This window comes from Inquilinus sp. OTU3971 (genome assembly GCF_038440215.1).
Genome location: NZ_JASATH010000004.1, coordinates 1 through 57,671 on the forward strand (window position 1 = coordinate 1; position 57,671 = coordinate 57,671).

39 protein-coding genes and 1 riboswitch (1 of these 40 running past the window's edge) are annotated in these 57,671 nt (G+C 70.8%); of the genes, 20 read left to right on the plus strand and 19 right to left on the minus strand.

The features are described 5' to 3' along the window. Window positions 1-323: hypothetical protein (locus AAHM41_RS01770; RefSeq protein ID WP_342234779.1), on the minus strand; the 323-nt coding region annotated here is incomplete at its 3' end. Window positions 324-557: 234 nt separating this feature from the next. Here AAHM41_RS01770 and AAHM41_RS01775 point away from each other — a divergent pair. Further along, window positions 558-1,682: a M20 family metallopeptidase gene (locus tag AAHM41_RS01775; protein WP_342234780.1), complete on the plus strand. Its 1,125-nt coding sequence runs from the start codon at window positions 558-560 to the stop codon at window positions 1,680-1,682. Between the two features lie 453 nt (window positions 1,683-2,135). On the opposite strand, the gene AAHM41_RS01780 is transcribed toward AAHM41_RS01775, so the two are convergent. From AAHM41_RS01780 to AAHM41_RS01795, 4 genes are all read right to left on the minus strand, one after another. After that, window positions 2,136-4,418, minus strand: coding sequence for a transglycosylase domain-containing protein (locus AAHM41_RS01780; RefSeq protein ID WP_342234781.1), 2,283 nt, complete (start codon window positions 4,416-4,418; stop codon window positions 2,136-2,138). A 227-nt stretch (window positions 4,419-4,645) separates the two neighbouring features. Then, entirely contained in the window at window positions 4,646-10,393 is a 5,748-nt protein-coding gene (locus AAHM41_RS01785; RefSeq protein WP_342234782.1) for an alpha-2-macroglobulin, read from the minus strand. Beyond that, the gene (locus tag AAHM41_RS01790; RefSeq protein ID WP_342234783.1) at window positions 10,393-15,522 is read right to left on the minus strand and encodes a hypothetical protein; all 5,130 of its coding nucleotides are present in this window, start codon (window positions 15,520-15,522) and stop codon (window positions 10,393-10,395) included. Before AAHM41_RS01790 ends, AAHM41_RS01785 begins: the two co-directional genes overlap by 1 nt. A 197-nt stretch (window positions 15,523-15,719) precedes the next feature. Then, window positions 15,720-16,607 (minus strand): LysR substrate-binding domain-containing protein, encoded by an 888-nt coding sequence (locus tag AAHM41_RS01795; RefSeq protein ID WP_342234784.1) that lies wholly within the window; start codon window positions 16,605-16,607, stop codon window positions 15,720-15,722. Window positions 16,608-16,744: 137 nt separating this feature from the next. On the opposite strand from AAHM41_RS01795, the gene AAHM41_RS01800 reads away from it, so the two are divergent. Beyond that, window positions 16,745-17,434, plus strand: a complete 690-nt coding sequence (locus AAHM41_RS01800) for an SDR family oxidoreductase (protein ID WP_446719429.1) — start codon at window positions 16,745-16,747, stop codon at window positions 17,432-17,434. 165 nt (window positions 17,435-17,599) lie between these two features. Next, complete coding sequence (locus tag AAHM41_RS01805) at window positions 17,600-17,737, plus strand: hypothetical protein (RefSeq protein ID WP_342234786.1); 138 nt, start codon at window positions 17,600-17,602, stop codon at window positions 17,735-17,737. A gap of 117 nt (window positions 17,738-17,854) precedes the next feature. Here AAHM41_RS01805 and AAHM41_RS01810 read toward each other — a convergent pair whose 3' ends face one another. From AAHM41_RS01810 to AAHM41_RS01850, 9 genes are all read right to left on the minus strand, one after another. After that, window positions 17,855-18,670 (minus strand): ABC transporter ATP-binding protein, encoded by an 816-nt coding sequence (locus tag AAHM41_RS01810; protein WP_342234787.1) that lies wholly within the window; start codon window positions 18,668-18,670, stop codon window positions 17,855-17,857. Then, window positions 18,667-19,488, minus strand: a complete 822-nt coding sequence (locus AAHM41_RS01815) for an ABC transporter permease (RefSeq protein ID WP_342234788.1) — start codon at window positions 19,486-19,488, stop codon at window positions 18,667-18,669. The genes AAHM41_RS01810 and AAHM41_RS01815 overlap by 4 nt, the downstream gene beginning before the upstream one ends. A 14-nt stretch (window positions 19,489-19,502) precedes the next feature. Next, a complete protein-coding gene (locus AAHM41_RS01820) occupies window positions 19,503-20,567 on the minus strand; it encodes a putative urea ABC transporter substrate-binding protein (RefSeq protein WP_342234789.1) in 1,065 nt (354 codons plus the stop codon). A 97-nt stretch (window positions 20,568-20,664) separates the two neighbouring features. Next, window positions 20,665-20,768, minus strand: a riboswitch (guanidine-I (ykkC/yxkD leader). 143 nt (window positions 20,769-20,911) lie between these two features. Next, entirely contained in the window at window positions 20,912-21,580 is a 669-nt protein-coding gene (locus tag AAHM41_RS01825) for a GntR family transcriptional regulator (protein ID WP_342234790.1), read from the minus strand. A gap of 92 nt (window positions 21,581-21,672) precedes the next feature. Further along, window positions 21,673-23,508, minus strand: coding sequence for an allophanate hydrolase (atzF, locus tag AAHM41_RS01830; RefSeq protein ID WP_342234791.1), 1,836 nt, complete (start codon window positions 23,506-23,508; stop codon window positions 21,673-21,675). An 11-nt stretch (window positions 23,509-23,519) separates the two neighbouring features. Continuing rightward, the gene (uca, locus tag AAHM41_RS01835) at window positions 23,520-27,137 is read right to left on the minus strand and encodes an urea carboxylase (protein ID WP_342234792.1); all 3,618 of its coding nucleotides are present in this window, start codon (window positions 27,135-27,137) and stop codon (window positions 23,520-23,522) included. Further along, a complete protein-coding gene (locus tag AAHM41_RS01840) occupies window positions 27,137-27,781 on the minus strand; it encodes an urea amidolyase associated protein UAAP2 (protein WP_342234793.1) in 645 nt (214 codons plus the stop codon). The genes uca and AAHM41_RS01840 overlap by 1 nt, the downstream gene beginning before the upstream one ends. An 8-nt stretch (window positions 27,782-27,789) precedes the next feature. Next, the gene (locus AAHM41_RS01845; RefSeq protein WP_342234794.1) at window positions 27,790-28,512 is read right to left on the minus strand and encodes an urea amidolyase associated protein UAAP1; all 723 of its coding nucleotides are present in this window, start codon (window positions 28,510-28,512) and stop codon (window positions 27,790-27,792) included. An 18-nt stretch (window positions 28,513-28,530) separates the two neighbouring features. After that, window positions 28,531-29,682 carry an isopenicillin N synthase family dioxygenase gene (locus tag AAHM41_RS01850; RefSeq protein WP_342234795.1) on the minus strand — a complete coding sequence of 384 codons (1,152 nt, stop codon included), beginning with the start codon at window positions 29,680-29,682 and terminating at the stop codon, window positions 28,531-28,533. A gap of 403 nt (window positions 29,683-30,085) precedes the next feature. On the opposite strand from AAHM41_RS01850, the gene AAHM41_RS01855 reads away from it, so the two are divergent. The 6 genes from AAHM41_RS01855 (at window position 30,086) to AAHM41_RS01880 (ending at window position 35,497) form a co-directional block, all read left to right on the plus strand. Next, window positions 30,086-31,240: an ABC transporter substrate-binding protein gene (locus AAHM41_RS01855; RefSeq protein ID WP_342234796.1), complete on the plus strand. Its 1,155-nt coding sequence runs from the start codon at window positions 30,086-30,088 to the stop codon at window positions 31,238-31,240. A gap of 16 nt (window positions 31,241-31,256) precedes the next feature. Further along, window positions 31,257-32,315 carry an ABC transporter ATP-binding protein gene (locus tag AAHM41_RS01860; RefSeq protein WP_342234797.1) on the plus strand — a complete coding sequence of 353 codons (1,059 nt, stop codon included), beginning with the start codon at window positions 31,257-31,259 and terminating at the stop codon, window positions 32,313-32,315. Continuing rightward, complete coding sequence (locus tag AAHM41_RS01865; RefSeq protein WP_342234798.1) at window positions 32,312-33,202, plus strand: ABC transporter permease; 891 nt, start codon at window positions 32,312-32,314, stop codon at window positions 33,200-33,202. The genes AAHM41_RS01860 and AAHM41_RS01865 overlap by 4 nt, the downstream gene beginning before the upstream one ends. Further along, window positions 33,199-34,008, plus strand: a complete 810-nt coding sequence (locus AAHM41_RS01870; protein ID WP_342234799.1) for an ABC transporter permease — start codon at window positions 33,199-33,201, stop codon at window positions 34,006-34,008. Before AAHM41_RS01865 ends, AAHM41_RS01870 begins: the two co-directional genes overlap by 4 nt. Before the next feature lie 4 nt (window positions 34,009-34,012). Next, window positions 34,013-34,663: a hypothetical protein gene (locus tag AAHM41_RS01875; RefSeq protein WP_342234800.1), complete on the plus strand. Its 651-nt coding sequence runs from the start codon at window positions 34,013-34,015 to the stop codon at window positions 34,661-34,663. A gap of 201 nt (window positions 34,664-34,864) precedes the next feature. Then, window positions 34,865-35,497 (plus strand): hypothetical protein, encoded by a 633-nt coding sequence (locus tag AAHM41_RS01880; RefSeq protein ID WP_342234801.1) that lies wholly within the window; start codon window positions 34,865-34,867, stop codon window positions 35,495-35,497. Between the two features lie 415 nt (window positions 35,498-35,912). Here the strand turns inward: AAHM41_RS01880 and AAHM41_RS01885 are convergent, their stop codons facing one another. Next, window positions 35,913-36,533: a cysteine hydrolase family protein gene (locus AAHM41_RS01885; RefSeq protein WP_342234802.1), complete on the minus strand. Its 621-nt coding sequence runs from the start codon at window positions 36,531-36,533 to the stop codon at window positions 35,913-35,915. A 100-nt stretch (window positions 36,534-36,633) separates the two neighbouring features. Further along, on the minus strand, window positions 36,634-37,575 hold the full coding sequence (locus AAHM41_RS01890) for a LysR family transcriptional regulator (protein WP_342234803.1): 942 nt from the start codon (window positions 37,573-37,575) through the stop codon (window positions 36,634-36,636). Window positions 37,576-38,373: 798 nt separating this feature from the next. On the opposite strand from AAHM41_RS01890, the gene AAHM41_RS01895 reads away from it, so the two are divergent. From AAHM41_RS01895 to AAHM41_RS01945, 11 genes are all read left to right on the plus strand, one after another. Then, window positions 38,374-40,671 (plus strand): FecR domain-containing protein, encoded by a 2,298-nt coding sequence (locus AAHM41_RS01895; protein ID WP_342234804.1) that lies wholly within the window; start codon window positions 38,374-38,376, stop codon window positions 40,669-40,671. A 36-nt stretch (window positions 40,672-40,707) separates the two neighbouring features. Then, window positions 40,708-45,591, plus strand: a complete 4,884-nt coding sequence (locus tag AAHM41_RS01900) for a PKD domain-containing protein (RefSeq protein ID WP_342234805.1) — start codon at window positions 40,708-40,710, stop codon at window positions 45,589-45,591. After that, window positions 45,588-47,369 carry an adenylate/guanylate cyclase domain-containing protein gene (locus AAHM41_RS01905; protein WP_342234806.1) on the plus strand — a complete coding sequence of 594 codons (1,782 nt, stop codon included), beginning with the start codon at window positions 45,588-45,590 and terminating at the stop codon, window positions 47,367-47,369. Before AAHM41_RS01900 ends, AAHM41_RS01905 begins: the two co-directional genes overlap by 4 nt. 516 nt (window positions 47,370-47,885) lie before the next feature. Further along, window positions 47,886-48,902 carry a LacI family DNA-binding transcriptional regulator gene (locus AAHM41_RS01910; protein WP_342234807.1) on the plus strand — a complete coding sequence of 339 codons (1,017 nt, stop codon included), beginning with the start codon at window positions 47,886-47,888 and terminating at the stop codon, window positions 48,900-48,902. Window positions 48,903-48,960: 58 nt separating this feature from the next. Further along, complete coding sequence (locus tag AAHM41_RS01915; RefSeq protein WP_342234808.1) at window positions 48,961-49,902, plus strand: ABC transporter substrate-binding protein; 942 nt, start codon at window positions 48,961-48,963, stop codon at window positions 49,900-49,902. A 65-nt stretch (window positions 49,903-49,967) separates the two neighbouring features. Further along, the gene (locus tag AAHM41_RS01920) at window positions 49,968-50,759 is read left to right on the plus strand and encodes an ATP-binding cassette domain-containing protein (protein WP_342234809.1); all 792 of its coding nucleotides are present in this window, start codon (window positions 49,968-49,970) and stop codon (window positions 50,757-50,759) included. Beyond that, on the plus strand, window positions 50,756-51,790 hold the full coding sequence (locus tag AAHM41_RS01925) for an ABC transporter permease (RefSeq protein WP_342234810.1): 1,035 nt from the start codon (window positions 50,756-50,758) through the stop codon (window positions 51,788-51,790). The genes AAHM41_RS01920 and AAHM41_RS01925 overlap by 4 nt, the downstream gene beginning before the upstream one ends. An 8-nt stretch (window positions 51,791-51,798) precedes the next feature. Continuing rightward, the gene (locus AAHM41_RS01930; RefSeq protein ID WP_342234811.1) at window positions 51,799-52,887 is read left to right on the plus strand and encodes a phosphotriesterase family protein; all 1,089 of its coding nucleotides are present in this window, start codon (window positions 51,799-51,801) and stop codon (window positions 52,885-52,887) included. A gap of 3 nt (window positions 52,888-52,890) precedes the next feature. After that, window positions 52,891-53,655 carry a glutamine amidotransferase gene (locus AAHM41_RS01935; RefSeq protein ID WP_342234812.1) on the plus strand — a complete coding sequence of 255 codons (765 nt, stop codon included), beginning with the start codon at window positions 52,891-52,893 and terminating at the stop codon, window positions 53,653-53,655. A 10-nt stretch (window positions 53,656-53,665) separates the two neighbouring features. Continuing rightward, window positions 53,666-54,586 carry a ribokinase gene (locus AAHM41_RS01940; protein ID WP_342234813.1) on the plus strand — a complete coding sequence of 307 codons (921 nt, stop codon included), beginning with the start codon at window positions 53,666-53,668 and terminating at the stop codon, window positions 54,584-54,586. Further along, window positions 54,583-55,422: a BtpA/SgcQ family protein gene (locus AAHM41_RS01945; RefSeq protein ID WP_342234814.1), complete on the plus strand. Its 840-nt coding sequence runs from the start codon at window positions 54,583-54,585 to the stop codon at window positions 55,420-55,422. The genes AAHM41_RS01940 and AAHM41_RS01945 overlap by 4 nt, the downstream gene beginning before the upstream one ends. Window positions 55,423-55,439: 17 nt before the next feature. Here AAHM41_RS01945 and AAHM41_RS01950 read toward each other — a convergent pair whose 3' ends face one another. The 3 genes in view from AAHM41_RS01950 to AAHM41_RS01960 are tightly spaced (at most 37 nt apart) and all read right to left on the minus strand, a layout consistent with a single transcriptional unit that may run on beyond the window. Beyond that, window positions 55,440-56,198 (minus strand): SDR family NAD(P)-dependent oxidoreductase, encoded by a 759-nt coding sequence (locus AAHM41_RS01950; RefSeq protein ID WP_342234815.1) that lies wholly within the window; start codon window positions 56,196-56,198, stop codon window positions 55,440-55,442. A 37-nt stretch (window positions 56,199-56,235) separates the two neighbouring features. Beyond that, window positions 56,236-57,009: an SDR family NAD(P)-dependent oxidoreductase gene (locus tag AAHM41_RS01955; protein WP_342234816.1), complete on the minus strand. Its 774-nt coding sequence runs from the start codon at window positions 57,007-57,009 to the stop codon at window positions 56,236-56,238. Next, window positions 57,006-57,671, minus strand: the end of a protein-coding gene (locus tag AAHM41_RS01960) for a glutamine synthetase family protein (protein WP_342234817.1). The gene runs 717 nt beyond the window's last position; the window shows 666 of its 1,383 coding nt (coding positions 718-1,383); the start codon falls outside the window, past its right edge; its stop codon occupies window positions 57,006-57,008. Before AAHM41_RS01960 ends, AAHM41_RS01955 begins: the two co-directional genes overlap by 4 nt.

Sequence of the window (57,671 nt, forward strand, 5' to 3'; positions counted from 1 at the left end):
CGCCTCCGCGCCTTAACCCACCCCCGGCGCGGCCCCCCCGCGCCCCCGCGCCGTGTTCCCTGGTGCAACGGGCCGCCCGCGGGTCGCCTGTCCCATCTGCTGAAGCCCTGGCTGACGCCGCGGATGAACTGGCGCGAGAACAGGACGAACAGCAGCACCAGCGGCACCGCGCCCAGGGTCAGGGCGGCCAGCAGCGGCGCGGCCCGCACCCGGTACTCCACCAGCGCATAGGTGGCGAAGGCCGACACCGTCAGCCCGACCGAGGCGACGGTGACGACCAGGCTGTTGCGGTAGTTCTGCAGGAAGTTGCCGCCGGTCAGCACCCGCGCGTAGCCGTCCAGGCTGAAGGTCTCCGCCGTTGGCAGGGCGAAAGGCCGGCCCGCCTATGATCGGATCTGGACGCGGTTGCGCCAATAGGCCGGACTGGCCGTCCCCAGCCCGCACTGTCATCCTCGGGCTTGACCCGGGGATCCAGGGGCTGCCAGAGCGGATCTCGGTGGCCCTGGATTGCCGGGTCAAGCCTGGCAATGACAAACAAGAGTCGAGACCTGAGCCCGATGACCAACATTCCCTCCGCCGTCGCGCTGACGCGCGACCTGGTCCGGCTGCGATCGATCAACCCGCCGGGCGAGGAGCAGCCCTGTGTCGAGCTGGCGGGGCGGGTGCTGGAGGCGGCGGGCTTCGCCGTTGCGATGCATCCGATGGGCGAGGGCCGGACCAATGTCGTCGCCACGCTGGCGGGCGAGGGCGCGCCGCTGTGCTTCACCGGCCATCTCGACACCGTGCCGCTGGGCGCCGCGCCCTGGACCCGCGATCCCTTCGCCGCCGAGATCGACGGCGACCGGCTGTACGGCCGCGGCTCCAGCGACATGAAGGCCGGCGTCGCCGCCATGGTGGCGGCGGCGGTCGACCTCGTCCGGCTGCCGGGCCGCCGCGCCGGCCTTGCTTTGGTGCTGACGGCGGGGGAGGAGACGGGCTGCGACGGCGCCCGCCACCTGGCCGGGGTCGCCGGCGCCCTGCCGTCGGCCGGCGCGCTGCTGGTGGGCGAGCCGACCGCCAACCTGCCGATGATCGGCCATCGCGGCGCGCTGTGGCTGCGGGCGGCCTTCCACGGCGTCACCGCCCATGGCTCGATGCCGGAGCAGGGCGACAATGCCGTCTACAAGGCGGCGCGGGACGTGCTGCGCCTGGCGGACCACAGCTTCGACGCGCAGCACCATGTCCATCTCGGCGGGCCGTCGATCAATGTCGGCACCTTCCAGGGCGGGCTGAACGTCAATTCGGTGCCGGACCGGGCCGAGGTGCAGATCGACATCCGCACCGTCCCCGGCCAGTCCAACGACGCCATCCGCCGCGAGGTCGCGGCGGTGCTGGGCGAGGGGGCGGAGCTGTCGCGCATCGTCGATGTCGGCGCCGTCGCCAGCAGCCCGCAGGACGAATGGGTCAGCGGCGTGTTCGACCTGTGCGAGCGCGCCGCCGGCCGGCGCATCGACCCGAAGGGGGCCGCGTTCTTCACCGACGCCTCGGTGCTGGCGCCGGCCATGGGCGGCGTGCCGGTGGTGATCCTCGGCCCCGGCGAGCCGACCATGGCACACAAGACCGACGAGTACTGCCTGGTGTCGAAGATCGAGGCCGCGGTCGGCCTCTACACCGAGATCGGCCGGCAGTGGATGGGGGTATAGGGCCCTTCGAAGCCGGTCGCTCCATTGGCAACCACACTCCCCGTCCCCCTGCGGGAGGGGGAGTGTGGAAGGTTGCAGGCTGGTGTGCATTCGTTGGGTTCGCGGCAGGCGAACCCAACCTTGCGCTGACGATCGGCAGAGGCGGCGGACGGATCGTGCTCAGCCGCTGTCCGGTCCCCGCGGCCTCGGCGGAGGCCGGCTGGCGACGGACGCATCCGGCGGGCGAAACCAGCCCGTCGCGGGTGCCCGTCCGGCGGTCTCCGCCCTGTCCCTGACGGGAGCCTTGTCCATCCCGGCGATGGCCGCGGCGATCGCGGCCCGGTCGGGCGGGATGCCGAGGGCGCGGCACAGGCTGCGGATCAGGGCGCCGCCCACGGCCATGAGCATTGCCGCTTCGAGTTCGGCGTCGGCCGGCTGGCAGGACGGAAACGTGAAGCGACCCTGCCGCGCCGCCTATTCCACGACGATCCGCACCGGCCGCGACTCCCCGTCCTGCTGCGGCAGGCGCAGCTGGAAGCGGTGCGCGCCGGGCGTCAGCTTCCAGTACACCGTCTCATCCGGCCGCGCGGTGCGGAACGGCAGGCCGTCGACATACCAGACCACCTGGGTGACGCCGGGCGCCACCGCGGCCTTCAGCGCCAGCCGGTCGAGCGCCGGCGGCATTTCCGGGTTGCGCCAGATCCGGGCGTTCTGCTCCGGCATCGTGATCGACAGGCGCGGCGGCTCGGCGGTGCCGATCGCCGGACCGTCCGGCTGGGGCGCGCGGGCGACGGCGGGGATCGCGGCCGGCGGGGCGGCGTCCGCCTTGACCCATTCCACCACGCGCTGGCGGCAGAAATCGGGGGCGGGGCCGCCGGCCGGCACGCACAGCTCGACCGGCCTGTAGGCCCGCGGCACCGGGAAGCCGGAATCCAGCAGGTCGCCGGGCCGGGCGCCGTGCAGCGCCGTCAGCACGTCCTGGGCCAGCTTCGCGGCCGACCCGGCGCCGGCGACCTGGCGCATCGTTCCGGCATCGGGCCGGCCGAACCAGACCCCGACCATGTAGTCCTGCGACCACGCCACCACCCAGGCGTCGCGATACCCTTGGCTGGTGCCGGTCTTCAGCGCCACCGGGAACGGGAATTCGGTGGTGCCGTAGCGCGGGAAGCTGGGCAACCGGGCCATCGGGTCGGACAGGAACAGCGTCACCAGCCGGGCGATGTCGGCCGACAGCACCCGGCGCGGCGGCGCCAGCGCCTGGCCGCGGTACCACACCAGATCGCGCAAGGTCCCGTCATCGGCCAGCGCGCCATAGGCCTGCACCAGCCGGTCCAGGCTGGTCGGCAGCGACCCGATCGCCATCGACAGGCCGAAATTCTCGGCCGGCACATCCAGATCGTGCAGCCCCAGCTCGCGGAAGAAGCGGAAGCCGCTATCCAGCCCGACCCGGCGCAGCAGGTTGGTGGCCGGGATGTTGCGCGAATTGGCCAGCGCCTGGCGCGGCAGCACCGGGCCGAGGAAGCTGCGGTCGGCGTTGGAGATGCCGGACGCGCCCTCGGGCATGTCGGCCATCACATCGGTCGGGCTCAGCAGGGCGCGCTGCATCGCCAGGGCGTAGATGAAGGGCTTCAGCGTGCTGCCCGGCGACCGCACGGCGCGGCTGAAGTCGATCGACCCGCCATTGGCGCCGCCGTAGCGCGCAGAGCCGACATCGGCCAGCACCTCGCGGCTGTCGCGCCGGGCGACCACCACGGCCACCTGCTGTGCTCCCATCGGGCCGAGCGCCCGCAGCCGGCGGCGCGCCGCTTCCGTCACCGTCTCCTGCACCCGCAGGTCGAGCGTGGTGCGCAGCCGCGGGTCGCTCGGGTCCAGCGCCTGGGCGCCGTTCCGCGCGATCATCTGGCGCAGCCGCAGGATGGCGGGCACGGCATCGGGCCGGCGCGGCACCGGCGGCAGGCGCAGCTCGGCCAGCTGGGTGGTGGCCAGCGCCAGCTCCTGCGGCCCGATCACGCCCTGGCGGGCCAGCTCGTCCAGCGCCCGCTGGCCGCGCCGCTTGGCCCTTGCCAGCCCGTCCGGGCGGCGCGGATTCATCAGGCTGGGCGCCTGCGGGATGGCGGAGAGCAGGGCGATCTCGGCCCAGCTCAGATCCGCCACGGGCTTGTCGAAATACCAGCGCGCGGCATGGGCGATGCCGTGGCTGCCATTGCCGTAGGGCACCAGCCGCAGGTAGTGCGCCAGCAGCGTCTGCCGGTCGTAGCGCTGGGTCAGCACCAGCGCCGTGCCGGCCTCCACCGCCTTGGACCACAGGTTGCGCGCCGCCGGCTGCTGCATCCGGGCGATCTGCATGGCGATGGTCGAGGCGCCGGACCGCACCCGGCCGCCCTCGACGACCTGCCACAGGGCCCGGGCCACGGCGCGCGGGTCGACGCCCGGATGGTCCCAGAAGCGCCGGTCCTCCAGCGCCAGGGTGGCGCGGACGACCCGGTCGGGCAGGGGATCGACCGTCCAGTAGCCGTAGTCGACGAAGCGCCTGCCGTCCGCGGTCCGCTCCTCATGGCCGATCTGGGCGACGAACGCGCCCTGCCGGTCGTACAGGATCGGGGTCGGCGCCGGCGCCTCCAGATGCGCCCGCTGCGCCACCTGCACCGCGAACAGGCCGAACACGGCGAGGCCGAGCGCAAGCACGCCCCGGCCGGCCCGGCGCCGCCATCGGCGGCGGAGCGGGGTGGGCGCGACGGTAGGATCGGGCGCCGGCATCTACGTCCGCCCAAACTTGTCCCCCCTTCCCCCGCGGGAGAGGGGTAGGGGGAGGGGGTTCTCTCGGCGCGAGCCGGCGATGGCTCGCCACAACCTTGTTTGGATGTCGAAGGCGGAGCCTCGCCCATTCGCGCGCCGACGCGCGCAGACCCCTCCCCCTGGCCCCCTCCCGCAAGGGGAGGGGGGACTATGTTGGGGAAGGCAGGCTGCGCTCATCGTTGTTCGTCCTACGGGCTCACGACGACACGCTGGCCGGCGCTGGCGCCGTAGATTCCGGCCCGGTACATCATCTCGGCCTCGCCCGGCGGCTGGATGAAGCTGCCCGCCACCTGCGCCCGCAGGCGGAAGCGCAGGGTCAGCGTGCCCTTGTCCAGCCGGTCGTAGAACACCCGCACCTCGTCGTCGCCGTAGCTGGCATAGCTCGGCGGCACCGACGGCGCGGTCGAGGGCACGGCCTCCGCCGGCGCCGTCGCCAGGTTCGGGTTCAGCGGCTCGAAGCCGGCGGCGATCGGCAGGCGGATCGCGACCTGGGTGCGGGTCTCGGGGTTGACCAGCTCCGCCACCTCCTCGACCACATCGCCGGCGGCGACATGGATGGCGCCGTCGCCGCCCGGCTCCAGCCGCTCCAGCGGGCCGTCGGCCGGCACGCGGTACAGCTGCCGGGTCAGGACGAAGCCGTCCTGCACCGGCGTCGCGGCCGATCCCGGCGCCTTCGGCAGCCAGCTTGCGTCGCCCAGCGCCACCACCGGCTGGCCGCCCCGGTTGGTGACACCGACCGGCCCGGCCTGGTCGATGCTCCAGCGCAGCACCGGCGCATCGGGACCCAGCGTCCCGGTCTTGTCCCCGCCGGGCAGCGACGCGGCGACCGGCACCGACCCGCTCGGCGCCACCCACGCGGCCGCCAGGGCCCGCAGCGCCGCCGCGTCGGCATTGGTGCTGCCCCAGCCGGAGGCGTCGCCCAGGCCGATCAGCCCGGTGCGCAGCTGGCCCAGCAGCGGGTCCTCCGGCGCGGCGCGGACCACCGCCAGCAGCACCTCGGACAAGGTGCGGGTCTCCGACGGCAGCACCATCGGGTCGGCCGGGCGGTCCTGCAGCCCGGCATAGACCGGCTGGCCGTTGCGCGACAGCAGCCGGACATCGGCCTTGACCTGGTCCAAGAGGCCGGCGACCCGGGCCGGGTCGGCGTCCGGCGCTGCGGCGACCACCGCGGTGATCTGGGCCAGCGATTCCAGCGGCAGCAGCGAGGCCCGGCGGCTCAACTCGGCCAGATAGGCCGGGTCGGCGCCGCCGCCCGCGGCCAGGGCCGACAGGGCGGCAACCCGCTCGCGGATATCCTCGCCGGCGAGGAAGCGCGGATAGTCGGAGCGCAGGGCCTGCTTCAGCACCTGGGCCAGCCGGTCCTTGAGCGCCGGGTCGACCGTCTCGCCCGCCTGCTCGGCCTGCACCACGAAGCCGTAGGAAGCGGCGGTCAGCATCACCGAGCCGCGCGACTTCGGCCAGAAGCCGACCAGCCCGTCCTCGTCGGTGGTGCGGATGATGCTCTGGATCGTCTTCTGCACATCGGCCGAGATGCGGTCCTGCAGCCCGGCCGCGGCGAGGACCGGGGCGTAGGGCTTCAGCGCGAGCTCGGCGCTGGCCAGCGCCATCACCTGCTCGGTGCAGCCGAACGGATAGTCGGCCAGGGCGTTGAGCCCCGCGACCAGCCGCACCAAAGCGGGGTCGGCCGCCATCGCCACCGAGGCGGAATAGGAGCCGGGGCGGACATCGTCGGGCGCGGCCAGCAGATCCTGCGTCGCGCCGGGCGCCAGCTCGACGATCCGGCGCTGGCGCAGCGGCGGCCGGTCCGGCCGGATCGGCAGCGCGATCTCGACCGCGTCGCCGGCCTTGTCGGCGTCGCGCTGCAGCAGCAGGCGCAGCGTCGCCGTGTCCTGGCCCGGCGCCGGGTCGGGCACCGAGACCGGGAAGCTGATCCTCGCCGGCCGGTTGCCGTCCCAGGCGAAGGCACGGTCCTTCGACCCCTGCACGGTCAGCCCGTCGACGCTGATGCCGGCACGGCCGGACCCGCCGGGGCCCTCGACCACGCGGCCGATCAGCCCGGCGTCGAAGCTGTCGCCCGGCCGCACGAAGCGGGGCAGGGCGGGCTGGGCCACGATCGGCTGCCGCACCTTGACCTCGCCGGTGCCGAAGCCGAAACGGTCCGGGCCGCTGGTGACCACGGCGCGCATCTTGTAGACGGTCAGCGTGTCCGGCAGCTTGACCTTGACCTTGGCGGTGCCGTCCGGCCCGACCTGGACATGCGGCAGGTAGACCGGCACCGGGTTGAAGTTGCGGCGGACGGAGATGTTCTCCACCCCCCATTCGTCGGTCGCCTCGTCGCCGCCCGGCACCTCCTCCAGCGGGATCACGCCGAAGGCCATGTTGCGGGTGTCGCGCGCCGCCATCTGCGCCATGCGGGCGACGATGAACTTGGGCAGCGGGTCCAGCGGCTGCTCCCGCGCCAGGGACAGCACCGCCTGGTCGACCATCCAGAAGGTGGCCTCGCCCGACAGCGGCTTGGCCTTCAGGTCGGCCAGGTGCAGCGCCACCTCGATCTCCTGCGCCGGCCGGGCGCTGGGCGGCGCGTCCAGCGTCACCGCCACCTGGTTTTCGACTGGGGTGACCTTGACCCAGGCGGTGGTGGCCAGCGTCACCGGCTTGCCCTGGTCGAAGGGCGCGGTGGCGGCCTGTGCCTCGCCCGGCAGCCGCCCGCGCATGATCAGGAAATGCACCGGCAGCCGCGGCATCTGGGCCTTGCGCACCGGCACGGCGTAGCGGCCGAAGCCGTTGGCGATGTCGACCCAGTCGTAGCGGAACTGGCCCTCCGGCTCCTCCACCACGGCCAGGGCGCGGGCGGTTTGGAACGGACTCTCGATCACCAGCGTCGCGGTCTCGCCGGGGGCGTAGGACTCCTTGTCGGTGGTGACGGTGACGTTCTGCCCCGGCGGGCGCGACCAGGTCACCGGCGTGTCGCCGGCGGCGAACAGGTCGACCTTCACCGACTGGCTGCGGCCGATCTTGTCGGCAGCCTCGACCGAGACGATGTAGACCCCGGCCTCAGGCAGGGCGAAGTGCAGCGCCTGCGCCTCGGCGGTGGAGGTGACCTTCCGCTCCTCCAGCGTCTCGTCGATCACCTGGGTGACGTATTTGGCCGAGCCCTGGCTGAAGTCGCTGGCCTGCAGCACCGAGTTCCAGTTGCGGTGGATCAGCTTCACCGTCATCTCGACGCCGGGCAGCGGCTTGCCGGCGGCGTCGACCGCCAGGATCTCCGGGTCCAGCGCATCCGCCTTGGGCAGGTAGCGCGGCACCTTCAGCCCCAGGGTGAAGGGCGGCAGCGCCACCACATGCTGGGTGCTGCGGATCTGCATGTCGTCGTCGCCGGTGACCGTGGCCTCGACCACGTAGCGGCGCGGCTGGGCGGTCGGCTCGATCGTCGGGTCCAGCGTGATCTGGGCCGACCCGCCGGCATCGGTCTTGCCGTCCTGCTGCAGCACGGGGGTGGAGCGGAACTCGTGCTCGCCCGAGAAGCGGGAGTCGCTGGAGAACTGGAAGCCCTCGCGCCCCGGCGGGGTCCAGCTGTAGGGGAACTGCGTCACCCGCCACTTGATCGGGCGGTCGGCCAGCAGGCCGCCGGCGACGTAGCGGGCCAGCAGCGAGACCTGGATCTGGCTGTCCAGCGGCGCCGAATCCGGGCCGTTCAGCAGCACCTCGAAGGTCGGGAGCTTGTAGGCCTCCTTCTTGAACGGCACCTGGCCGCATTCGTCGTCGCCGGGGTCGACGAACCGCACGCTGTAATCGCCGGTCGCCTCGGTGGTCTCGTCGAAGCGCTGGTAGAAGCCGCCATTGCCATCCAGCGTCACCGGCATCCGCCATTCCTGGTCGTCCGGGCCGTTGACCACGACCTCGCCCTTGCCGTTGGCGAAGGACAGGCCGCCGCCGAGATAGGAGCGGACGAAGCCGCGGATCTCCACCGCCTCCTCCGGCCGGTAGATCGGCCGCTCGGTGAAGACGTGGCACAGCATCTGCGGCCGCTCGCGCCGCGCCGCCACGTCGCCGAAGCCCCAGGCCAGCCAGGGCTCTTCCGGCTTGGTCCAGTTCTCCTGCGCGTATTGCGCCGGGCCGTTGTCCGGCTCCAGCACCAGCGTGTCGGTGCCCTTGGTCACGACGATGCGGCGGATCTCCGGCTCGTCGGCGTAGGCGCCCTTCGGCGCCCAGGCGAAGCCGCCATCGGCCCCGGTGACGCCGCGGGTGAGGGTGACGAACGCGTCGTCGCGCACGCCCTCCAGCCGGATCTCGGCGCCGTCGACCGGCTTGGCGCTGTTCAGCGAGGTGACGGCGAAGCGGATGCGCTGCGGCTCCTCCACCGTCGACAGGGTCAGGTCGGTCACCTGCAGCCGCAGCCAGCGCCGGTCGGCGCCGTCGACCGGCCGCAGCCCGACCAGATAGGTGCCGGGCTGGCTGGCGCCGGCGATCTTCGTCAGCAGCGGCTTGAGGTCGAGGCCGAACTTGGCCGAAATGCCGCCGCGCAGCGACGGCAGTGTCACCAGCTCGGACACGGCGGGGGAGCCCAGCGCGGCGATCCGTTCCGCCATGGCGTCGCGGTCGATCGCCGCCGCGTCCTTCCAGGGCGACGGCTCGTTGCCGGCCAAGGGCGGCGTGGTGTCGTCCTGGGTGGTCAGGCCTTCCGCCGGGAACGGCCAGAAGTCGCGGCCCAGCGGGTCGATGCGGTGGATGCGGATGTCGGCGCGGTCATAGCCATGGCCGCGCAGCGGCACCATCTGCGGGCCGAGGCGCTCGCTAATGCCCTGGCCGGCGTCCCAGGCCAGGGCCGGCAGGTCGGGCGGGAACACGAAGCGGGCATTGGTGGCCGGGCCGGACAGCGGCCGCCCGCGCACATCCTTCAGGCTGCCGGGGTCGATCCGCAGGGTATAGACCGTGTCCGGCAGGAACCGGCCGGTCAGGGTCAGGTCGCGGCCGTCGGGCTCCAGCGCCAGATCGTCGACCGCCGGGGTGAGGCGGAACACGTCGCGGGCGCGGACCTCGTCCAGCGCCTCCGGCTCGTTCGAGAAGCGCAGGCGCAGCCGGCGCTCGCCGGTCGGCCGCGCCTCCTCGCCCTCATAGGCCGGCGGCTGGCTGCAGCGCAGCACCCCATCCTGCAGGTCCTGCTGGAAGCTGCCGCCGCAGGACGTGTCGGTGACCGTGAAGGGCGCTGCGCTGCGCAGCCGCAGCTCGAAGATCGGGTCGTCCAGCCCGGCGGCGTCGGACAGGCGCAGCCGCAGGATCGCCATCCGCCCGTCCGGGATCGGCTGGCGCAGCGACACGACATAGCCCTGCTGGGCGGTGCGGTCGGCCCGCTCCAGCGCCTTGATGGTGAAGTCCTGCGCCGTCAGCTGCTGGCTGCCCTGGCCCCCGACGTTGGGTAGGGCGAAGCCGGGCAGGGGCCGCAGCTCGATGGTCAGCAGCCGCGCCAGGGCCTGGACGTCGACCGGGTCGGCGAAGGTCAGGCCGATGGTGTCCAGGTCGGCGATGCCGTCCGGCTGGTCGGCCGGGCTGGTGGCCACCGGCGTCGGCAGCAGCGGCACCAGCTCGGTGGCATGGCCGGCAGAGGTGACGGTGACGCGGCGCAGCGGCTCCCACGGCTGGGCCGGGCGGAACTGCAGCACGCGCGGGCCCAGCCACTGCCAGGCGCCGGGCTGGTCCGGCGACACAGTGGCGAATCTCGCCGGGTCGTCCTCCGGGCCGCCGGCGCGCGGGCCGGTGTCGCGGTCGAAGAACACGGTGATCGGGTCCCAACGGCGCAGGAACCGCTCCGGCACCACCTGGGCGCCGTCGGCGCGCTGGATCTGGTCCAGCGATGCCGGCGGGGTCGCGGCGGTCTGCGCCAGGGCAGGCCCGGCGATCGAGGCGAGCAGGGCGAGGATGAGGGGAAGGCGGGTCATCACTTGCCTCTCGCATTGGTCGCCGGAGCCAGCCCGGCGAGGTCCAGATAGAAGCGGATCACATCCTCGGGCGGCCCGCTCGGCCGGGCCTTGATGCCGACCACCGCCGGCCGCACCAGCGTGGCTGGGGCGTCGGGCGGGACCTGCGCCTCGATCAGGTAGCGGCCGGGGGCCAGGTGGCGCATCTGCACCACCCCGTCGCCCAGGCTCCGGCCGTCGGCGTCGAGCAGCCGCACCCGCGCCCGGTCGGGCTCGGCCCGGACGCCGATGCCGATGTCGCTGTCCTTCTCGACCGTGAAGCCGAACAGGGCGGTGCCGCCGGACGCCACGGTGACCGCGTCGCCGACGCCCTCGGCCAGCGGCGCGATCGGCGCCGCCACCAGCTCGATCGAGCCGGACAGCGGCCCGTCCTGCGGCGAGAACAGGCGCAGCAGCGATGCGCCCTGCAGATAGCGGTGGAACTCCGCCCCGGCCGGGAACAGCTCCGGCGCTTCGCCATCGGCCGCCAGGATCACCGGCGCGGTGGTGCGGGCGGTCAGCAGCGCAGGCCGTGGCGACCGCAGCTGCAGCGTCATCGCCTCGCCGGACAGCGGCAGGATGCCGGGCAGCGGCGCCTCCTGCAGCTCCGGCTGCGGCCACGGCCCGTATTCGTTGGCCTCCATCCAGGCGGCGACCAGGCCGGCATCGTGGCGCAGCACCACCAGCCCGGGGGCGGTCAGCTGGATCCGGCGGCCGCTGGCGACGCGCCCGTCGCGGCCGATCACGGTGGCCTCGGCGGCGCCGGCCACGATCAGCCGGTGGCCCGGGCCGGTGCCGTCCGGCAGCGCCAGCAGCACGGTGCCCTCGGCGCCGAAGAAGCGCTTCATCACCCGGTCGGTGGCGAGCGCCGGGGTGGGGGAGGGGTCGGGGATCTGCGCCAGCGAGACGGGGGCGGGTCGGCTGCCGGTGTTGACCAGCAGCAGGTCGGTCCAGACGCCGTCGAGCGACCAGCTGGCGGGCGCGTCGCCCGCCCAGGCGGTCTCGGCATCGGTGCCGCGCCAGGCGGCGATGGCGGCGACACCGGCCGGCAGGTCCAGCCGCAGCCGCTTCGCCCCCGCGGGCAGGGTCACCGGCAGGGCGCTGCCCGGGGCCAGCGTGTCGCACAGCTCGGCATCGGCACGGCGCTCGGCGGCGAGGGTGAGGTCCAGGCCGGTCAGCTCCAGCCGCAGGGCGCCGGCCCCGGCCGCGTTGCGGATGGTCAGCGGCGCCGCGGCCGCGGCCAGAGCGAAGGCCTCGCCCGGCGCCACGCCCATGCCGAGGCCGGCGTCGAGCCCGGGCTGGCCGTCGCCAGAGCGCGCCAGCCAGGCCCGCAGCCGGCCGTGCTGCGCTGGGGCCGCCGGCAGCGTCGCGGTCTCGCCGGCGGCGAGGTCCAGCGCAGTCGCGCGGGACGGGTCGGTGGCCAGCGGCGCCAGAATCGGCTTCGCCGGCTGGGCGGTTCGGCCGAGCAGCCACAGCCGGTCGGATTGCGGCGCGACCACGGGCGCGGTCAGCGGCCGCAGCGCCCGGCCGGGGGCGGAGCCCTGCCACAGCCCGCCATCGAGATCGGCACCGTCGATCCGCTCCAGACCGGCGCCGGGGGCGGCGACCAGGGCGGTGGCCAGGGTCTGCGGCAGGCCGTCCAGCGGCAGCGGCGCCAGGGCGACCGGGCCGGGCTGCTGCGGCTGGGCGTCGACCAATCGGGCGGCGAAGCGCACCGGTTCGCCGCCGCCATCGACGGTCCAGACCGAGGCGCGCCAGGGTCGAGAGGTGTCGCCATCGGCCGGCACGGCGACGGCGGGGGCCAGGCCGCGGTCGAGCGCCACGCTGGCCCAGGCGCCGTCCGCGCCCTGGCGCTCCAGCGACAGGGTGAGCTCGGCGGAGGAGCCGGCGGCGGCGACCATCAGGCTGCCGGCGGCGGCCGCCGGCATGGCCAGGCGATGCACCGTCGGCCCGATCAGCTCGACCGTGCCGGAGGGCTGGGCCGCGCCTGTGGTGCCGTCCTCGGCCGGCAGCGACAGCCGCAGCTCGGTGGTCGGTCCGGAGCCGTCTTCGGAGTCCTCCGAATAGCTCGACTCGTCCGAGCTGTCGGCCAAGGACGCCGCCTCGACCCGGGCGAGATCCAGGGTGTAGCGGCCGGCCGGCAGGTATTGCGACACGGCGATGTTCCAGTCGCCGTCGCGGTCATCGAAGCGGCCCAGCACCTGGCCCTGGGCGTCGCGCAGCACGGCCTTGATGTCGATGCCGCCGAAGCTGGTCAGGCTGACCACCCGGTCGGCGGCGATGCTGAACGGCACCGTCGCCGGCAGCGAGATCTCGCGCGTCATGCCCGGCTGCAGCTCGTCGGTGTGCAGCGACAGGGTGTAGTCCAGCCGGTCGTTGCGGCCCAGGCTGGTGGCCTCGACCCGGTAGCGCCCGGCCGGCAGCTCGCCGGCGAAGGCGGCGCTGCCGCTGAACCGGGCCACGGTCGCGGCCTCGGGCGTGTCCAGCCGGCGCAGCTCGGCGACCATGCCGTCGCTCAGGCTCAGGCTGGCCTTGGCGGGTCCGGCAAGGGTGAAGTCCCACCGGTCCGGCGTGCGCGGATCGCCGCGTCCCGCCGGCTCGCGCCACTGGAAGGCCTGGTCGGTGTCGAAGGGCAGCGGGTGCGGGCCGTGGCCCTCCAGCGCGATCTCGGGCTCGATCCGGGTCAGGCGGGCGACCACGCGGGTGTCGACCGCCTCGGGCAGGATCATCAGGCGGTAGCGGCCGGCGGCCAGCTCCTGCTCCAGCCCCGACAGGTCGCCGGCGGCCAGCAGCGGCCAGCCCTCGGCATCCTCCAGCCGGGCGGTGAAGCTGCGGTCCAGGCCCAGGATCTCCAGCCGGTACGAGCCGTCAGCCGGGATCTCGATCGGGAACAGGATGCCGCTGCCGGCGGGCAGGGCGGCGCGCACGGTGCCGGCGGGCACCAGCTCGGCGCCGGGCAGCATCGGGGTGGGGCGGGCGGTGATGCCGACCCGGCCGGTGCCGTCCTCGGCCTTTGCGGTCACACGATAGCGCCCCGCCCGCAGATATTGCTGCAGCAGCATGTTCTGGCCGGCGCCATTGGCCGCGGCCTCGCCCAGCGAGGCGACGAAGGGCGTGCCGATCGACCCGCTGGTGCGCAGGCGGCCCAGCGTCTCGACCCGGTAGAGGCCGCCATCGGCGACGGCCAGGGCGAAGCTGCGCTCGGCCTCCCGGTCCAGGTCGAACCAGGCGGGCCTGCCGGCCTGCAGCGCGGTCAGCGGCGGCGGCGGGGTGACGGCGGGGTCCGGCAGCGGCGCCTCGGGTGGCCGCCAGGACAGGATCGTGGTGCGCGGCTTGTCCGGGGCCGGCAGTGTCACGTCGGCCGTGGTGGTGCTGGCATTGACCGGCGCGGGCTTCAGCTCGGTGGTCCCCGCCCCGACCTCGGTCTGCAGCAGCGTGCCCTGCGCGGGGTGCTGCAGCGACAGGCCCAGCGGCTCCCCGCCGCCCTGGGTCACGGCCAGCGGCCCGTCGGCGAGGTCGAGCGGCCAGGGCCGGGCTGACAGCGCGGTCCGTGCCTGGGGGCCGCTGTTGGCGATCAGCCGCAGGGTCTGGCCGTCCGCCAGTTCCTGCGGGCCGAAGCCGACCACCGGATCGGCCGGCTGCAGCGGCCGGCTGTCCTGCGGTGCCAGCCCGGGCGGCCCGACGGTGAGATCGAGGATGCCGGTGGCGCCGTCGGCCGGGTCCAGCTTCAACACGTACCAGCCGGCCGCCAGGTCCCAGGAGGGAACGGCGCCGTCGGTGCGGGCGGCCTGCACATCGCCGCTCGGGACGGTGATCGACGGCCGGACGGCCGGGCCGGCGCTGCGCACGGCGATCGGGCCGGGGGCGGTCACCCGCAGCAGCAGCGTGCTGGGGCCGCGCAGGTTGAAGCGCTGGCGCCAGGCCGCGCCCGGGCCGATCTGCGGCGCGTTGCCGGCGACGGTGACGGCCGGCTTGTCCTTCTCGGTGCGGATCAGCGCCAGGGTGGCCGGCAACTCGTCGCCGCCGTAGCCCGCGGTCGGGGCCGCAAGCCACCACGACCCGGCCTCGGAGAGGCTCGTGCCGGCCGGCGATTCGATCGACCGCAGTTGGAAGGCCTGGCCGGCCGCGCCGGTCAGCTCGACCACGCGGTCCCCAGGGGTCTGCGATGCCACCGAAGTGGCCGAGGCCGTCGGTTCGCGGCTCTTCCTGTCGATCGTACCGCCGGACACGACGCCGGTACCGTCCAGCACGCGCAGCCCGGCCGGGGCGGCGGCGGGCAGGGCCAGGCGGAACAGCCGGGCGCTGCCATCGATCCGGTACAGGTCGCGGCCGAACGGCCCGATCGCGCCGCCCACCCAGCCGGCCAGCAGGGCGTCGGAGGCGCCGAAGCGGATGTGGAAGGGCTGGCTGGTGTCGCCGTCGGCCCAGGCCGCGGCCAGGCCGCCATAGGCGGTGACCAGATAGGTGCCGGGCTCAAGGGTGTCTTCGAAGGTGATGTCGGTCATCGGCTGGCCGGCCACCGGCTCGATGGTCCGCATCCGCCCGGTCTGCGGCACCAGGTCGGTGCCGTTCCGCCAGAAGCGCAGATCGGCCAGGCTGCGGCCCGCCGCCTCCACACGCAGGAAGCCCGGCGCCTCGACGGCGACCCAGAAGGAGCGCTGCTGCAGATCGGCCAGCGCCGGGCTCTGCACCACGCCGTCGCGCGGGCGCAGGGCCGGCGCCTCGGCCTCGCGGAAGGGCGCAACCGTCAGCGCGGCCTCGCCTTCGGCCCCCTTGGCGCCGAACAGCCGCAGCTTGTAGGTGCCGACGTCCAGCAGCGCATCCAGCCGGCCGTCGGTGGTGCCGGCGTCGCCCGACGGCTCCAACGGGCCGGTCAGCATGTCGACCAGCTGGATCGCCACGCCACTCTGGCTGCGCACGTGGATCGAGAACCGGCCCGGCTGCAGCACGCGCAGCAGCGTGTCATGCTGCCCGGCGGCGGGAAACTTGTCCTGGTCGACGGTGGCGGCCGCGGCCGGCGGCGCCGCGGGGGCCGCGGCCTGCGCCCCGGCGGGCGGTGCGGCGAGGGCGGCCAGCAGGCCCAGCAGCTTGATCCAACGACGGGCATTCATGGTGTCACCCCCCAGTCCGGATCGTCGGACGGCCTCCGCTGCACCATTGTTTCAACGGGATTCGTGGCATTTCGATGATGCTCGCGGCAATGCTTCCTGGCCCCATGGTGCGGCAGCCTGGCACGCGGCAGGATCGATCCACGCCGCGGCGTGTCGCCGAGATCGTGCCCTGGCGCTTGTGAGAACCGGGAGGTCGATTACTTCCTTGGCTCATCGAGCATCCACGCGATTACCATATCGCGGGACGTCGATTTGCGATGGCGAGGCCATACCAGGTAGAAGTTCGATGGACCCAGAAGCGATCCCTCCAGGGCACGGATCAGGCGGCTTTCGGCCATATCCCGCGCGACGAAATCCCGGTTCGCGAGAACGATGCCTTGGCCTGCGATCGCGGCCTCGATCGCATGTGACGTCTGGCTGAAACTGATCCCCTTGAACGACATCTGGTCGCGCGGTCCGAGATGTCTCTCAATGAACTCCGGCCAGAAGTTATGGGCATCGTGAAGGAGCGTGTACTCCGCAAGGTCCTCCGACGTCCGTGGCGACGGCCGCCCGGCCAGCAGCATGGGGCTGCCGACGGCGATAATCTCCTGTTCGAACAACAGCTCGGTCGCCAAACCAGGCCCGAATGGCGGTCGTCCATATCGGACGGCAAGGTCGACACCGTCCGCCTGGAAACTGGATATGCGATCGGTGGCGAGGACATGCAGGTCGAGATCCGGGTAGCGCGCCGTGAAGTCCGGCAGACGCGGGATCAGCCATTTGGACGCGAATGTCGGGGTGGTGCTGATCGTGAGCCTGACCGGCTGCGGCCTCAGCTCGTTCGTCGCTCTGGCGATGATTTCGAACGCCCGCCGGATATCCGCGATATAGCCTCGCCCCTCGCCCGTCATCGCCAGGGTCCGCGGCAATCGCTCGAACAGCTTGACGCCGAGTTCGGCTTCCAATCCCCGGACCTGCTGCGCGACCGCGCCCTGAGTGACGCCGAGTTCCTCGGCCGCCAGCCTGAAGTTCAGATGGCGCGCGGCGACCTCGAAGGCCTTCAGGGCATTGAGGGAGGGGAGCGTTCCGGGAGAGCTGCTCATCCGATAGTTTTTCTGCTGGCAACTGAAAGCGGAACTGGTTCGTCGTCGTGCAGAAGAGATGTTATTATAATTGGTATGAATAGGCAATTTATCGCGCCTGGCACGAACAGAAAGGACTGAGGATGTCAGTAGAAAAAGTGGCAGTCATCACGGCCGGCGGCAGCGGCATGGGCGCGGCAAGCGCAAGACGTCTAGCCGCCGACGGATACAAGGTGGCCATTCTGTCGTCTTCGGGTAAGGGTGAAGCGCTCGCCGCCGAACTCGCCGGCATCGGCGTCACGGGCTCGAACCAATCCATCGACGATCTCAAGCGCCTGGTCGACGCGACGATGAAGACATGGGGCCGCGTCGATGTCCTGGTGAACAGCGCCGGCCACGGCCCACGCGCTCCGATCATCGAGATCACCGACGAACAGTGGCATGCGGGATTGGACATCTACCTGATGAACGTCATCCGTCCGGTCCGGCTCGTCGCTCCCATCATGCAGAAGCAAAAATCCGGCGCGATCATCAATATTTCCACAGCTTGGGCCTTCGAGCCGTCGGCCATGTTCCCGACATCGGCTGTGTTCCGGGCGGGGCTTGCCGCCTATACGAAGATCTTCGCCGACACCTATGCCGCGGACAATGTTCGCATGAACAACGTCCTGCCCGGTTGGATCGACAGCCTGCCGGAGACGGATGAGCGCCGCGTCGCCGTGCCGATGAAGCGCTACGGCACAAGCGCCGAAATCGCCTCGACCGTCGCCTTTCTGGCTTCGGAAGGGGCGGGCTACATCACCGGCCAGAACCTCAAGGTCGATGGCGGCCTGACCCGGTCGGTGTGATCTCGTGAAGACGCTCGCCTCTATCGCCCGGCACGAGGCTGCTCAGGGCAGGAACGACGCGTCCTCGCGCAGCTCGATCGCCGTGGGCCCGTCGGCGGCGAAGGCCTCGGCATCGGATACCCGCAGAGCTGGCTGGCCTATCTCTTCATCTCGCACGACATGGCCGTGGTCGAGCGCATCAGCCACCGCGTCGCGGTGATGCATCTGGGGGAGATCGTCGAGATCGGGCCGCGGGCGGCGGTGTTCGAGAACCCGCAGCCCCCCTATACCAAGAGGCTGATGGACCATGTGCTGCTGCGGTAGGAAAGCCTCGCTTTACAGGCGTTCCGCCCTGGCCTTCAGCACGCGATAGACGAAGCCGCGCAGGGTCTTCAGGTGGGCCAGCCAGGAGGATGGCAGAGGCATCGCAGATCTCCCCGATCAGGCGCCGTGGCGGCGCGGATGGAAGGGCAAGGTCGCGGCATCGCTGTGGCTGCCGTGGTGGACCTGCGGCACCGGCGTGATGGGCGCGGGCCTCCGGCGGGTGAGGTCGAGGTCGTAGGTCACCCGGGCGCCGTAGCGGCCGGGCGCCTGCGGGTCGTGGCGCAGCTTGTCGAAGGCGAGGAGTCGGGTGCCGAGCCCGAACGCCTCCTTCAGGTCGTGGGTGACCATGACCACGGTCATGCCGAGCTGCCGCCACAGCGGCGTCAGCAGCGCGTGCATCTGCAACCGCGTGCCGGGGTCGAGCGCGCCGAACGGCTCGTCCAGCAGCAGCACCTTCGGCCGTTTGGCCAGGGCCTGGGCGATCGCCAGGCGCTGCTGCATGCCGCCGGACAGGGCGCTCGGGTGCTTGTCGCGATGGGCGGCCAGGCCGACCGCGTCCAGCAGCGCCTCGCTCTCCTCGACCGCGCGGCGGCGGGCCGCGCCGAACAGCCGGCCCAGCACCGGGCTGGCGGCGAATTCGAAGCCGGCCAGGACATTGCCCAGCACGGTCAGATGGGGGAACACGGAATAGCGCTGGAAGACGATGCCGCGGTCCGGCCCCGGCTCGTCCGGCAGGGGCGTGCCGTCGAGCAGCAGCCGGCCGCGGCTCGGCCGCTCCTGGCCCAGCAGCAGGCGCAGGAAGGTGCTCTTGCCGCAGCCGGACGGGCCGACGATGGTGACGAAGGCGCCCGACGCGATGTCGAGGTTGATCGCCTCCAGCACGATTTGGTCGCCATATTCGACCCAGAGGTCGCGGACGGCGATCGCGCTCATCGCCGGCCCTCGTCATAGGCCCAGGCGAAGGCGCCGCGGGCGAGGCGGGCCAGCGCCAGGTCCACCAGGAAGGCCAGCAGCGTGATCCAGGCAACATAGGGCAGGATCACGTCCATCGCCAGGTAGCGGCGGACCAGGAAGATGCGATAGCCGAGGCCGCTGTCGGCCGCGATCGCCTCGGACGAGATCAGGAACAGGAAGGCGGGGCCGAGCGACAGGCGCAGCGCCTCGATCAGCCGCGGCAGGATCTGTGGCAGCACCACCCGCAGCACCGTCTGCCAGGTCGAGGCGCCCAGCGTCTGCGCCTTGATCAGCTGCTCGCGCGGGATGGCGCCGACGCTCAGCGCCAGGTCGCGCACCAGGAACGGGGCGATGCCGATCACGATCAGCACCACCTTGGACAGCTCGCCCAGGCCGAAGACGATGAACAGGATCGGCAGCAGCGCCATCGGCGGGATCATCGACACGACCGCGACCACCGGCCCCAGCGTCGCATCGGCCAGCGGCAGGATGCCGAGCGCGGTGCCGAGGGCGAGGCCGATCAGAGTGGCGACGGCGAGGCCGAGCACCAGGCGCTGCAGGCTGGCGGCGGTGTCGGCGACGAGCGTGATCTCGCCGGTGCGGCGGTCGGGCTCGGTCGCCAGCCGGGTGGCGGTGTCGGCCATCTCGGCGACCGGCGGCAGCAGCTTGTCGCCCGGGTTGGCGGCGCGGCGCTCCGCCGACCCCAGCACATAGATGCAGGCGAGGATCAGGAAGGGCAGCAGCGCCAGCAGCAGGCGGGTGCCGCGGCCCGGCGCGATGTTCATGGCACGGCGCATGGCAGGGGCTCGGGTCAGAGCTTGCCGTCGGCCGCCAGCGCCATGAAGGACGGATCGAAGCGCAGCTTGACGTTGCCGGCATCGCCCAGCGTCTCGCCCTTGGCGAAGGCGATGCCGACCGCGTCCTTGCTGCGCGCCCCTTCGCCGAGCAGGCCGTGGTCGAAGGAGAAGCTGCGCACCAGGTCCATGGTGCGCATCAGGTCCGGGCTCTGGCTGAACGCCACCGCCGCCTTCGGGTCGGCGAACAGGCGGGTCGCCGCCAGCTGGGCCTCGAAGCCGGCCAGGTCGGTGCCGGACTGCTTCGCCATCGCCTCGCGCGCCGCCCGGCCCTTCTCGCCTGGGTCGGTCACCAGCGCCAGGGTCTCGAACCAGATGCCGACCAGCGCCTTGCCGAAATCGGGGTTGTCCTTCAGCGTCTCGGTGTTGACGCCCATCAGGTCGATGATCTCGCCGGGCACCTTGCTGCTGTCGAACAGCAGCGTGGCGCCGGGCTCGGCCTTCACTTCGGCCAGCAGCGGGTTCCAGGTGACGACGCTGGCCACATCCGGCGACTTGAAGGCGGCGACGATGTCGGCGTCGGAGGTGTTGACCACCTTCACGTCCCGCTCCGACAGCCCGGCGGCGTCCAGCGCCCGGGCCAGCAGGTAATGCGACACCGACAGCTCGACCAGGTTCAGGCTCTCGCCCTTCAGCGCGGCGACGCTGCCGGCGGTCTTGGAGACGATGCCGTCATTGCCGTTCGAGAAGTCGCCGACGATCAGCGCCGTGGTGTCGACCCCGCCCGCCGCCGGGATGGTCAGCGCGTCCATGTTGGTCAGGGTCACGCCGTCGAACTTGCCGGCGGTGAACTGGTTGATCGATTCGACGTAGTCGTTGATCTGCACGACATTGATGGTGATGCCGTATTTGTCGGCCCATTTCTTGACGATGCCGGTCTCGGCCGCATAGGGCCACGGCATCCAGCCGACATAGATGGTCCAGGCGACGTCGAAGCTCTTCTTCGGCGCGGCCTCGGCCTGCGGGGCGGAGAGGGCGACGATCGCGGTGAGAAGAAGGGCGGCAAGCCTTGGCAGCGGCATCGGGAAACTCCTCGCTTAGGCGGCCATCGGCCGGTTTCGCCACAAGGAGGTTCGCCGCGCGTGGGAGGTCGGTCCGCGGCGGCGAACCCGTGCAGTGACCTCCCGGGTTTTTGCCCCGCCGTGTCTTCCGCCCGTCGCCGGGCCGAAGTGCGTCTCTCGGACCAGCATCGCCACGCGACCGGAACCCTAGACGCTCTGCACGATCGGAAACGATGCAAGCCTCATGCCAGCGCCGGCGGCGGCACGGATCCGAGGATATGGTGGTCGTCCGGTGGGAGCGGTGGTGCGATTTTGGCCGTTTGGCTCGATTTTGAGCACGAAACCTCAGATCGCCGGCCGTCCAGCTAATCCGTCGCGACCTCGAGCCCGGCTTCGGATGCCCATTGCGCCCAGGCCCGGCCGACCGAGAGGATGTGCCGGCGCATCGCCTCCTCGGCCGCGGGGCCGTTGCGGTCGCGGATCGCGGCCATCACCACCGCATGCTCCCGCTTCGACGCCGGCGGCCGTTCGGCCAGGCGGAACTGCGCGCTGGTGAAGGGCGCCAGCTTCCGGCGCAGGATCAGCACGGTGTCGGCGAGGAAGGCGTTGTGCGCCCCGGCATAGATCGCCTCGTGGAACTCGCGGTTGACCACGGGGATCACCTCCCGGTCCTCGCGGGCCAGGGCGTCGTCGCAGCGCTGATAGACCTCCTCCAGCCGGTCGCGCTCGACGCCGGACATCTTGATCGCGGCCAGCCGGGCGCAGATCGCCTCGGCCTCGCCCAGCGCCTCGAAGAACTCGCCCATATGGGTCGCGTGCACCCCCGCCACCACCGCGCCCCGATGCGGCCGGACATCGACCAGGCTGAGGCCGCCGAGCTGCTTCAGCGCCTCCCGCACCGGGGTGCGCGAGACGCCGAACTGCTGCGCCAGCGAATGCTCGTCGAGGCGGGTGCCGGTGGGCAGCTCGCCGCTGAGGATCGCACGGGCGAGGTCGCCGGCGATCTGATCGGTGCGGGTACGGGGGCGGTCCATCGACGACATGTTCGCGGCACGAGAAGGAGACTGCTTCTCCAGCCTGCGCGGCCGGTTGACAAGCGGCAAGTGCGATGGACCGCCGCCGATCGTCACGCCGCGGGCGCCGGGCCGACCCGCGCGCCGAGGGCGAGCCAGCTGCGCCAGCCGCCCAGGCTGGTGATCTCCTCGGCCTCGGCGACCGCGAAGGTCTCGCACAGGAAGCCCTTCACGGACGTGCCGTCCGCCAGCGTCACGGTGCCGATCGTCAGCGGCGGCGGGATCTCGGCGACGAAGCTGCCGAAGCCGGCGGTCGACAGCTCCCAGACCTCCACCTCGATGCCGCCGATGCCTGCCTCGTCGCGGATCAGCCCCGGCCGCTGCGGCACCATGCCGGTCAGGTTGTACAGGCGATAGCCGGCGGTGGTCCGGGTCGAGCGGCACAGCCGCGCGCCGCGCCGGGTCAGCTGGTGGTTCAGCGGCTGGCCCGCCAGATGCCCGCCGACCACGGCGATCTGCACCATGTCCTGCGTCGCATCGGCACCCGCCGCCAGCGGCAGGCCGGCGGGGAGATGGCCGGTCGCGCCGATGGCCAGCCCCTGGTCGCGGTGGAACCGGTCCGCCAGCGCGGCCAGCGCGCCGTCGGCGAAGGCCGGCCCGATCAGCGACACGCCGAAGGGCAGCCCGTTCTCCCGGAAGCCGGCCGGCACGGCGATCGCCGACAGGTCCATCAGGTTCACGAAATTGGTGTAGGCGCCGAGATTGCTGTTCAGCCGCACCGGGTCGGCCAGCAGCGCCTCGATCGTGTAGATCGTGCCGGTGGTCGGCAGCAGCAGCATATCCATCTTCGCCCATTCCGCCTCGGCCAGGCGGGTCAGCCGGGCGAGCTCATAGAAGCCCTCGAAGGCGTCGACGGCGCCGAGACCTTCCGCGCCGAGGATGATGCCGCGCACCACCGGGTGGATCGCCTCTGGTTTGGATGTTGCGAAATCGCGGATCGCCGCCAGCCGCTCGGCCACCCAGGGGCCGGAATAGAGCAGCCGGGCGGCATCCCGGAACGGCGCGAAGTCGATGGCGACGCGGGTCCCGCCCAGCGCCTCCAGCCGCGTCGCCGCCGCCTCGAACAGCGCGGCCGCCGCCGTGTCGCCGAAGAACTCCAGCCCGTCGGCCGGCACGCCGAAGCGGAAGCCCTGCGGCCAGGCCCCGGACGCCACGGCCTCGGCGGGCGTGCGGCGGGAGTAGGGATCCTCGGCATCGAAGCCGGCCGCCACCCGCAGCACCGCGAGCGCGTCGCCGCTGGTGCCGGCGAAGATCGAGACGCAGTCCTGGGTCCGGCAGGCGGGCAGCACGCCGCGGGTGCTGATCGCCCCCTTGGTCGGCTTCAGCCCGACGATGCCGTTGAAGGCGGCCGGCACGCGGCCGGAGCCTGCAGTGTCGGTGCCGAGCGCGAAGGAGACCAATCCGGCCGCCACCGCCACGCCCGATCCGGCGCTGGAGCCGCCGGAGACGTAGCGGCTGTCGAACACCGAGCTGCAGATGCCGTAGGGCGACCGGGTGCCGACCAGCCCGGTGGCGAACTGGTCGAGATTGGTCTTGCCGATCAGGATCGCGCCGGCCGCAACCAGCCGCTCCACCACGGTGGCCGAACGCTCCGGCACGAAGGCGAAGTCGGGGCAGCCGGCGGTGGTCGGCAGGCCGGCGACGTCGATGTTGTCCTTGACCGCGAAGGGAATGCCGAACAGCGGCAGGGCCTCGCCGGCCGCGGCCCGGGCCTGCGCCGCGGCGAGCTGCCGCCCGGCTTCCTGGCGCGGCACCAGCGTGATCCAGACCGGCCGTTCGCCGATCTCGGCGATGCGGCCGTAGACGGCGTCGAGCACCGCCTCGGGGGTGAGGTCGCCCGTGGCATAGGCCTTGGCGAGGACGGCGATCTCGAGGCTGGGGTAGGTCATGGGTGTTCCTCTCAGGCCGCGGCGGCCGGCACGATGACGGCGAGGGTCTGGCCCAGCGTCACGGCCTGGCCTTCCGCGCAGCGCAGTTCGGCGAGCACGCCGTCGGTCGGCGCGCGAATGGTGATTTCCATCTTCATCGATTCGACGATCAGCAGCGGATCGCCGGCGCTGACCGGACGGCCGGCCTCGGCCGCCAGCTTCCAGACGCTGCCCGGCACCGGGCTGGGGACGGCCTCACCGCCGGGCGGCAGCGCGGCCTCCACCGTATCGACGACATCGGGCGGCTCCGCGGGGTCGGTGGCATGCCCCGCTTCCACCCAGCGCGCCCGCTCCGCCTCGAAGGCGGCCTGCCGGCGCTGCGTGAAGGCAGCGATCTCCGGCTGGTTCTCCTCCAGGAAGCGCCGGTGGTCGCGCAGCCGGAACACCTCCTCGGTGATCCGAAGCTGCGCCCGGCCCAGAGGCAGGTCGGCGCGGAACCGCATCAGCTCCTCATGGCTGACCGGATGGAAGCGAAGCTGGTCGAAATGGCGCAGCAGCCAGGGCTGTTCGAACTCCCGCGTCGTCCGGTACGGGTTCCACATCTGGCAGGTGCGGCCGACGAACTGGTAGCCGCCCGGCCCCTCCATGCCGTAGACGCAGAGATAGGCGCCGCCGATGCCGACCGCGTTCTCCGGCGTCCAGGTGCGCGCCGGGTTGTACTTGGTGGTCACCAGGCGGTGGCGCGGGTCGACCGGGGTCGCCACCGGCGCGCCGAGATAGACGTCGCCGAGGCCGAGCACCAGGTAGCTGGCGCCGAACACGATCTCGCGCACCGCCTCGATATCGTCCAGCCCGTTGATCCGGCGGATGAACTCGATGTTGCTCGGGCACCAGGGCGCGTCCGGCCGCACCGATTGCATGTATTTGGCGATGGCGAGCTGCGTGGCCTCGTCGTCCCAGGACAGCGGCAGATGGACGATCCGGGTCGGCACCTCCAGCTCCTCGACATCCGGCAGCGTCGCCTCCGCGTCGCGCAGCAGGTCGAGCAGCCGGCGCAGCGGCAGCACGCGGCTGTCGTAATGGATCTGCAGCGAGCGGATGCCGGGCGTCAGGTCGAGGATGCCCGGCAGGGCCAGCTCGCGCAGCCGGCCCTGCAGCGCATGGACCCGGAAGCGCAGGGCCAGGTCCAGCACCGCCTGCCCGTATTCGACCAGCAGGTATTTGTCGCCGGCCCGGCGGTAGACCACCGCCTCGTGCCCGGGCGCCGCCGGCAGGCGCAGCAGCACCGCGCCGTCCGGGCCGGCATCGGCCTCGAAGTGCGCGGCGGGGAGGGCAGGGGACGGCGCCAGGTCGGCGATCGCGGCCTCCTGCGCCGCCTCCAGCGCCGCCGCCTCGGCCGGGGCCAGGCGCCGGAAGCGGACCTTGTCGCCGGGGCGCAGCTGGCCGATCTTCCACAGCTCGGCGGCGACGATCGTCGCCGGGCAGACGAAGCCGCCCAGGCTGGGCCCGTCGGGGCCGAGGATCACCGGCATGTCGCCGGTAAAGTCGACCGTGCCGATGGCATAGGCGTTGTCGTGGATGTTGGACGGGTGCAGCCCGGCCTCGCCGCCGTCCGGCCGCGCCCAGTCCGGCTTCGGGCCGATCAGCCGGACACCGGTGCGGCTGGAATTGTAGTGCACCTGCCAATCCGCGGCGAAGAAGGCGGCGATGTCGGCCTCGGTGAAGAAGTCCGGCGCGCCGTGCGGGCCGGTGAGAACGCCGATCTCCCAGCGCTGCGCATGGGCCGGCACCAGCTCCGCGGGCAACGGCCGCGCCGGCCCGGCTTCGGCGGTGCCGAGATGCAGGACGTCGCCGGCAAGGAGGGCACGGCCGCCATGGCCGCCGAACTTGCCGAGGGTGAAGGTGGACCGGCTGCCGAGATACTCCGGCACGTCGAGCCCGCCGCGCAGCAGCAGATAGGCCCGGCATCCGCCACCAGCGGCGGTGCCGATCCGCAGCGTGGAGCCGGCCGCGACCTCGACCGGGCTCCAGAACGGCACCGGCGCGCCGTCCAGCTCGGCCGGCATAGCGGCGCCGGCGAGGCAGATCACGGCGGCGGCGTTGAACTTGAGGGTCGGGCCGGAAACCGTGATCTCCAGCCCCGCCGCATCGTCCGGATTGCCGAGCACGGTGTTGCCCAGGCGGAAGGCCAGCGGGTCCATCGGGCCGGAGGGCGGCACGCCGATCTCCCAATAGCCGACCCGGCCGGGATGGTCCTGCACCGTGGTCAGCGTGCCCGGCGCCAGCACCTCGACCGTGCGGGCGGCATAGGCGAAGCCTTCGAGCGCACGGGTGGTCATGCCGCCGGCGGCGAAGGCCGGGTCCGCCGCCAGCTGGCGGAGATAGCCGAGATTGGTCTCGATCCCCGCCAGCCGGCAGCGGGCGAGGGCGTCGCGCAGCTTGGCCAGCGCCTCCGCCCGGTCGGCGCCGCGCACGATCAGCTTGGCGACCAGCGGATCGTAGAAGGGCGTCACCTCGGTGCCGCGCTCGACCCAGGTCTCGACCCGGACGCCCTCCGGGAACGCCACCTCGGTCAGCAGGCCGGAGGAGGGGCGGAAGGCGCGGCCCGGATCCTCGGCGTAGAGCCGCACCTGGATCGCCGCGCCGCGGGCCGTGCCGGCCTGGTCGGCGAGGGGCAGCGCCTCGCCCGCGGCCTGGCGCACCATCCATTCGACCAGATCGATGCCGGTCGCCTCCTCGGTGACGCCGTGCTCGACCTGCAGCCGGGTGTTGACCTCGAGGAAATAGGCCTCCTCGGCCACGGTGTCGTAGACGAACTCGACCGTGCCGGCCGACCGGTACTCGACCGCCCGGCCGAGCCGCTCGGCGGCCTCGAACAGTTGCCGGCGCAGGGCGTCGGAGAGGCCGGGGGCCGGCGTCTCCTCGACGATCTTCTGGTTGCGCCGCTGGGCCGAGCAGTCGCGCTCGCCCAGCGCCACCACATGGCCCCGGCCGTCGCCGAAGATCTGCACCTCGATGTGGCGGGCGCTCTCGACGAACTTCTCGAGATAGATCCCGGCTTCCTTGAAGTTGTTACGGGACAGCCGGTGCACCGCCTCGAACATGCCCTCCAGCGCGGCCGGATCGCGGCACAGCTGCATGCCGATACCGCCGCCGCCCGCCGTGCTCTTGATCATCACCGGATAGCCGATGCGCGCCGCTTCCTCGGCGGCATGCGCCGCGTCCCGCAGCAGGCCGCTCCCCGGCGACAGCTTCACGCCGGCCTCTTCGGCCAGGGCCCGGGCCCGGTGCTTCAGGCCGAAGGCCCGCATCTGCTCCGCCGTCGGGCCGATGAAGGCGATCCCCGCCGCCTCGCAGGCCTCGGCGAAGTCCGGGTTCTCCGACAGGAAGCCGTAGCCGGGATGGATCGCCTCGGCGCCGGTGGCGTGGGCGGCGTCCAGGATCCGGCCGATGTCGAGATAGCTCGATGCCGGGGCCGCCGGGCCGATGCAGACCGCCTCGCCCGCCGCCGCGACATGCAGCGACGGGGCGTCGGCCTCGGAATGGACGGCGACCGAGGCGATGCCCATCCGGTCGAGCGTGCGGATGATGCGGCAGGCGATCTCGCCGCGATTGGCGACCAGCACCTTGCCGAACGGGGGACTCCGCATCAGGCCGCGTCCCAGATCAGCACTTCGATCGGGGTCGGGTTGTAGGCGTTGCACGGGTTGTTGAGCTGCGGGCAGTTCGAGATCAGGACGATCACGTCCATCTCGGCCCGCATCTCGACGTATTTGCCCGGCCCGCTGACGCCGTCGGCGAAGGTCAGCCCGCCCTCCGGCGTGACCGGGACGTTCATGAAGAAGTTGATGTTGTGGGTGATGTCGCGCTTGGTCAGGCCGAACTGGTCGTTCTCGGTCACCGCCAGCAGGTAGCTGTCGCGGCAGGCGTGCATGCACTTCTTGTCGAGGGCGTAGCGCACCGTGTTCGATTCCGTCGAGCAGGCGCCGCCCAGCGTGTCGTGCCGCCCGACCGTGTCGGCGACGATCTCCAGCATCGGGTTGCCGTCGGTCGAGATCAGCTTCGTGCCGACGCCGAGATAGACGTTGCGCTGCTCGCGGATGGTGTCGACGGCGCTGTAGCGTTCGGCCGGGTCGTCGGCGCTGTAGAACAGCGTGTCGGCCGCCTGGTTGCCCTCCACATCGACGATGCGGAAGACCTGGCCGCGGCGCACCGGATGCATCCAGTAGGCGCCGGCGGGCACGGTCTCGCGATGGGCGGCGCGATCGGGGCTGAGGGGGCTTTCCTTGATCATCCGTCGCCTCAGCCGCAGAGATGGTGGAAATGGTTGTTGGCGAAGCCGCGCCCGTTCTCGGGGCGGGAGGTGAGGCAGGCATCGTCCGCCGCCACCGGGTCGGCCTTGCCGAAGCGCAGCAGCACCGGCTTGCGCGGATACTCGTTCGCCGGGTTCAGCGGGTGCGGGCAGGTGTGCAGCAGCACCAGCGTGTCCATCTCGAAGCGCAGCGTGACATGGGCGCCGGGTTCGGCCGCGCCGGCATCGAAGACCAGGCTGCCATCCGCTTCGGTCCGCACCCGGCTGAACCAGTTGACGTTGGCGGCCAGGTCGCGGCGCCCGAGGCCGTATTTCGCGCCCTCGACCAGGAAGCTGTCGCGACCGTTCTGGGTCCAGTCGTTGCGGTGATCCTGGTAGGTCTTCACGCCCCAGCGCGCCGCCACCATCGCCCGGGTGCTGTTGCCGCAGACCGTGTCGTGCCAGCCGGCCGTGTCCTCGACGATCGAGCAGAAGATCCGCCCCATGTCGGAATAGAGACAATGCCCCGCGGTCAGCCGGAAGGTGTGCTGGCCCTTCAGCGTGTCGGGCGCGTTGTAGCGCTCCAGCAGGTTGGCCGGGTTGTAGAACAGCATGCCGACATTGGCGCCGCCCTCGATGTCCGCCAGGCGCAGCAGCGTTCCCCGCCCGACGGTGAAGGACCAATGCTTGCCGCCCGGGATCTCCTCCTCGTGCAGCATTTCGCGGATGCTCATGGATGCTCTCCCCTCCGCTCAGGCCGTGGCTTCGTCCTGGAACTCGTTCACCGCCTTGCGCTTGAACGGGTTCTCCTTGTGGATCGGGAAGGTGATCGTCATCTGCCCGGTCTTGATCTTGCGGCGCAGATGCTTGCAGGCATCGACGCTGAAGCCGGCCAGATGGTCGCCGGCGACGATGCGGTTGTAGCGCGCCGGGTTCTCCGGCGAGACGAACTGGGGCAAGGGCTCGACCACCGTGTGGTAGTCGACGGCGAAGAACAGCGGCAGCGAGAAGCGCTCCCGGCCGGTGTTGACCACCCGGTGCTGCGTCGCCTTGAACAGGCCGTTGGTCCAGCCCTCCAGCATGTCGCCGACATTGACGATGAAGGTGCCGGGGATCGGCGGCGCCTCGACCCATTCGTCGGCGGCGTTCATCACCTGCAGCCCCGGCGCCTGCTGGTTCAGGATGGTGAAGCACTCGAAATCCGAATGGGCGCCGATGCCGAGATTGGTGTTGTTCATCGGCAGGTCGTTCGGTGGATAGTGCAGCAGCCGCAGCTGTGACGGCGCCTTGCGTGTGCGCTCGGCGAAGAAGCCGTCCGGCAGGCCGAGGCGCGTCTCGAAGGCCCGGAACAGCCGCTCGCCGACCTCGGTGACCTTCGCGTAATAGTCGAGGATCCCCGCCCGGAACTCCGGAATCCAGTCCGGCCACTGGTTCGGCACCAGCATGACGTTGCCGGCCCGGAAATCGGGGTCGTCCTCGCCGATCTCGATCGACAGGTCGAAGGCGGCGTGCAGCCGCGGCTTCAGGTTGTAGTCGCGCTCGGGCGGGCGCTCGACCAGGGGGTAGAGCTCGGGGTCGCCGTCGTCGTCCTCGGCCGAGACCGGGATCCAGCCGCGCGTCCCCGGCGAATGGCTGACATGGACGTGCTGCTTCTGCTCGATCGGCCCGTGATGGAAGGCGCGGGACAGCGCGTAGGTCTGCTCGATCAGCGCCTCGGGCACGCCGTGGTTGCGGATGTAGAAGAAGCCGACCGTCTCGCAGGCCTGGCCGATCTCGTCGATGGTTCGGCGTCTGGCCTCGTCGTCGTTGCCGGCCAGCGGGCCGATGTCGATGACCGGAATGGCCTTGAAGGGCAGGAGGCGCGCGCCCATCGCGCCGCCGGACGTCTCAATCTCCTTGTCCACCGTGGATATCCTCTCTCGCCGACCGCGCTGTCCGCGGCCGCGCCTCCGCTTCGGCGGACGCGCTTACGATGCCATCGTTCCTGGGGATGGCCGGGACCCGCCATCATCGAAGCAAGGCTCATGCCAGTATGCAATCCTAGGAATTCCGCAGCCTCGGCATGCAACCCGATGCACTGAGTTCATTTTATGATCAGCTTTTTTCCAGGGTTGCTGCGAGTTTGAGCAGATTCGAGGTCGCCAGGATTGCATGCAATCTTGCGGTGGCATCAGGGACTCTGGCCGATGCTCTGCCTTCCGACGCCGTCGGAGCCACTCGTCTGAACATTGGCCCGGGATTTGCTTGACGACTGGGAAACAGGGAGCGGCGCTGCCCCGGCGACCGCGAAGGCAAACGGAGAGGTCGATGAGTGAGACGCACGATCGTGGACCCGCCGGCACGTCGCTGATCGAAACCCGAACCGGGGAGGGGCGGGCCGTCTACCGGCCGAACCGCCGGCGCCTGCTGCGGGATGGCGGGCTTCTCCTCGCGGCCGCCGGCATCGGCATGCCGTCCCTGCGGCCGTCCTGGGCGGCGGAGCGCTCGCTCAAGGTCTCGACCTATGGCGGCTATTTCGAGGAGAGCTTCAACAAATTCGTCTATCCGGCCTTCACCAAGGCCACCGGCATCGCGGTCAATTCGGTGAGCCAGCCCTCGGGCGTGCAGTTCCTGATCCAGCTGGCCGAGGCCAACCGCGCCGGCCTGCCGCCGATGGACCTGTGCACCGCGGCGCAGAGCGAGCGGGTGCGGGGCGATCGCAACAAGATGTGGAAGGCCTACGACACCACACGCATCCCGAACCTCTCCAACCTGCCCGATTTCTACGTCGGCAAGGGCGACAGCGGCGTCTACGGCATCGGTGCGATGGCCTGGTACATGACCTTGATCATCAATCCGGAGGAGCTGCCCGCCGCGCCCGACAGCTGGAGGGTGTTCTGGGATGCGTCGCATCCGAATGCCTGGGGGGTGAGCTCCGGCGGCAACAGCTATCTGTTCGAGATCACCGCCAAGACCTGGTTCGGCGGCACCGAGATCCTGTCGACCAAGGAGGGCATCCTGCAGGTCATCGCCAAGATGGCGGAGCTGAAGCCCCAGGTGAAGCTATGGTGGGAATCGGAAGGCACGATGCAGACCGCCTTCGAGAACGGCGAGGTCATCGGCGGCACCTATTTCCACGACGTCGCCGGCGTGATGGCAAAGAACGGGACGCCGGTGAAATCGATCTTCCCGAAGGAAGGCGGCATGATCGATTTCGGATCCTGGTGCCAGCCCTCGGCCTCGACCAAGGCCGAGGAGGCCTGCGAGTTCATCAACTTCATGTGCTCGCCCGAGGCGCAGGGGCTGATGGCCCGCAATGTCGGCTGCGCGCCGATCATCACCCGCGACAAGACCGACCTGACCGATGCGGAGTTCGCCGCGGTGTCGAGCGAGGTGCCGCCGATCGTCCCGGCGATCGAGACCCGGCTGACGCATCTCGATTTCATGACGGCGGAGTTCACCCGGATGCTGACCGCCAGCTGACCCCGGAGGACCCGCCATGCTCGGCTTAGAGCTTCGCGAGGTCAGCAAGACCTTCGGCGGCATGCGCGCCGTCGACCGGGTCTCCCTCGCGCTCCCCCAGGGCCAGTTCACCTGCTTCCTCGGGCCGTCCGGCTGCGGCAAGACGACCCTGATGCGCATCGTCGCCGGCCTCGAACGGCCCAATGCCGGCACCGTCCTGCTCAACGGCAAGGACATCACCGACCAGCCGGCGCACCGGCGGCAGTTCGGCATGATCTTCCAGTCCCTGGCGCTGTTCCCCCATCTCACGGTGGAGGAGAACATCGCCTACAGCATGCGCCTGCGCGGCTTCGACCGGCGGCAGCGCACCAGCCGCGTCGCCGAGCTGCTCGAGCTGATCCAGCTGCCGGACGTCGGCAAGCGGAACATCGGGCAGCTCTCCGGCGGCCAGCGGCAGCGGGTCGCGATCGCTCGCGCCCTGGCGCAGGAGCCGAGCGTGTTCCTGCTCGACGAGCCGCTGTCGGCGCTCGACGCCAAGCTGCGCGAGGAGATGCAGGTCGAGCTGCGGCTGCTGCAGCAGCGGCTCAAGATCACCACGATCCTGGTCACCCATGACCAGCGCGAGGCCATGACCATGGCCGACCGGATCGTGGTGATGGCCAAGGGCCGGGTGCAGCAGGTCGGCGCGCCGCTCGAGATCTACCGCAATCCGGCAAACCGCTTCGTCGCCGACTTCATCGGCCTCAGCAACCTGCTGGAGGCCGAGATGGTGGCGCCGGACATGGTCAGCTTCGCCAACCGGCCGATCCGGGTGACGCCGCCGCGTGAGGCACCGGTGGCGGGGGCGCGGGTGACGCTGTCGATCCGGCCCGAGGACATCCGCATCGGCCCGGGCGACAACGGTCCCGACGGCAACAGCCTGCCGGCGCGCGTCACCTTCGTGCGCGACGTCGGCGCCAACATCGAGGCCAGGCTGGACTGCGCCGGCCGTCCGGTGGTCGCGGTCACCGCGCCGCGGGACTGGATCGGCGCCGGCCCCAGCGACCAGGTCCGCATCACCCTGCCGCCCGAAGCCTGCAGGATCCTGACGGAATGACCGATTTGGCCGAGAGGATGACGCTCCTCCGCGCGCGGCCCCGCCTGCCATCCGGGCGGCTGGTCGCGCTCCTCGCCTGGCCCGCCCTCGCCATCATCGGCCTCGGTGCCGTTCCGCTGTTCCTGCTGCTGCAGGTCAGTACCGCCCATCGCGAGCCCGGCGGGCTGTGGTCGCCGGGCTTCGAGTGGACCCAGTACGGGCAGGTGTTCGATGCCACCTTCCTGCGCATGCTGGGCTATTCCGCCGTGCTGGCGACGGTGGTCTCGGTCACCGTCGCGGCGATCGGCCTGCCGCTGACCTATCTGGTCACGCGCATGCGGCGGCGCTCGCAGATGGTGTGGCTGGTCGGGCTGCTGACCACCCTGTCGCTGTCGGAGGTGCTGATCTCCTTCGCCTGGCAGGTCATGCTGGCTCGGCGCATCGGCCTGTCCGACCTGCTGGCCGGCCTCGGCCTGCTGGCGGAGGCGCAGTCGCTCTACCCCAGCGCCGGCGCCGTGCTGGCCTGCCTGGTCTATCTGACGCTGCCCTTCTCGGTGCTGCTGCTCTACCCCTCGCTGTCGCGGATCGACCGAGACCTGCTGGAGGCGGCGCGGACCATGGGGGCATCGCCGCTGCGCGGCTTCTTCACCATCATCCTGCCGCTGATGCGGCGGCCGCTGGTGTCCTCGCTGGTCGTGGTCTTCATCTTCACCGTCGGCTCCTATGTGACGCCGCTGGTGCTGGGCAAGCCCGAGCAGTGGACGGTCGGCGTGCTGATCAGCAACACCGTGCTCGGCGCCGGCAACATGCCGCTCGGCGCGGCCCAGGCGGTGATCTTCCTCGGCCTTACCCTTTTGCTCACCGGTGCGACCGCGCTGCTCGGCCGCAGGAAGGGGGACAAGCCATGATGGAACGCCTCGCCCGCCTGCCACGCCTCACCTTCCTGGCCCTGATCGCGGTGTTCATGGCGGCGCCGCTGGTGGTGGTGGCCGGCGTGTCGCTGAACGCCACCCGGCGCATGTCCTTCCCGCCGGAGCGCCTGGGATGGAACTGGTACGAGGCCTTCTTCACCTCCCCGGCCTGGCTGTCGGCGCTGCAATGGTCGCTGCTGATCGCGGCGGCAGCGGCGCTGGTCGCGACCAGCATCGCCGTGCCGGTGGCCTACGGGATCTGGCGCTTCAACTCGCGCTTCTCGAAGCTGCTCTCCGGCCTCGGCACCCTGGCCTTCATGCTGCCGCCGGTCGTGCTCGCCGTCGTGTTCATGATCTTCTGGGGCTTCATCGGCCATGTCGGCCGGGTCGAGAACACGGTGCTGAGCCACGCCGTCGTCCTGCTGGCGCTGCCGCTCGCCACGGTCTCGCTCGGCTTCCAAGGCATCGACCGCAGCCTGATCGAGGTGGCGGAGACGATGGGCGCCACCGACAACTACGTGTTCCGCACGGTGATCGCGCCGATCGTCATGCCCTATGTGCTGTGCGGTGCGCTGTTCGTCTTCGTGCTCAGCATCAACGAGTACATCATCGCCTATATGGTCGCCGGCTTCGCGGTGGAGACATTGCCGATCAAGGTGTTCAACAGCATGCGGCTGGGCTTCGAGCCGACGATGTGCGTCGGCGCGGTGCTGTTCATGCTGCTGGGCGCCGGCACCTTCTGCCTGATCGCGCGGTTCGGCGACCTGCCGAAGCTGCTCGGCGCGGCCAGCCCGCGGGACTGAGGCGATGGTTCCCGACTGGCTCGTCGGCGTCTGGCGCCGCCGCCTGATCGCCTTCCCCGACGGGCGCGAGGACCGGACCACCACGGTGTTCTGGCTGCAGACGCGCTCGACCTTCGCCGATATCCGGCTGCCGCAGGACAGCCTGGCGCTGCCGAAGCTGCCGCGGTCGGCGCTGCCGGCGGAAGCGCTGCCGGTCCTGGCGCGCCAGGACGGCTTCGCCGGGCACACCACGCTCGACGGCGATCTCTGCACCTGGCATCGGTGGATCAGCTACCGCCCGCCCGGCCCGACCCCCGATGCCGGCCGGCTGCGCCTGGAGGCCGGACTGCTGATCGAGGAGGGGGTGCACGCCGTCTATCGCGAGGATTGGGAGCGGCTGGATGACGGCACCGAGGGCACGATGGCCTTCGCCGGCCTCGGCGGCCCGTCGCGGCTGCTGGTGCGCGTCGGCAGCCATTTCATCCGCATCGAGGCGCTGGATCCGGTGTCCTACGAGCCGGGCTGCGCGATCGACTACGGCCGGGTCGCGGCGATGGGGGAGTGGCGGATCGCCCTGTCCACCGAGCCGGACCGCGCCGGTGGCGCCTTTGGGCTGCGGCCGGACGGCGAGGGCGCGGTCGAGAGCGGCACCGGCCTGCGCTGGACGCCGCTTTGACACCAACCCGTCATCCCCGCGAAAGCGGGGATCTCGTCACGCTTTGACCGGAAAGAGATTCCCGCTTTCGCGGGAATGACGGCAAAGGGATGGGGCTGCTGTTCCGGAGAAGTCCCGCTTGCGGGGAGGTAACCCATTGCTGCGCCAGCAGAAACGCGATCCCTATAGCCTTATCGGCCGATCTTGTTCATGCTATGTTCTATGGACAAGGCGCAGACCGATCCGGTTTCGGAGGCCCCGGCCGCTCCCCAGGAGGAGCGGGTGGCGCGGCATCTGCGCATGCTCGCCCGGGCGGCCGACATCCACATGGAGATCATGGAGGCGACCCGCACCGAGGCGGTCGAGACGCCGCAGCCCGGTGTCGACTATCCCCAGCGGATCGCCGTCATCGCCCGCTCCCTGCGGCTGACCCTGCTCTTGGAGGACAAGTTCGCCGGCCAGCGCGACGAGCGGCGCAAGGCTGCGGCGAAGCGGGAGGCGGCCCAGGAGGACTGGCACGCGCTGCGGGTGAAGCTGGCGATGCTGGCGGCGGCCTACGAATCGTCCGAGGACGGTGAGGAGGTGCAACGCCGCGCCACCGAGGTGTGCGAGCGGGTGGAGCGGCCGGAGGTGGTCGAGCTGATCGAAGCCAGCCGGGTCGAGGTCGCGGTGGCGGCGTTGTGCCGGCGCTGGGGCTACCCGCCGCAGGTGGAGCGCTGGCTCGAAATGGCCGACGAGGCCATGGAGGAGCTCGGCTTCCTGCCGTCGAAGGACGGCGAGGACGACGAGGATCCGCCCGAGCCCCGCTCCGCCGCTCCCGGCCGCCGCAAGCCGCAGCCGCCGGACACGGGATAGCCGCGTAGGTTGGGTTCGCCTTGGGCGAACCCAACACCCGACCGCCGTCGCGGCCCCCGATCCCGTTGGGTTCGCTGCCGCGAACCCAACCTACGAAGTCGCATCGCCGCAGCCTTCCACACTCCCCCTCCCCTTGCGGGAGGGGGTTGGGGGAGGGGTCTGCGCGCGTCCGCGCGCGAATGCGCAGAGAACAGCCTTCGCCGTCATTGCCGAAACGTCGGAGTTCAGGCCGGCCTTGATGGCGAAACCCCCTCCCCCTGCCCCCTCCCGCGAGGGGAGGGGGAGAGTAGAAGGGATGGATTGGCTCGAACGGCGGTATCCTGAAGAGGTCCCGCCCTCGCGGGAGAGGCTGGAGGCGCTTGCGCCTCCGGAGAGGGTGTCGAAGCCGAGATCTCATCGGCATAAGCCCGCACTGTCACGCCGCCTGGCGCAGGGCGAAGGCGTCGATGATCTCGGCCGAGGAGCGGCGGGCGCCGGTCTGGAGGTACTCCATCGCCCGCAGGGCGGCGTCATGGGCCGCGATGCTCGATCCGGCGACGCAGTCCTCGACCACGCGGCAGAAATAGTCGCCCTGGTGGCCGTCGACGAAGGTGTAGTGGACGCAGACATCGGTGAAGCCGCCGACCAGGATCAGCGTCTCGGCCTTCAGCGCCTTCAGCAGGATCTCGAGATCGGTGCCGTAGAAGGCCGAATAGCGCCGCTTCGGCACCGTGTAGTCGGTCGGCAGGATGCCCATCTCCTCGACCGCGAGCGGCGTGGACGGATCGCCGTCCAGGCAATGGATGCCTTCGCTGCCGTCGAGCTCGCGGCCGTAGTCGATCCGGTCGCTGCGGTGGATCTCCTGGATGAAGACGATCGGCACGCCGGCGGCGCGCGCCGCATCCACCACCGTGCGGGCGCGGCGGCAGCGCGCCTCGGAATCGGGCATGTGCTCCAGCATCGACTCCGGCCGCCTCGGCATGAAGCTGCCCTTCTGGATGTCGACGACCAGCAGCACCGGCCTGCCGACGATCATGTCCCTGGGTTTCTTCGCCATCCCTGCCTCCTGTCGATGCCGTGCCAGCATCGCCGGGGCGCGCCGCCGGACAAATGACGCCTGCGGCAACATCGCTTGCGGCCGCGGGCAAGCGACGGGGCTAGGCGTCCGGGCGCGATGCCCGTGACGTCCAGGCATCGAGCTGGGCCAGGAAGGCGGCGAGGACCGGCGAGCCGGGGCCGCGGCGGGTGACCAGCTCGACATCCGAATGGAAGGCGAAGTCGTCTTCCAGCAGCCGGACGAAGCGCCTCCGCGACGACATCGCCGCGGCGTAATGGTCGGGCAGATAGCCGATGAAGCAGTCGGTGCCGATCAGGATCGCGGCCGCCTCCATGTGATCGACCAGGGCCGTCCGGCGAAAGGCGGGGCCGGTCCGCAGCCGGCCGATCTCGCTGACCGCGGTATAGCCGACGAAGTCGCAGTCCGCGAGATGCTCGACCCGGATCGCGGCGCCGTGGCGGCGGACCAGCGGGTGCTCGGCGCTGCAGTAGAGATGGCTGGTCTCGCGATAGAGGAAACGGTGGCTCAGCGGCCGGATGCGGCGCCGGCCGATGACCAGGCCGGCATCGAGGCTGCCGTCGATGACCGCCTGCTCGATCAGGTTCGATGTCCGGACCGTCAGGTTGATCTGGACCTCGGGGTGCCGCGTCTTGAACGTCTTCAGCAGAGCGGGGATCCGAAAGGCCTCATCGGTGATCAGGGTGTCGACGACGCCGATGGTGATCGCGCCGGACAGCTCGGCATGCAGGGCGCGGATGCCGAGCTCGAAGCGCTCCAGATCGGCGAGCAGTTGCAGGCTCGCCGCCTGGACCTGCTGGCCGTCCTTGGTCAGGGCGAAGCCGGACCGGCCGCGGCGGCAGAGGCGAAGGCCGAGCCTGACCTCCAGGTCCTTGATCGCCCGGCTGATCGCCGGAAGGCCCATCTGCAGCTCGGATTCGGCGGTCGAGAAGCCGCCACGCTCGGCGACCGTGCAGAAGATCCTCAGCAGCCGGAGATCCCCGTCGCCGATCCTGGCGGTGAACCCGCGATGCGGTGTGGCCATGCGTGCCGCTCCCAGCCTGCTTCGGGGTGAGCGGCGTTTGCCGACGCTCCGATCAGTCCTTGCCCTTCGATCGAAGGGGACGGCATGCAACTTCGATGCCGCGCCGGGTCACGGCGGCTCCTGTGCCGGTCGCAGGCGATCGGACCCTGGCCCGGTCGGTCGCCCAGGGCCGAGCGTGCGGCATGCTCGACATGCTCGATCGCCGCCCGGCGCGCCTCCGTGGCAGCACCAGCCAAGCGCACGCTGACATGACGCGCTCGACCGATCTTGCGGTTCTGTCACGTGTCGCCGAACACCTTCGTTCGTGCCCGTCAGCAGGCCGCGACGGCAAAAAGGGGGCAGATCATGGTCTCGGTCGATCACGTCCCGCTCCGGAGCCGGCGCGCAGGAACAGGCTCAGCGCCTCGCGCGCCGCCCCGGCATTGTCGAGCAGGATGAGTCCGGCCCGACGATCCGGTCGTCACGGCTGATCCGGATCAGCCGCTGCCCGTTGTCGAGGCACTGGACGTCCGGTTCCGGATGACGGCCGAACGACCGCTTCCGGCGTGGTGCAACCCGTCGTCTGCGGTCCCTTCCCATAAATACCTATTAGATTGACGTCCGACGGCTTTATGAGATTATTATTGATAATTCTTGATAGTTAGATCGAAAGAAAACGTCGCAATCTGGCGACTTGCTCCAGGGAGCCAATAGACCCTTCAGGAGAGACGCTGAGACCCTTCGTCAACCAGGGGGTATCGGGTGGGTTATGCCGCTCTCGCCAGATTGGCTGGACGGACGGCTCTTGATGGGCTGTCCGTGGGGGTGCTTGTCCTGGCGGCTTCGATCCCGGTCGCCCGGGCCGAAACCGTCGAAATCCGTCTCGAGCCGAACCAGAGCATCCGGCAGATCTCGGAACGCTATCTGGGCGACCCTGATCTCTGGCCTGAAATCCTCAAGGCCAGCAATCTGGCGTCGGTTGCCCAGCTCTCGCCCGGCCAGCCGCTGCGGGTGCCGGTGGATCTCGTCGCCGCCGCCATGCGCGCCCTCGAGCGCTGTGCCGACCAGATCAGGGCGGCGAACCTCGCCGGCGCCCAGCTGTTCGCGCCGGACGAGATCGGCAGGGCCGTCGATCTCTACGACCGGGCGCTCGGCCGTCGCGTCGAGCGCGCCTGGGGCGACGCCAAGGACCTCGCCCTCGAATCCCACTCGGAGGCGACGAAGGCCCTCGTCCTCTCGGAAGAGCGGCGCGACGAGGCGGCCGAGGCGCTGCTGAGCGACAGGAACGGACGGGTCGAGGCCCAGAAGCCGAAGGATCTGGCGTGGAACGACGCTCAGCTCCGCGCCGTGCTGGTGGAAGAGGAAAAGGTCCGTACCCTGTCGGACTCGACGGCGCAACTGACCTTCCGGGATGCCAGCCGGCTCAGGCTCAACGCCAATTCGAACGCCATCATCCAGGAGATGCGCTACGACCCGCTGACCCGGCACGAGGAGGCGAAGGTCAGCCTGGTCGAGGGCGACTTCTACGCCCTGCTCGGCAGCGAGAGCGAGCGCACCAGCTTCGCCGTCGACATCCCGGAGGCGAAGGCCCGCATCGAGTCCGGCGACTTCTGGGTCAGCAGCGACGCGTCCGGCGCCAGGTTCACCAATTACGACGATCGTCCCGTCGCCGTCGCGGCCAGCGGCGAGACGGTGGTGCTCGGGCGGAACGAGGGGCTCGTCCTCTCCACCAAGGGCAAAGCCGGCGAGAAGCGCGCCGTTCTCGGCGCTCCCCGTCTTTCCGCGCCGGCGAATGACGGCGTCGCCTACAACAGCGCGGCCGAGCTCGCCTGGGCCGGACCCGAGGGTGCCGGAGGCTACTGGCTCGAGATCGGTGCCGACCAGTCGTTCGACACCATGCTGGTGTCCGAGTTCGGCCTGCAGAAGCCCGCCTTCCACGCCGAGCAGCTGCCGCCCGGCGAATATTATTGGCGGGTCTCGGCTCTCGACGCCTTCGGCCTGCCCGGCGAGCGCAGCGCCCCCTGGCGCTTTACCGTGGTGATCGACAGGGTCGCGCCCTTCCTGAGGATCGAGGCGCCGGGCGAGGGAGCAATCGAGCGCGACGCCGCGATCGAGATCCGGGGCGAGACGGAGCCGGGGGCCGCCGTCTCCGTGAACGGCCATCCGGTCGAGGTCAACGCCCTCGGACGGTTCGCCGGGCCGCTGGCGGCCAGCGAGGGGGAAAACCGCCTCGAGATCGTCGCGACCGACCCCGCCGGCAATGTCACGCGCGTGCTGCGCAGCTTCAGCCACATGCCGGACCGGTCGGAGCCCGTCGTGCTGGACGCGTCGGTTCCCCGGGATCCGGCGGGCCGGGTGCTGGCGGCCGGCGACACCGTGTCCCTCGCCGGCCGCACGAAGCCGGACTCGCGGATCGATGTCGTCGGGGCCGACGGCGGCCTGCGCGGATCGGCCGCCAGCGACCCGGCCGGCCGCTTCGCCCTCAACATCGCGCTCGGCGCCGACGAGGACGCGCTCTCGGTCGTCGTCACCGCCCCGTCGGGCTTCCGCACCGCCCAGAGGCTCGACATCGTGGTCGACCGCGAGCGGCCGACCATCACACTTTCGGAGGAGTTGCCCCGGCTCACCGCCTCTGGAACCGTGTTCGTCAAAGGGCAGGTCGCCAAGGCCGGCGCGACGCTCCTCCTCAACGGCGGCGAGATCATGCTGAAGGACGGCGCCTTCGACGAGATCGTCAGCCTGCGCGCCGGCGACAACCCGATCGAGCTCGTCGCCTCCGACGGGCTCGGCAACACCGACGTCGCCCGGTTCACGGTCACGCTCGACGAGGATCCGCCCCGGCTGGTCGCGGCCAAGCTCACGCCCGAAACCGGCGATGCCGGGTCCTTCGCGGCTCTCGAGGTCCGCGCCTCCGACGCCTCGGGGCTCGCGGCGACGGCGCTTGCGACGGTGGGGTATGGGGCGGAGGCGGCCGACGGCGTGCTCCGGTTCAATCGCGCCACGCAGACCTATCAGGGCTCGATCCCGGTCCCGCGCGGAGGGCTGAAATCGGCGGCGGTCAGGCAGGTGGAGCTCACGGATGCCGCCGGCAACCGGCAGTCATACCGCATGGATTGAGCGGGAGATCATCGAGGGAAGGCTTGGGCGGGGGCGATGGGCAAGACGGCAGGACACCCGAGGACAACAGCGTTCGGCATCGCCCTGGCTGTGCTGGCGGGGGCATGGGCGTCGCCGGTGCAGGCCGACGAGAGGCCGGCCCTGATCACCTTCGGCCGGGATGCGCCCACCCGGGAAGGCGATTTCTACCGTGAGCAGACGATCTATGTCAGCGTGCCGGAGGGCTCGACCGAGCGGCTGTGGATCAATGTGTTCGATCCCGGGATCGGCCCGGAATTCGACCAGACGATGGGGCCGGCCGGGGCGAACCGGACCCGCTACGCGGTGTTCGGCGGCGCCGGCGCGTTCTGGGTTCCCCCGCTGGTTCCCGCCGTGCCATCGCCCGAGCAGTCGGCTGCGGGCACGTTGATCACGGAGAAGGTCTTCGGCGCGGAGCCGGAGGCGATCGGCCAATGGCGGAATGTGGCCGTCGTCGATCCGCGCCAGGGCGACGCCGTCGACGGGCGGCGGATCTTCCGCCTGCTGGTGCAGGGCCTCGAGGGGGCCGCCGGCAACGTCTACGACGTCGCGGTGAGCGCCCGCGAGACCCGGCAGGTAAACCCCGAGGGGCTGGAGGTCTTCGCGTACCGGCCGGTCGTCCGCGTCCCCGATCAGAGATCCTTCGCGCAGCTGCGGTTTCGCCCGCCCGCAGGGGCCGACCGGCTGGTCGTCCATGGCTTCGATCTGGCCCATGGGACCGTGCAGCTGACGACCGACTTCTCCTCGGTTCCGCTCAATGCGTCCGGCCAGGACGAGTGGCGGACGACCGAGGTCTCTCCCGTCCCGGGCACGGAGGGGGCGGAGGCCGCTCTCGACTTCGGCCGCGGCGTGGAGATGCCGAACGACGCCACCTTCATGATCGCCGATGCCGCGGGCGCGCCGGTGCGGTTCGAACTCCCGGTGAAGCTGTGGCCGGCGCTCGTCCGGCCGAAGCCGGCGGTCGACCGGGTCGATCTCGCGGCCTGCGGGTCGGTCTCGTTCAACGCCGGCAGGTCCGTCGATCCGAAGGGCGGTCAGCTGGCCTATCGCTGGGACTTCGGCGACGGCTCCTCCGCCGACGGTCCGCTGGTTCGTCACGACTACACGGCGCCGGGCCGGTACCGGGCCCGTCTGGAGATCCTCGGCTCCTCCGCCAGGATCGGTGACGGGGCCGCAACCGATCTCCAGGTCGACGTGCAGGTGCCCCCGGAAGCCCGCATCGCGTCCCCCGTATCCGCAGCGACGGGCGCCGAGGTCACGTTCGACGGCAGTGGGTCGGTGGCCGGCAGGCTGCCGATCCGGCGCCTGACCTGGCACTTCAACGACGGAACCACGCTCGCCGGCGCCAAGGTCAGCCGGCGCTTCGACAAGCCGGGCCAGTACCTCGCCAGCCTGACGGTCGATGACGGCTCCCGCGAGCCCTGCGGCGCCGACACCGTGGAAGCCTCGATCGTCGTCAACACGACGCCGGTCGCCGTTGTCGGCCCCGGCCGCCGCGTCTCGGTGGGCGAGAGCATTGCCTTCGACGCCCGCCGGTCCTTCGATTCCGACGGCCGGATCACCGCGGTCGCGTGGGATTTCGGCGACGGCACGCGGAGCATGGCCGCAGAGCCGCCCCATGCCTATGACAAGCCCGGCACCTATACCGTCACGCTGACCGTCGCGGACGATGCCGGCCTGCCCAACTCGACGGCATCGGCCACGGCCACGATCGTCGTCAACGCCCCGCCGCTGTCCGTCGCCGGTCCCGACCGGACGGCGGCCGTCGGCGAGCCGCTGGCGTTCGACGGCTCCGCCTCCAGCGACCCGGACGGCCGCCTGTTGGCCTGGGACTGGGATTTCGGGGACGGCCGCGGGGGGAGCGGGGAACAAACGACCTACGCCTTCAGCCAGCCCGGCCTCTATCGGGTGAAGCTCACCGTGCGGGACGATTCCGGCACCGATTCCGCGACCAATGAAAGCACGCTCAGCGTGCGGGTGAACCATCCCCCGGTCGCGCTGGCCGGCGCCGATCAGTTGGTCACCGCCAGCGCCGTGACCTTCGACGGCACCGCCTCCACCGATGCGGACGATGCGATCGAGGAATATGCCTGGGATTTCGGGGACGGCAGCACCGGCACCGGGCCCAGGCCGACCCATGTCTACGAGACCCATGGCCTCTATCAGGTCCGCCTGACGGTGACCGACCGGTCGGGAACGAAATTGAACGCGGCGACCGACAGCCTGACCGTGGTGGTCAATGCCCGGCCGGTCGCCGATGCCGGGCCCGACCGGATCGTCGCGCCCGGGGAAAAGGTGGTGTTCGACGGTAGCCGCTCGCTCGACCAGGACGGCGACATCACCGACTATCGCTGGGACTTTCGCGACGGCAGCGTGGCGAGAGGCCGGGTCGCGTCGCACAGCTTCGCCCGGCCGGGGATCTATGATGTCAGGCTGGCGGTGGCCGACGACAGCGGCGATGCCGACGCCGTCGACTACAAGGAGGCCAGGATCACCGTCAACGCCGCGCCGGTCGCCGACCCGGGCGCCGACCGCATCGCCGCGCCGGGCGATGTGGTCAGGCTGAGCGCCGTGAATTCCTATGATCCGGACGGCCGCATCGTCAGCTATCGCTGGGATTTCAGCGACAGCGGCAAGCCGGCGTCCACCGCGCAGATCGAACGGACATTCACCGAGCCCGGGCTCTACACCGCCCGCCTCACCGTGGCCGACGACAGCGGCGCGTCCAACGGCTTCGACTCCCGCGAGGTCGAGATCGCGATCAACCACGCGCCGGTCGCCGACCCTGGCGCCGACGTGGTGACCGAAAGCCTGGTCGTCTCCTTCGACGGCACCGCCTCGGTCGATCCGGACGGGGATGCCCTGAGCTATCGCTGGGATTTCGGCGACGGCGCCTCCGCCATCGGCGCGACGGTGCAGCACACCTATGCGGGTGGCGGCACCTACCCGATCATCCTCGTCGTCGATGACGGCAAGGGCTTCCGGAACTCGGTCGATCAGGCCGCCAGGTCCCTGGTCATCCACAAGCCGCCGATCGCGAATGCCGGCGGCAATCGTGAGGTCTGCACCGGCGACGTGATCACCTTCGACGGATCGAAATCCGTCGATCCGCAGGGCGGTGCGCTGCGCTACACCTGGGATTTCGGCGACGGAACCAGCTCCGGCATCGTCAACCCGACCAAGACCTATCGCAGCGAAGGGGTCTACCCGGTCACCCTGTCGGTGAAGGACAGCGCCAACCTGTCGAACAGCGACGATGTCGACCGGGTGTCGGTCAAGGTCGATCAGGGGCCCTTTGCCGATGCCGGCCCGGATATCGAAGCCTGCGCGATGTCGCCGATCGATTTCGACGCCTCGCGCTCCTTCGATCCGAACGGGACGATCAAGCGCTACGACTGGGATTTCGGCGACGGCAAATCTGCGATCGGCGAGAAGCCGAACCATATCTACGAACGTCCCGGCGATTACCGGGTGTTCCTGAAGATCGAAGGCCAGCGTTTCGGCAAATGCGATCCGCATTCGACCGACGAGATGTCGGTCAGGATCCTGCAGGGACCGGCCGTCAAGATCGACGCCCGGGCGGCGGCGCCGCTCGGCGAGGTCGCCTTCGACGGCTCCGGCTCACAGATGCCGGGCGGCAGGATCACCGGCTGGCATTGGGATTTCGGCGACGGCGGTACCGCCGAGGGTGCGACCGTCAAGCACGTCTTCACCGAACCCGGCCGGAAGAAGGTCACCCTGGCCGTCACGAGCGATTCGACCTCTCCCACCTGCCAGCGGGTGTCCGGCACGCATGTCGTGGACATCAATGCCGCGCCCGTCGCCGTGATCACGGCGCCCGAGACCATTTCCCAGGGCGAGGAACTGCTGCTCGATGCCAGCCGATCGCATGATCCGGACGGGGCGATCGCCGCCTACAGCTGGGACTTCGGGGACGGCGAGACGGCGACGGGGGTCCGGGTCAACCATCGCTTCGGCACCGCCGGTGCCCGCAAGCTGCGCCTGACGGTCGCCGACGAGGCCGGGGTGGAGAATTCGTCCGCGACGGTCGAGCAGATGCTGATCGTGCGCCCGCCGCCCGCGCCCGACATCGGCCTGCCGGCCGCCGTCTGCACCGGCGAGGACGTTCGTCTCGTCGTCGACGCGGCGGCGAAGCCGGAGGGCGGCGGCTGGCGCGACGCGGGCGAGACGAAGGGAGTCCGTACCTTCGTCAGGCGGTTCGAGCATCCGGGCCGCTACGACGTGACGGTCATCCCCGATGATGGCCATGCTTTGGCCGTCAGCCGCCGGCCGCAGACCCGCATCCTTCACGTGAACCGGCCGCCGGTGCCGGTGCCGGGTCCGCAGCGCCTGGTCTGCCCGATGACCGAGGTCGCCTTCGACGGCACGCCGTCCTACGACGACGACGGCCAGATCGTCCGCTATCGGTGGGATTTCGGCGACGGCGAGAGCGCCGAGGAGGCGAAGGTCACCCATGTCTTCGAGCGGCCCGGGACCTATGATGTCGTGCTGACCGTCACCGACGACACGGAGTCGAGCTGCGCCGTCGCCCGCAGGTCGGCGCGGGTCGTGGTCAATGCGCCGCCGATCGCCGATGCCGGGCCGAATTTCGAGGCCTTCGTGGGCGGCGCTGCGGACGCCGTGCTGCTCGACGGCACGCGGTCCAGCGACCCGGACGGCGGTGCGCTGACGCAGGTGTGGCGGATCGGCGACGGCACGGTCGAGACCGGCGAGCGCGTCCGCCACCTGTTCCGGCAGACCGGTGAGATCCCGGTGGCGCTCACGGTCACCGACAGCTCGGGGCTGCCCTGCGGCGTGGCGACCGACGACACCGTCGCCACGGTCCGCCGGCGGTCGCCGCTGCAGGTGACCGGAATGCCTGCGCCCGGATCCCAGGAGTGAGCTCGCTATCCTGGCTCCTGTCGCTGAGCCTTCGCCGCAAGCTGCTGCTGTTCTCGGCGCTGATCGCCGCGCTGCCGCTCCTCTTCGCCGGGCAGTCGCTGATCCGGATCGCCCGCGACGAGATGAAGAGCGCGGCCAATGAACGGCTCGTCACCACCGTCCGCGAGGTGACCGGCCAGATCGACGACATCTATGAGCGTGCCTGGCTGGCTCCCCTCCTGCTGATCCGCAGCGCCATCGACAGCGACAAGATCAGCGTCGGCGAGAAGGTCGCCATCCTCACCCACGGCATCGCCCAGCTGCCGGACATCGTCGCCCTGCAGATCACCCTCGATGGCGGCCGGCTGCCGCTGGTGATCTCGCAGAACCGGTTCAGCACGAAGCTGACCGAGGCGGGCATCCAGCCCTTGAGCGTGCTGCGGGCGGCGCCGGAGGTGATGCTGGCCGCGGCGGCCCCCGATGAAAAGACGGATGCATGGGTCACCGCCATCACTTATGAGCCGAAGACCGAGGCCTGGCTCGCGACCGTCGTCCTGCCGCTCGAGAGCCGGTTCAGCGGCGCGCGCGCCGTGCTCTCGGCGAAGATCGATCTCGGCCGGATCCGGGGCTTCATCATGAGCCAGCCGTTCCGCCAGGTCGGCATGATCACCACGGTCGACGCGGAGGGGCGGAAGCTGTTCGACACTGAGCTGGACGAGTCGGGCCGGGTCAAGCAGCTGGGCCGGCGCGACATCGTCAGCGAGGCGCTGGACGCCCGCGAAGGCAACCGCTCCCGGGCGATCAGCGTCGAGACCTATCTGCGGCCGGACGGAACTCCGATGCTGGGCACCTTCTCCTTCACCCGCAGCTTCGACTGGGCCGTCATCGTCGAGCAGAAGGAGGCGGACGCCTACTACGCCGCCGACATCATGATCGAGAGCCTGTTCTTCTGGGTGATCGGCGGGCTCGCCGTCGCCGTCCTGGGGGCCGCGGTGTTCGCCCATCGCATCAGCCGTCCGATCCTGGCGATCGGCGAGGCGGCGAACGAGGTGGCGAAGGGAAACTATCACGTTCAGGTCAAGACCGTCCGCTCCAGGGACGAGATCGGCGAGCTGGCGAAGCGCATCAACAACATGATCGTGCAGATCAACGAACGCTTCGAGCTGGCCAAGTTCGTGTCCCACGGCACGATGGATGCCATCCAGCATTCGGACGAAACCGGCGTTCACCTGGGCGGAAGCCGCTGCGAAGTCGCGATCCTCTTCGCCGACATCCGTGGCTACACGGCCTTTGCCGAGAGCCGCGACCCGGAGACCGTGGTCGAGACGTTGAATTACTATCTCGCGGCCCAGGCCGACCTGGTGGCCGCCCATAATGGCGACATCGACAAATTCGTCGGCGACCAGGTCATGGCCGTGTTCCAGGGCCCCACCATGGCCGCCGACGCCCTGCGCTGCGCCACGGCCATGCAGAAGCATATGGCCGATGCCTCGGCGGCCAGCCCCGACCGGGACCTCGCGATCGGCATCGGCATCGATATGGGCGAGGTGGTCATGGGCGCGATCGGCGCTCGGGATCGCATGGACTTCACCGTGCTCGGGGATCACGTCAACATTGCCGCCCGCCTGTGCGCGGCCGCCAAGCCGAAGCAGACGCTCGCAACCGTCGCCGTGGTCGAGGCCGCGGCAGGCCTGGACCTGCCGCTCGCATTCCGCGCGCTCGACCCGATCGCTCTCAAGGGCAAGAGCGTACCGCTCAGCGTCTATGACATCCAGCCGGCGAGCCGCGCGGTCGCCTGAAGCGACCGGAGCCCTGCAGCCTGATCCATCCAATGCAGGCGCCTTGGCGCGACCGGCCCGACGGGTCCGCCTGCAGCCGAGTGCGGCTGTCCGGGCAGATGTCGGACCCCGAACACGCAGAGGCATGGCCCGATCCCCTCGAAATGGGGGATCGACGGCCCCTGGCAGCGAGGCGCTAAATAGGCGTGGATGCCGTGGTCCTAGGCGCCATCCAGTCCGACCCGGGGCTATCCCCACCATGCTCCGGGTCGGATTGAATCCCGGCAGTCCCGCTCACAGGTCGCGCTGGGACTCGAGAGCTTCGAATTGCCGGTTCCAACGCCGGAGTTCGCCATATCCGCCATCTGGCATCCTCGCCTGGATGCCGACCCCGCACACAGCCGGCTCCGCGACACCATCATGGCGGTGGGTCGGGGTGCGTATCCGTAAAGGCATGCGATTACGCCGCAGCTTGGAAGCGACAGAAACCGGTTTACTAAACCGGTTTCTGTCGCTAGCGTGGTGGTCGGAGGCAGGATGGCGACCATTCGCGACGTCGCGCGGGAGGCGGGTGTTTCACCGGCCACGGTCTCGCGCTATCTGAACGGCAATATCGAGCTGCCGGCGGAGACCGCCGGGCGGATCGACGCTGCCTCGAAGCGGCTGGACTATCGCCCGAACCTGCTGGCCAAGCGCCTCAGCCTCGGCAGCTCCGAGACCATCGGCCTGGTCACGCCGGAGATCGCCAATCCCTTCTTCGCCGCGCTGGCCGCGGCGGCGGAGGCCGAGGCGCGGCACGCGGGCTTCTCGATCCTCTTGAGCAGCACCGGCGGCGACCTGGAGATGGAGGCCGCCAGCATCGACCGGCTGGCGGCGCGCCATGTCGACGGGCTGCTGGTCCTGACCAACCGTGTCGATGACGGGCGCCTGCGGGACCTGATCGACGGGCGCACCGACGTGGTCGTGCTCGACGAGGACGTGCCCGGCGCCAGGGTCACCCGGATCTTCGTCGAGAACGAGGCCGGCGCCTGCGACGCCACCCGTCACCTGATCGCCGCCGGACATCGCCGCATCGCCCATATCGGCGGCCCGGAGCGGCTGCTGAGCACGGAGGAGCGCTTCGCCGGCTTCGCCCGGGCCATGGCGGAGGCGGGGCTGCCGGTCGAGGATGGGCTGGTCCGCTTCGGCGCCTATGAACGGGATTTCGGGCGCGACGCGACCCGGGCGATCCTCGCCAATGGCCGGCCGACCGCCGTGTTCACCGGCAGCGACTACATCGCCATCGGCGTGCTGGAGGAACTGGCGGCCCATGGCCTGTCGGTGCCCGGCGACCTGTCGCTCGCCAGCTTCGACGACATGCCCTTCGCGGACCTCCTCAGCCCGCCGATCACGACGGTGCGCCAGCCGATCGAGGCGCTCGGCCGGCTCGGCATCCGGACACTGCTGGCGCAGATCCGGGGCGAGGAGACGCCGCCGATCCAACGCCTGCCCACCGAACTGGTGATCCGCAAATCCGTCGGACCGCCGCCGCGGAAGGCCAACACGGCAGGCTGATCGCGAGGCCTGCCGCCGGGAAGAAACGCGACAACAACACCACGCAGAGGAGAGCTTCATGATCCGACTGAACGCACTGATGTCCGCCGCGGCGCTGGCCGGCGCGGCGATGCTGGCCGGCACCGTACAGGCGCAGGCCGAGACCATCGCGCTGGTGACGATCAACCAGCAGGCCCTGTTCTTCAACCAGATCAACCAGGGTGCGCAGAAGGCGGCCGACGCCGCCGGCGCCAAGCTGGTGATCTTCAACGCCAACAACGTGCCCAGCGCCCAGAACGACGCGATCGAGAATTACATCACCCAGAAGGTCGACGGCATCGTGCTGGTGGCGATCGACGTCAACGGCGTGAAGCCGGCGATCACGGCCGCCAAACAGGCCGGCATCCCGGTGATCGCGGTCGACGCCCAGATCCCGGACGGCGACAACGCCGCCTTCGTCGGCGTCGACAACCTCAAGGCCGGGGAGGAGATCGGCAAGCACACCGCCGACTATGTGAAGGCGCAGATGGGCGGCAGCGCCAAGCTCGGCGTGATCGGCGCGCTGAACTCCTTCATCCAGAACCAGCGGCTGGACGGGTTCAAGAAGGCGCTCGCAGCGTCGGGCGTCAAGGTCGACATCGTCGACACGGTCGACGGCCAGAACGTCCAGGACGTCGCCCTGACGGCGTCGGAGAACCTGATGACCGCCAACCCGGCCATGACCGCGCTCTACGCCACCGGCGAGCCGGCGCTGATCGGCGCGGTCTCGGCCGTCACCAGCCAGGGCCGCACCGGCGACATCAAGGTGTTCGGCTGGGACCTGACCGCCCAGGCCATCGCCGGCATCGATGCCGGCTGGGTCGCCGCCGTGGTGCAGCAGGACCCGGCCACCGAGGGCAAGGTCGCGGTCGAGAGCCTGCTGAAGCTGAAGAAGGGCGAGACCGTGCCCGCGATCATCAACGTGCCGGTCACCATCGTCACCAAGGCCAATGTCGACCAGTTCCGCGGCATGTTCAAGTAACCCGCCGAGGCTGCCCCTTCGCCCGGAGGGGCAGCCGCCGACGCAGCGATAGCATGGAGGGACCGTTGGACGAATCCGTCCGCGTCCGCATGAGCGGCATCTGCAAGCGCTACGGCGCGATCCAGACGCTCGAGAATGTCGACCTGACCCTGCGCCGCGGCGAGGTGCTGGGGCTGGTCGGCGACAACGGCGCCGGCAAGTCGACGCTGAGCAAGGTGCTGTCCGGCGCCGTGATCCCGGATGCCGGCACGATCGAGATCGACGGCGCCGCGGTGCGCTTCGACAGCCCCGCCGATGCCCGCCGGCACCATGTCGAGATGGTCTATCAGGACCTGTCGCTGTGCGACACGGTCGACGTCGCCGGCAACCTGTTCCTGGGGCGCGAGCCGCGGCGCGGCATGCTCGGGATGTCCTTCCTCGACAAGGGGCGGATGCATGCCGAGGCGCGGACGATGCTGGACGGGCTGGGCATCCGCATCCCCAACACCTGGCTGAAGGTCGAGAACCTGTCGGGCGGCCAGCGCCAGAGCATCGCCATCGGCCGCGCCGCCTCCTTCGACCCCAAGGTGCTGATCATGGACGAGCCGACGGCGGCGCTGGCCGTCGCCGAGGTCGAGGCGGTGCTGGAACTGATCCGCACGGTCAGCGCCCGCGGCGTCAGCGTCATCCTGATCACCCACCGGCTGCAGGACCTGTTCCTGGTCTGCGACCGCATCCAGGTGATGTATGAGGGCCGCGCCATCGCCGAACGGAACATCGCCGACACCAATATCGAAGAGGTCGTCGACCTGATCGTCGGCCGCAAGTTCACCGCCCGGTCGGCCCGCATGGCCGCGGGCCCGGAGGCGCGGGCATGAGCACGGCGGGGAGCACTGCGATGAGCGAGGAGCGGGCCCATGGCGTCCCTGGCCCGGCCAAGGCCGACCGGCCGCCGGGGCTGCGCCACCAGGTGATGGCCAATGGCGGCGTCGCCAGCATCTTCATCTTCTTCCTGGCCGTCTGCATCCTGTTCGGCCTGGTCACGGACAGCTTCCTGACCGAGGCCAACATCCTGAACATCCTGCGCCAGAGCGCGCCGCTCTTGATCGTCGCCACGGCGATGACCTTCGTCATCACCACCGGCGGCATCGACCTGTCGGTCGGCTCGATGCTCGGCCTGGTCGGCGCCCTGTCGGCGGTGCTGCTTCAGGCCGGCGTGCCCTGGCCGGCGGCCCTGGTCGGGCTGGTCCTGCTCGGCGCCCTGATCGGCGCGGTGCAGGGCTTCTTCATCGCCTATGAGGGCATCCCGGCCTTCATCGTCACCCTGGCCGGACTCGGCATTATCCGCGGCGTCGCCTTGCTGATCACCCAGGGCTATTCGATCCCGGTCGATCCCGGCAGCGCCTTCGTCATCATCGGCCGCGGCTGGGTGGCGGGGCTGCCGCTGCCGGCGATCATCGCGGTCGCGGTGCTGGCGCTCGGCATCCTGATCTTCACCCAGACCCGGTTCGGCCGCTATGTCACAGGCATCGGCGCCAATGCCGAGGCGGTGCGCCGCGCCGGCGTGAACATCCGGCGGGTGACCATGCTGGTCTATGTCCTGTCCGGCGCCGCCGCGGCGCTGGCCGCCGTGGTGATCGCGGCGCGGCTCGGCAGCGGGTCGGCCAATGCCGGGGCGGGGTTCGAGCTCGACGTCATCGCCGCGGTGGTGCTGGGCGGCACCAGCCTGTTCGGCGGCCGCGGCACCATGATCGGCACCGTGCTCGGCGCGCTGACCGTGGCCGTGATCGGCAACGGCCTGATCCTGGCGCATATGTCGCCGTTCCTGACGCCCATCATCACCGGCGTGATCATCCTGATCGCGATCTGGCTCAACTTCCGGATCTTCCGGACCACGACCCGCCGCTGAGGCCCACCATGACGACAGACACCATCGGCGTGCGCTCCGGCCAGGTCATGACCGTGCTGGGACCGATCCCGGTCGAGGCCATGGGCGTGACCCTGATGCACGAGCACATCCTGCTCGACACCTCCAGCTGGTGGCGCCGGCCGTGCTGCGCCAGCCACATCGCCCTGGCCGAGAAGCCGATTGACATCACCATGATCGGCGAGCTGCGGATGAACCCGTTCCTGAACCGGGACAACTGCTTCCTGCTCGACACCGACCTGGCGGTGGAGGAGCTGGGCAAGTTCGCCGAGCTGGGCGGCGCCACCGTGGTCGACCCGACCTGCTTCGGCATCGGCCGCGACCCGGAGGCGCTGCAGCGCATCAGCCGGCGCACCGGGCTGAACATCGTCATGGGCTCCGGCTACTACCTCGGCCAGTCGCACCCCGAGGAGGTGCGGACCATGGATGCCGACACGATCGCCGAGATGATCGTGCGCGACGTTGGCGGGGCGCCGCCGCCGGCGGACGATGACGGGCCGGTGATCCCGGCCGGGCTGATCGGCGAGATCGGCGTCAGCAAGGACTTCACGGCCGAGGAGGAGAAGTCGCTGCGCGGCGCCGCCCGCGCCTCGCGCCGCACCGGCGTGCCGCTGTCGATCCACCTGCCGGGGTGGGAGCGGCTGGCCCATCGCGTGCTGGACGTGGTCGAGGAGGAGGGGGCGGACCTGCGGCACACTGTGCTGTGCCACATGAACCCCAGCCACAACGACCTGCCCTACCAGAGGGCGCTGGCCGACCGCGGCGCCTTCCTGGAATACGACATGATCGGCATGGACTACTACTATGCCGACCAGAAGGCGCAGTCGCCGAGCGACGAGGAGAACGCCCGGGCCATCGTCAGCCTGATCGAATCCGGCCATGAGGACCGGCTGCTGCTGTCGCAGGACGTGTTCCTGAAGATGATGCTGACCCGCTACGGCGGCTTCGGCTACGGCTACATCCTGAAGCATTTCGTGCCGCGGCTGCGCCGGCACGGCATCGATCGCGCCACGATCGACCGGCTGCTGATCGACAATCCGCGGCGCGTCTTCTCCGCCGCCCACAACACCAAGGCCTGACTTATGGCGAAGCACAAGATCCTGCTGGCGGGCGAATCCTGGGTCTCGACCGCGACCCACATCAAGGGGTTCGACCAGTTCCCGACCGTGACCTACCACCAGGGCGCCGAGCCGTTGCTGGACGCGCTGAAGGACTCTCCCTTCGACATCCACTACATGCCGGCGCATCTGGCGCAGCGCGACTTCCCGCAGTCGCTCGAGGGCCTGCAGGCCTATGATGCGGTGATCCTGTCCGACATCGGCGCCAACACGCTGCTGCTGCATCCCGACACCTGGATCCACAGCAAGCGCACGCCGAACCGGCTGAAGCTGCTGCGCGACTATGTCCACGGCGGCGGCGGCCTGCTGATGTTCGGCGGCTATTACAGCTTTCAGGGCATCAATGGCGGCGCCCGCTTCCACAAGACCGCGGTGGAGGAGGTGCTGCCGGTGGAGATCCTGCCGGTCGACGATCGGGTCGAGGTGCCGGAAGGCTTCGATCCGAAGCTGGTCGCCGACCACCCGATTCTGGCCGGGCTGCCGGGCCCCTGGCCGGCGCTGCTCGGCTTCAACGAGGTCAGGCCGAAGGCGGGCGCCCAGGTGCTGGCCACGGTCGGCGCGGAGTATGGCGACCTGCCGCTGCTGGTGGTCGGCGACTACGGGCGGGGCCGCACTTTGGCCTGGACCTCCGACATCGGCCCGCACTGGCTGCCGCCGGAATTCGCCGCCTGGGACGGCTATGGCCGCCTGTGGTCGCAGGCGCTGGCCTGGACGATCCGGAAGGCGTAGTCCGTCCGCCATGACCGTCCACGTCGTCGGCAATGCCTGTCTCGACACCCTCTACCGGTTGCAGCGCTTCCCGGAGCCGGGGGAGACGATCGTGGCCGACGGTATGGCGGAGGATCTGGGCGGGAAGGGGCTGAACCAGGCGGTCGCCGCGGCCCGCGCGGGCGCCCGGGTCCGGCTGCTCGCCGCGGTCGGCTCGGACCGGCCGGGCGAGGCGGTGGCGGAACGGCTGGCGGCGGAGGGGATCGACATCGCCGGCCTGGTCCGGCTGGATTGTCCGACCGACCGGTCGATGATTCAGGTCGATGCCGCCGGTGAGAACACCATCGTCAGCGTCACCGGCTGTGCCGACCGCTTCGCCCCGCCGCAGGGCACCGACCTCGACACAGCGCTCAAGGCCGGCGACCTGCTGCTGATGCAGGGCAACCTGCGGATCGCGGCGGTGCGCGACGGATTCACCCTGGCCCGCAAGCGCGGCGCCGGCACCGTGCTGAACCCGTCGCCGATCCGCGACTCCTATGCCGCGGTGCTGCCGCTGACCGACCTGCTGGTGGTCAACCGGGGCGAGGCCTGCCGCCTGAGCGGCGATGCCGACCCGCACCGGGCAACGCAAACCCTGCTGCGCCGCGGCGCAGCCATGGTGGTCGTCACCCTCGGCGCCACCGGTGCGTCGCTGGTCACGGCGGAGGGTCGGCGTGACTTCCTCGCGCCGGCGGTGGCTGCGGTGGACACCGTCGGCGCCGGCGACCTGCTATGTGGCGTGCTGGCCGGGCTGCTCGACCTCGGCGCCACGATCGAGACGGCGCTGCCCACGGCCATCCATGCCGCGGCCATCGGCGTGACCCGGCCGGGCGTCCTGTCTTCCTTTCCGACGCGGGCGGAGATCCAGGCGATCCTGCCCGCTGTCCTGGCCCGAGGAGGGGCCGAGCGATGACCGAGGCCAAAGCCGTCGCCGAGACCCGCGGCCACGCCATCCGCGACATCTTCGGCCGGACCAAGGCGGTGATCGGCGTCGTCCACCTGCTGGCGCTGCCGGGCGCGCCGCAATACCGCGGCGGCGGGGTCGAGGTGATCACCGACCGCGCCATGGCGGATGCCGAGGCCTATCTGGCCGGCGGCTGCGACGGGCTGATCGTCGAGAACCACGGCGACATCCCGTTCTCCAAGCCCGACGACATCGGGCCGGAGACGGCGTCGCATATGGCGGTGATCGCCGACCGCATCCGCCGCCAGTTCGGCAAGCCGATCGGCATCAACGTGCTGGCCAATGCCGCGATCCCGGCCTTCGCCATCGCCAGCGCGGCGCAGGCGGCCTTCATCCGGGTGAACCAATGGGCCAACGCCTATGTCGCCAATGAGGGCTTGGTCGAGGGCGAGGCGGCGCGGGCGCTGCGCTACCGCGCCCGGCTGCGGGCCGACGGCATCCGCGTCTTCGCCGACGCCCATGTCAAGCACGGCGCCCATGCCATCACCGGCGATCGGCCGGTGGAGGAGCTGGTGCGCGACGTCGAATTCTTCGACGCCGATGCGGTGATCGCCACCGGCCAGCGCACCGGCCATGCCGCCGACCTCGACTATATCCGCACCATCGCCGGCGCCACCGCGCTGCCCTCGCTGGTCGGCAGCGGCGTGACGTCGGAGAACGTCAACGCCATCCTCGGCGTGGTCGACGCGGTGATCGTCGCCAGCGCGCTGAAGCGGGACGGGGTGTGGTGGAACCCGGTCGACCCGGAGCGGGTGCGCCGCTTCATCGCCGGCATCGACCGGTAGGCTTAGAGACTGGTCTCTCAGCCCAGCTTGCGTTCCTGCAGGATGTTGCCGCCGTCCACGACGAGAAGCGAGCCGTTCACATAGCTCGCCTCGGCCGAGGCCAGGAAGACGACGGCCGCCGCCACCTCGTCGGGGGTTCCGGCCCGGCCGGGCGGCGTGTGCCGGGCGGCGATCCGCTCTTCCTCCGTCGAGGCCCCGGTCTCGATCCAGCCCGGCGCGACCGCATTTGCGGTCACCCCGTAGCGGGCGACCTCGAGGGCCAGGGCGTGGGTCAGCCCCACCATCCCGGCCTTTGCCGCCGAATACGCCGCCTCCCCCGGATTGGAGACCAGGGGGCCCGTCACGGACGCGACATTGACGATGCGGCCGCCCCGCCCGCTTTCCGTCATCGCGCCCAGGAAGGCGCGCGTCACCAGGAACGCCGTCTTGAGGCTGACATCGATCCCGGCGTCCCAGTCGGCTTCGTCCAGTTCCAGGAACGGGCGCTGCACGGCCGGCGCCGCCACCGATCCCATGCCCGCATTGTTGACCAGGATATCGATGGCGCCCACGTCCTGGCGCAGGCGCGAGACGTCGGCGGCCTTGGTCAGGTCCGCCGTGTAGGAGGTGACATCGAGGCCTTCCGCCCGCAGTTCCGCGGCTCGGTCATGAATGCGGTCGGTCGCCCCGGTGATGAAGACGGTGAGCCCCTTGTCCGCGAGCCTGCGCGCGATGGCGATACCGATGCCGTCCCTGGCGCCGGCGCCGGTGACGAGGGCTGTGGTGAAGACGGTCATCGCATCGGCCTTCCGGGTTCTCGAAGACGAACGGGCCTCAGTAGCCGGCGGTGATGCCGAAATCGATCGGCAGCGCCACCCCCGTGATCGGCGCCGCCTTGTCCTCGCACAGGAACTGAACCAGCCGGGCCACCTCTTCGGCCCGGATGAAGCGTGCCGACCGGCCCTGGGGATAGTGCTTGAGCAGATTGGCCCGATAGCCGTCCTGGTCGCCGCCGCCATAGATCTCGGCCTGCCGGTCCAGCATCGGCGTCGCCACATCGGCCGGGCAGACGGCGTTGACCCGGACGCCCTGCGGCGCCAGCTCGAGCGCCAGCGCCTTGGTCAGGAGCACGAGCCCGCCCTTCGAGGCGCAGTAGACGGCGGCGCCGTTGTTGCCGACCAGGCCGGCATCCGATGCGATGTTCACCACCGCGCCGCGCGATTTCACCAGATGCGGAATGGCCGCCGAGATCATGAAGAAGGCGCCCTTGAGATTGACGTCGAGGACGCGGTCCCATTCGTCTTCCGCAACCTCCGCCGAGGGGCCTTCGAGCCAGACCCCGGCGGCGTTGACCAGCACGTCGATGCCCTCGCCCCACGCCGCCGCCCGCTCGACCGCGCGGCGGCATTGATCGACCGATCGAATGTCGAGCTCGATGATGGTGCCGTCGGCCTGCATCTCCGCCAGCACGGCCGCGGCGGCCTGGGTGCGGTCCCCCGGCAGATCGGCGATGGTGATCCTGTCACCGACGGCGGCGAAGGCCCTGGCGATCTCGATCCCCATGCCGCCGGCCCCGCCGACGACAACGACGTGGCGGCCTGGCTTCATATGACGCCTCCATAATAGGCGAACTCTTCCGCGGTCACCTCGGCGGCGAAGCGGAGATATTCGGCCCGCTTGAGCGCGACGAAGACGGCGGCGAGCCGCTCGCCCAGCGCCTCCTTGAGGAAACCGGATCCGGCGGCCCGCTCGATCGCCGATCGCCAGTCGGGCGGCAGGGCACTGCTGTCGCCGCTGCCGTAGGAGGACGCCTCCGCATCCGGCTGAAGCTGGTTCCGGATCCCGTGGCGGATGCCGGCGAGAACCGTCGCCGCCACCAGATAGGGGTTGGCGTCGACGCTGGGCGAGCGATGCTCGAAATGCCGGTTCGCCGGGCTGCCGGCGGGCACCCTGATCGCAACGCTGCGGTTGTTGCGCCCCCAGGTCGGGGCCGTCGGGGCGTAGCTGTTGCGGGCGAACCGGCGCCAGGAGTTGAGGTTGGGGGCGAACACCAGCATGGATTCCGCCATGGTCTGCTGCACCCCGGCGATCGCCTGCCGCAGCAGCGGCGCCAGGTCGTCGCCCTCGTCGGCGAAAAGATTGCGGCCCGACGGCTCCGCCAGGCTGGCATGCAGATGCATGCCCGAGCCGGCGCGATCGGCGAACGGCTTGGCCATGAAATTCGCCCGCATGCCGTGGCGCAGGGCCAGGCCCCGGACCAGGCGCTTGAG

Coding starts and splice junctions, on each gene's coding strand:
- AAHM41_RS01795 (WP_342234784.1), bottom strand. CDS start 16,607: ATGAGCAGCTCTCCCGGAACGCTCCCCTCCCTCAATGCCCTGAAGGCC.
- AAHM41_RS01945 (WP_342234814.1), top strand. CDS start 54,583: ATGACCGAGGCCAAAGCCGTCGCCGAGACCCGCGGCCACGCCATCCGC.
- uca (WP_342234792.1), bottom strand. CDS start 27,137: ATGCGGAGTCCCCCGTTCGGCAAGGTGCTGGTCGCCAATCGCGGCGAG.
- AAHM41_RS01880 (WP_342234801.1), top strand. CDS start 34,865: ATGGACAAGGCGCAGACCGATCCGGTTTCGGAGGCCCCGGCCGCTCCC.
- AAHM41_RS01890 (WP_342234803.1), bottom strand. CDS start 37,575: ATGGCCACACCGCATCGCGGGTTCACCGCCAGGATCGGCGACGGGGAT.
- AAHM41_RS01955 (WP_342234816.1), bottom strand. CDS start 57,009: ATGAAGCCAGGCCGCCACGTCGTTGTCGTCGGCGGGGCCGGCGGCATG.
- AAHM41_RS01910 (WP_342234807.1), top strand. CDS start 47,886: ATGGCGACCATTCGCGACGTCGCGCGGGAGGCGGGTGTTTCACCGGCC.
- AAHM41_RS01790 (WP_342234783.1), bottom strand. CDS start 15,522: ATGAATGCCCGTCGTTGGATCAAGCTGCTGGGCCTGCTGGCCGCCCTC.
- AAHM41_RS01950 (WP_342234815.1), bottom strand. CDS start 56,198: ATGACCGTCTTCACCACAGCCCTCGTCACCGGCGCCGGCGCCAGGGAC.
- AAHM41_RS01825 (WP_342234790.1), bottom strand. CDS start 21,580: ATGGACCGCCCCCGTACCCGCACCGATCAGATCGCCGGCGACCTCGCC.
- AAHM41_RS01900 (WP_342234805.1), top strand. CDS start 40,708: ATGGGCAAGACGGCAGGACACCCGAGGACAACAGCGTTCGGCATCGCC.
- AAHM41_RS01855 (WP_342234796.1), top strand. CDS start 30,086: ATGAGTGAGACGCACGATCGTGGACCCGCCGGCACGTCGCTGATCGAA.
- AAHM41_RS01925 (WP_342234810.1), top strand. CDS start 50,756: ATGAGCACGGCGGGGAGCACTGCGATGAGCGAGGAGCGGGCCCATGGC.
- AAHM41_RS01930 (WP_342234811.1), top strand. CDS start 51,799: ATGACGACAGACACCATCGGCGTGCGCTCCGGCCAGGTCATGACCGTG.
- AAHM41_RS01775 (WP_342234780.1), top strand. CDS start 558: ATGACCAACATTCCCTCCGCCGTCGCGCTGACGCGCGACCTGGTCCGG.
- AAHM41_RS01810 (WP_342234787.1), bottom strand. CDS start 18,670: ATGAGCGCGATCGCCGTCCGCGACCTCTGGGTCGAATATGGCGACCAA.
- AAHM41_RS01940 (WP_342234813.1), top strand. CDS start 53,666: ATGACCGTCCACGTCGTCGGCAATGCCTGTCTCGACACCCTCTACCGG.
- AAHM41_RS01815 (WP_342234788.1), bottom strand. CDS start 19,488: ATGCGCCGTGCCATGAACATCGCGCCGGGCCGCGGCACCCGCCTGCTG.
- AAHM41_RS01860 (WP_342234797.1), top strand. CDS start 31,257: ATGCTCGGCTTAGAGCTTCGCGAGGTCAGCAAGACCTTCGGCGGCATG.
- AAHM41_RS01935 (WP_342234812.1), top strand. CDS start 52,891: ATGGCGAAGCACAAGATCCTGCTGGCGGGCGAATCCTGGGTCTCGACC.
- AAHM41_RS01840 (WP_342234793.1), bottom strand. CDS start 27,781: ATGATCAAGGAAAGCCCCCTCAGCCCCGATCGCGCCGCCCATCGCGAG.
- AAHM41_RS01785 (WP_342234782.1), bottom strand. CDS start 10,393: ATGACCCGCCTTCCCCTCATCCTCGCCCTGCTCGCCTCGATCGCCGGG.
- AAHM41_RS01915 (WP_342234808.1), top strand. CDS start 48,961: ATGATCCGACTGAACGCACTGATGTCCGCCGCGGCGCTGGCCGGCGCG.
- AAHM41_RS01845 (WP_342234794.1), bottom strand. CDS start 28,512: ATGAGCATCCGCGAAATGCTGCACGAGGAGGAGATCCCGGGCGGCAAG.
- AAHM41_RS01780 (WP_342234781.1), bottom strand. CDS start 4,418: ATGCCGGCGCCCGATCCTACCGTCGCGCCCACCCCGCTCCGCCGCCGA.
- AAHM41_RS01820 (WP_342234789.1), bottom strand. CDS start 20,567: ATGCCGCTGCCAAGGCTTGCCGCCCTTCTTCTCACCGCGATCGTCGCC.
- atzF (WP_342234791.1), bottom strand. CDS start 23,508: ATGACCTACCCCAGCCTCGAGATCGCCGTCCTCGCCAAGGCCTATGCC.
- AAHM41_RS01875 (WP_342234800.1), top strand. CDS start 34,013: ATGGTTCCCGACTGGCTCGTCGGCGTCTGGCGCCGCCGCCTGATCGCC.
- AAHM41_RS01870 (WP_342234799.1), top strand. CDS start 33,199: ATGATGGAACGCCTCGCCCGCCTGCCACGCCTCACCTTCCTGGCCCTG.
- AAHM41_RS01865 (WP_342234798.1), top strand. CDS start 32,312: ATGACCGATTTGGCCGAGAGGATGACGCTCCTCCGCGCGCGGCCCCGC.
- AAHM41_RS01885 (WP_342234802.1), bottom strand. CDS start 36,533: ATGGCGAAGAAACCCAGGGACATGATCGTCGGCAGGCCGGTGCTGCTG.